This is a genomic window from Maribacter polysiphoniae (assembly GCF_003148665.1).
Taxonomy (GTDB): Bacteria; Bacteroidota; Bacteroidia; order Flavobacteriales; family Flavobacteriaceae; genus Maribacter_A; species Maribacter_A polysiphoniae.
On sequence record NZ_QGGQ01000004.1, the window covers coordinates 346,028 to 403,698 of the forward strand.

Consider the following 57,671-nt stretch of genomic DNA (forward strand, 5'->3'; position numbering starts at 1 on the left):
CTTGGATTATCCCATATGATTGGCACAAGACCGCTTTCACCTTTATTTCACAGCCACGTCAACCTCAGGGATTTTCAACAATTGTAAGGTGGTCGAAGCCAAGACAACCTTGCCCTTTGTCGCTAAAATCGATTGCCCGATACTTTCAAACAACTTGTGCTTGGTACTTCTCCTTAATTTATAATCGGTAATATACCTTAGATTGAGTTCAACCCAATTATCTGTTAAGCGCATGGCAATGGTTGGGTCTAATTTTGCGTTTTCTATATAATATCGTTCAACCATTTTTTCCCAATTGGCCTTTGACTTATCCACATAATCGGCCAATAGGTCATTGGAACAGTCCATGATGATATTTTTAGCCAATTCGACATCAGAATCAAAAGTGACAAGGATATTAAGTTCATCCCATACAAATGGAAAATCCATGGAGTAGTTTTTTATTGGCCCCTTAAAAACAAAAGCATTACTTATTTTCACAATCCTCCCGGAGTAGTTATCACTACTTACCCACTCCCCCATTTCCATTATTGTGGTGTAAATACTATCAATGTCGATTACATCGCCCATGATGTTATTGATCTCTATACGATCCCCAGGCTTATAGACCCTCACAAAAAAGATGTAGAAAGACCCTGCAATGCTTAAAATCAATTCCTGAAGGGTAAATGTGAGTCCGGCCGTAAAAAGGCCTATTATGATTGTATAATCCTTGACGCTTTCCATCGTAAACGTCACCAGTATGAGAATGGCGATAAGCAAATACCCTATGACTTCTATCCCTTTTTGGGCCTTATATCTAAAATTGACGTTTTCTATGCGCCTTTTGGCCCATTTCCTAAGGAACCCAATACATAAGACTATAAAAATAATCCATATTAAAAACCGAAGGCCCTTAAGAATTAAGGGGTCCCCCAAGAAGTCTTCCCAAATTTGCATGTCATTCGTGTTTTAAAAACCTAGGTTTTAAAAAAATCGCGAACCAATTTCTTAACCTGGTTATGTGTCATACTATCGGCTTTAGTCACCGTTTTTACCTTGGTGGCAGTAAGTGGATGCTTTTTATCCAGATACTTCTTAAACCGTGCCGCCGTTTCCGCAGGACCAAATAATGCCAAGCTCTCAGCTTTCCCTATGGCTTTAACCAAGTTTTCAAAATACAATTTGTACTGATGGTTTTCCCGTTCTAGATATTTACTATCCTGTACAACGTCTTGGGGCCCCCATTTCGCCGATTTTGTACCCGAACCTCCTGAAGGCCTATAGTTCTCTATTTCAGAAACAACCGTGTTAAACGTTTCGGAATCATTCTTAAGCGATACAATGTGCGCTTTCTCCTTATCAAGCCAAATACCAATATTTTCCATAATTCACGTTTTGATTATTATATTGAATATCTCGAAAAAAAACGCATGGTACAATGACCAAAATCAGGACTTACCGGGTATGACCAAGAAAGGGATATCTATATTGAAGGTCAATTTCTTAATAATGGGCTCTTTCAATAAATTCTCCAAAAATCCGTGTTCATAGTTCACCATCGTTAGCATTCCTATACCCAGTTCATCCAAAAAAACCTGTATGGCCTTGGTTTTACTCGTAAAACTCGGCATCCAATGAACCGTGTTTGGGGTGGTTTCCAAATAAGCCCTCAATGTTTTTAGATTGCTTTCCTGGACTTTTGACAAACGTTCCTCCTCATTAATATGCAAAATACGTACGGCAGATCCGCAATGTGTCGCCATTGATTTCAAGGGTTCGAGTACCTTGGCATTGTAATGCCTTTTATAATCGGTGGCAAAGGCGATTTCATAGGGCACCTGAAAATCGGCATTCATAGGTACAGCCAAAATGGGACAATTTTTAACCGAAGCCAAAACTTTGGTAGTACTACTTCCCAAAAATACCCCTAAACCATTGGACCCTCCTTTGTTTCCCATAATCACGAGATCTATATGGTATTCGTCTATGGTTTTGGAAACCGCTTCGGTCAAATCCCTTTTCATTGGAATCAACTTATAGGTATGGTTCGGGCACTTATGATCTAAATTGATTCTATGGAAGGTGCGTTTCAATTCTTCACAGGATTCGTCATTGAGTTGCTCCAGTAATCCTTTACGATGCCCTTTAACATCAAGTGCATTTGTATTTCTGCTTACTAATGGAGTATTCTCATTATAAGCATTCAAAAGATAAAAATTACAGGTTTTGGACTTAAAAAGTTTTGAAGCGTAAAAGAGGGCATTGTACGCATCATTCGAAAAATCTGTTGGAATTAAAATATTCTGCATGGTCAATTATTTTGATGTGGTGGAATTACCAAAAATGGAATGGTCTGATGGAATCCCAATTTCTTAATTACTGGCTCTATGAACAATCGTTCCAAAAATGTATGGCGGTTCTGGATCATGACCAGCATATTGATCTGTTTCTTTTCTTGAAAAGCGTTGATTGCCGTCATAATCCCTTGATTGGGTTCTTCATGGAATAGATGAGGGATTTCCCCTAAGAGTCCATCCAATTTGGCCTTATTCTGCAACTGGGAACTGGTTAGGTCGTACCCAGAGGATACGTGCATTACCTGAATATTGGAATGATGAAGTTCGGCCAATTGTATTACTTCCTGTAATTGCCCCTTTTGATAATCGATTTCAAAATCGGTGGGAAACAATATTTCCTTAGGCTGCTCAAATTTAAAATCAGGAGGTATGGCCAAAATAGGACAACAGCCCCTTTTTATGACATGGACGGTATTGGTTCCAATAAAAATCTCCTTGGCCCCCGTAGCCCCTTGGGTACCCATAATCACCAAATCAGCACCTTCTTTTTGGGATGTTTCCACTATTTCATCAACCAAGATATTAAAAGCCGAATGCACGATGAAGGTGTGTTTCTTGTTATTGAACTCCGAAATCAACTGCTTCTTCAATGCATTCAATTGGGTCAATGCATTTTCTTGATAAATATCACCCAGACCAATCTGTCCAGGGCTATGCAACACATATTCCGCCTGATAAATAGCCGGTGTATAGGTATGTAAAAGGTAAAATGTACACGTTACATCCTTAAAAAGGTCAATGGCATAATTTATGGCATTATGGGCGTTTTCAGAAAAATCGGTAGGAAGGATTATACGTTTCATGTTCCATTTTTTTAAAATTATCTAAACAAATTCTGCATCACCAAAAACGGGATCTTAATATGCAACCCTATTTTATCCAAAGTTGATTTTGTCAGCATATCCTCTACAAACGAATGCCGGGTGTTGACCAAGACCAGCATATCAATGTTTTTGTGCACAATGTACTTGGTAATGGCAATGGTCTTATCTTTCTCCTCGGTTGTCTCAAATACCAATCTGGCCTTGGGAAGGCACTCCTTAAGAAATTGCTGGTTGTCCTCTTGTCTAAGCGTTAATTTTTTAATGGGGTCTATGTACAGCATATGGATGGTCGACCTAAAGGAACCGGACATTTCGCACAGCAATTTTAATTCACGTCTTTTGTAGGGCACCAAATAATTGGTGGGGAAAAGCAACTCTTTTGGCGCATGATAGGTATAACCTTCAGGTATGGCCAAGACCGGACAACTTATATACTTCAACACTTGCAATGTATTACTGCCAAAGGTTAGACTTCGATCATTGGTCGCCCCTCTTGTTGCCATAACGACAATATCCAGGTTTTCCAAATTGACCAAGTCATTTACTTCGTCGATCAAGGAACCAAATGCGGATATTGTTTTGTACTTGTGATGGGGGTTTGGATATTCATGTCTAATCCTTTCCAATACCTCATTAAGCTTTTCTTCAGACTTTCGTTGTGTTTTTTCCTTAAGCTCGTCCAAAAGGCTTCTTTTTGTTAAGCGATCCTGTTGGTAGACCTCATCGGCATAAGCATGCATAATGAAAATCTCGCTTTTTTCGTACTTGAATACATGGCAGGCATATTTCAAGGCATTAAAGGCATTATCTGAAAAATCCGTAGGAACCAATATCTTTCTCATGGCACAAGATGTTTTCGTTTTATCAAATTTAACTTTTAACAAAGTTTAAAACCATGACATTAATCAGTTGAATAATTTTGTCTTTGTATTACTTTGCAGTGTTAAATAATTTCCTATGAAAAGTAGTTTTACAAATATCATCAATTCAGAAACCCCGGTTCTTGTAGATTTTTTCGCTGATTGGTGTGGCCCTTGTAAAATGTTGGCGCCAATCCTCAAGGAGGTAAAGAAAGAATTGGGCGATGCGATCAAGATCATTAAAATCGATGTGGACAAAAATCAATCAATAGCTTCCCAATACCAGGTACGGGGCGTACCTACCATGATCTTATTCCAAAACGGCAAACAATTATGGCGGCAATCGGGTGTGCTCCAAAAAAGGGATATCGTGCAAGTGATACAATCAAAAAGCCAATCATAAAGCACTTACTCATGCAGTATTAGGAAAGGAATATCCGTGTGGTAACTGATTTTTTCCACTTTTGGCCGAAATAGGATACGCTGGAAAAAATTAAGGTTTTTGGCCACCATAGTAATCATATCTATATCCCTGGATTCCGTAAAACACTGTACCGAAGTCTCTAGGTCCTCCCCTGTCAACGAATGGAAACTATGGTTCACATCTTGTAGGTAATCATTCAGGAATTCCTTGTTTTCCAATTGTTCGTCACTTAGTTTCTCACCTTTCTTTGAAATATGTAGGATACGCAAATCCGATTTATTCAAGTTGACCATTTCTATAAGCGTATCGAGTACATTCAAATCATAACCCAAATGGTAATCCGTAGGAAAGGCAATTTCCCTAGGTGTTTTATAAATGGTATTCTCTGGCACAGCCAAAAGCGGGCATTTGACTTTGGTAAGTACATCACCGGTATTACTGCCCAAGGTTACTTTCTTTAAGCCCGAAGCCCCTTTCGTTCCCATGATGATCAGATCTATTTTCTTATTCTCAACTTGGCGTTTGATCGCCTCAACAAAAAAATTATGTGAGGCAATGGTGGTATAGGAATGTTTGGTGCTAGAATCGAATTTTTCAATCTGGAACAATAGCTTTTCCAGACTTGCCTTACTTTCTATCAAAACATTTCCTTCTGCCATCTTAGAAGAAACCCGTACGGATGTTCCCGCTCCTGTATAGGCAGGAATCGGGTTAATATGCAGCAAATAGAATGTACATTGGACGTCTTTGTATAATTGAACCCCATACTTAAGGGCATTCCAGGCATTTTCAGAAAAATCGGTTGGGACTAAAATGTGCATCATTATGTAAACATTTTGGTTTAGGCCCTAAAATTAAATCGTTATCCCCAATTAGTAAATGACCAGCATCATGTATCGTTATTCCGATACGCTTCAATAAATTCGGCTTAAGGACTCTTGATCCAGAATTCGTATGTTATGGTCTTCCATAGCAATCAATCCTTCCTTTTTAAAGCTTGACAGGGTGCGGATCAGGGTTTCTGTGGCCATCCCTGCAACGCTGGCGAGATCGCTACGTAAGATCTGTATATTCCCTTGTTTATCGCGCTCAAGCTTATCGGCAAACTTCAAGAGGGTACTTGCCGTCTTCTTGCGTACGGACCCATAGGCCATTTCCAATAATTGTTTTTTGGCATCGGTAAGGTTTTCTGCCAGGACATGCATTAACTCAAGGGCAAGGCTGTGGTTCTCCTGTAAGACCACCCGTAACTTATCCTTGTTTACCCCAACCAATTTGGTATCTTCCATAGCGGTAGCATATTCCTCATAAACTTCGTGGGCCGACAGGGATGAAAAACCGAAGAAATCATCCTCTTTATAAATCGCAGTAATCAGTTCCTTTCCATTTTCATCCAGTTTATGGGTCTTTACAATCCCTTTTATGATTAAATAGATCATATGCACATTACCTCCCTCATGATAGATCTGCTCGCCTTGGGCGAATTCCAATTCATCCCCATTGTCATCCAAATAATTCTTGAATTCATGAATAGAGCAGATTCCCAAATCTATTTCCTCTTCCTTTTCAGGTTTTGAATTTTGGATTTCCTTTAAAATGGCAGCCCTGGCCAACCTACTCTCAATCGCACCAATGAGATCGGATTCTTCAAAAGGTTTTGTCAAGTAATCATCAGCCCCGAGGTTCATTCCTTTACGAATATCCTTTCGTTCCGTTTTGGCCGATAGGAAAATGAAAGGAATGTGCTTGGTCGATTGATCTTCTGCCAACTGTTCCAAAACACCATACCCATCCAGTTCGGGCATCATGATGTCGCAGATGATCACATCGGGTAAAACCTCTTTTGCAATCTTAACCCCTTTCTTCCCATTGGACGCCGTAAACATTTCATAATCTGAAAGTTCCAATAATTCAGCTGTATTATCCCTAAGCACGGGATCATCCTCTATCAATAATACTTTACTCATCATTACCTAGTTTAATCCTGTATCTATTCGATTGTTGATGGGAAGCTCAACCGTAAAGGTCGTTCCCTCATTTTGTTTGCTTATAAAATAAATCTTTCCTTCAAGGTTTTCTATATGATCCTTTATAATATTTAGACCAATGCCCGTTCCTTGGTTCAAAAGGGCATTCTCTGCCCTAAAATAACGTTCAAAAATATGTTTTTGATCCTTCGCTGGTATGCCGATACCTTGGTCCTGGATCTTTAGTACCATCTGACTTTCCACAATCTCAATCGAAATATCTATATCGCTATCCTCGGGGGAATATTTTATTGAATTATAGAGCAAGTTAGTCAATATTAAGGTTACGATCTTCTCGTCTTGATGAATGATAATATCATCTATATTCTGGGGGTAATTGATATGTTGGCCTATCTTCAACAACATGTTGGCGTTGTATACTACCTCATTGACAATTTTACTTAGGGAAAACGTAGTGAACCCATAAATTTCTTTTCCTTTTTCCAGCCTTTCCATGGATAGAAAATCGGTCAGAATACTATTTAAGTGCCTAACCTCCCCAATGATTGTATTGATGTGTTTTAGGCGCTTTTCCTGATGGTGGGCTTCCTTATACTTGCCCACAAGTGTGGCAGAGGAAAGTATCCCGCTCAGTGGCGTCTTGAATTCATGGGAAACCAGTGACAGGAATTTTGTCTTCAATGCCCCCAGTTCACGTTCGCGTTCCAATGCTGATTTCATCCTGATTTCGGCCTCTTCCCTCCTCTTGACTTCTTTTCTCAATTTGGCAACGGTCTCCCTCAATTCATAGGTTCTGGTCTTGATCTTTTTCTCGAGATGTTCATTCAATTCCTGGATTTGCAAATCCCTATTACTAAGCTCGGTCTTATCGAATACCAAGGCAAAAACATAATGGGAACCATCCGTTTCAAAAGGATTAAGGCTTATTTGTATCGGAAATTCCACCCGATCCTTTCGCAGGCCAAAGAGCAGGCGATCAACCATCATTTTACTGGACCTATGCGTGTTAAAAAACCTATTTACATTAAAATCGTGATTATTGCGATGGGAATCTGGTACCAAGATGTGTATAGGCTTCCCAATAAGTTCCTGTTCCCCATAACCGAACATTTGATCCGCTTTGGAATTCGTGGCCACAATAACATGCTCTCGATTAATAACCAATATCCCTTCTGAAACCGCTTCGGAAAGCAAGTTGAAAATAGTATTGTTTTGCGCGAAATTCTTCATTCCTCTTACTAGAATTGCCTCAATTTGCCATTAGTCCTGAAAGCAAATATAACCTTCTATAATTATAAAGTAAGTTACCCCATAAGCCATTTCGGGGTTATGATAAAAATCATATTATAAAATTATTTATAAGTTTAATTTTAGTCAAAATAATCTATTATGGGAAAACTGATTTCTTCTTTGGATATTTTGAACACAAGGGGTACATGGAACACCTACCTAAAGGAATGTGAACAATTAAAATCGAAATTGGAGGTACAAACCAAGGATATCCGGTTTTTACAACAACTATTGGATCGTTATTTCGATGAGATAGTACAAAATGAAAATTTGGATGAAGTACGCGAAAGCCTCATGCGCTTCCAAGATCTATGTTATACCTGCGGCCGTTTAAAAAAGCGCTTGAAAGACCATCAAAATCGATTGGGTGGTATTATCAAGGGAGCATCGGACTATGACCCTAGAGCTATTTACAAAGAGCAATCTTGGATCAAAAAAAATATCACATCACTCATAACGGATTTTGTTGCAGTGGAAAAGGAGATTTTGATCATTGCCGACGGTGTCATCCAAGTTGGGAAAGATAACAGAAATGTACTTTATCAAGCCTAATATCGAACCCTTCGGTTTAACGATATAGAAACCTTACAAAGTGAACGTGGAAAATGGAATACATTGACTATTATAGTGTACTGGGTGTTTCAAAAAATGCCTCTGCAAGCGATATCAAGAAGGCATACCGCAAACTTGCCCGCAAATACCACCCCGATGTAAACCCCAATGACTCTGAGGCTGAACGCAAGTTTAAACAGATCAATGAGGCGAACGAGGTTTTGGGCAATGCCGACAACAGAAAAAAATATGATGAATATGGAAAGGACTGGCAGCATGCCGATGAAATAGAAAAAGCAAGAAAAGCCCAACAACAAAGAGGCCCACAATCCCATAGTACCGGTGGCTTTGGGGAACATGATTTTTCAGACTTTTTCGAATCCATGTTCGGGGGAAGAACCTCCCAAGGTTTCTCCAGTGGTCGTAAAGTCAAGTATCGGGGACAAGACTATAATGCGGAACTTAAATTGTATTTAAAGGATGTATACACGCCCCATAAGAGGACTTTGACGGTCAACGGGAAGAATATTCGTATAACCATTCCTGCGGGTATAGAAAATGGCCAAACCATAAAAATCAAAGGACATGGTGGTCCTGGACGTAATGGCGGACCCAAAGGGGATCTGTTCATCACCTTCTCCATAGAAAACAATACACCCTTCAAACGCGATGGCAATAACCTGTACAAAACAGTAGATTTGGATTTCTATACCGCTGTTTTAGGAGGGGAAATTACCGTAACCACCTTTGATGGCAAAGCCAAACTAAAAGTGAAACCTGAGACGCAAAGCGGAACACAGGTGAAATTGAAAGGCAAAGGCTTCCCCGTATATAAAAAAGAAGGGCAGTTTGGTGACTTATACATTACCTATACCGTTAAAACACCCACAGGCTTATCTGTCAAGGAAAAGGAACTTTTTAAGGAGCTCGCCAATTTAAAAGCTACGAAATGATGGAACAATATAACTATATTGACGTAAAGGAATTTTGCTACAGTCATGGGGTCCCTACGCAATTCATCATACAATTGCAGGATTTCGGTTTGATTGAAGTCGTCAAAAAAGAGGATACCGAATATATTCCTTTTGAGGAACTCCCAAAAGTGGAAAAAATAGTTCGTCTGCATGATGACCTGAATATCAATCTTGAGGGAATCGAGGTCATTCACCAACTATTGGATCGTATCGCGCAAATGCAAAACGAAATCATTTCCCTAAAGAACAAACTCGACTTTTACCAATAGCAGGCGATACCGCACCTGCATGCACTCCACCTCCCCTAGCATTCATTTTATTTGGTAGGGTACTATTAAACGAAAGTCAGGAAAGCGCTTTCTTGGTTTGGCTTAAAACCAAACCCTTCCGCCATGGGTTCGATAATTTAACTAAATGTTATGTTATCGGCCATATTTAAACCCTTAATTTCATGGGACTTCATGATAAAAATCATAAAAAATACAAGTGATAGAAGGTAACTTTAAGTAATGGCACAATGCCGATTAAAACAATACGCTCATGGAAAATTATAGAACTAGACCAAAGGGTGATTATATTCAACAGACAGATTGGAATGAATTATATGTTTTGACCAAGCATTGGAAATCCGATTTGACCTTCTACCAACAAGACCTGAAATTTCTCCTTAAATTATTGGATAAATATTTTATCTGGATTACAAAAAAGGAGAATCTGGATGCTGTCAAAAAAATTGGGGAGGGCATATTAAAGGACAAAAAAACGGGGGACCAGCTCTTAAATAGGGTCGACGGACATCTTACCCATATTGCCCAAACCATAGAAGATCCATTTAAGCATGATACCCGATTATTCCGTGAGGAACATCAGGAACTTGAAGACGATATCGCAAAATTTTATAAAACAGTACGCAGTAACAGAAAACAAGTGTTCGCCATAACGGAACACATCGTTGACGTGGAGAACCTGGAACATTTACTTGAGGAATAAAACCTTATGAAACATAGGACCATGCCAATGCCGCTGGCCCCAATATGGCCGCATCCCTAGGCGCATCGGAAAGGTATACTTTTATCTTTCCCTTATAGGCGACAAAAAGGTTTTTCTCCATGCTTGCCTTAACAGGTTTTAAAAGAATATCGCCTGCTTTGCTTAGTCCCCCTGCAAGAATAAAAGCCTCAGGGTCTAAATGAGCCACTGTATCGGCCATTTTACGGCCTAAAATCTCTGCCGTGATATCAAAAGCCCTAATGGCCAAAGCATCGCCTTCCAGCGCAGCCTTAGCGATAGCTTCCCCTGTCAAGTCCTCAAAACTAATACTGCGTAGCGGGGATGCCTCACGCATTTCCGCAATGAGCTCAAAAACCGTACGCTTTATTCCGGTGACCGATGCATAGGTCTCCAAACACCCCTGTAAGCCACAATTGCAATACCTGCCATTGGGATCCACATTCACATGGCCTATCTCACCTGCCTGGGCGTGTTCCCCCAATAAAAGTTCGCCATTCACAATGATACCACTGCCTAGCCCCGTTCCCAAAGTCAAAACCACAAAATTGCGCATGCCTTGCCCCAAACCAAATCTCAACTCGCCCAAGGCAGAGGCATTGGCATCATTCGCAATGTAAACAGGTAGTCCTAATGCCTCATTGATTGCTTTTACGATAGGGGTTTCCTTTCCCCAATTCAGATTGGGCGGATTCTCAACCTTTCCCGTCAACGAATTGGCATTGGGAGCACCTATTCCAATGGCCATAGGCTTATCCTGGGTATTCAAGGAACCCAGTAATTGTTTTATATTGGATATTAATTCCTTTAGATAAATAGCAAAGGGTTCTTTTGATTTTGTACTAAAAACCGCGGAATCAAGAATACCCCCATTTTTATCCACAATACCGATTTTTGTATAAGTACCTCCGATATCAATAGCCAATACAGTATTCATAAGTCATAATTTTAACGATACAATTTACATTAAAAAGATTGATTTATGAACTGATACAAATCAGCCTGAACATTAAAAATTAAACGTATAATTACCTCTTGAAAGTACATCCCAAAATGAATTGGAACGACCATGGAAAATAGCAAGGACTCCCTGAATCATCACCTAGGTATCTTATTTTATGCCGTTGCCATGGCGGATAAAAAAGTGCATGAAAAAGAACATGAAATGCTTAAAAAAAAACTATCCGAAGCATTGACACAACAAGGGGAAAATCCAGAGGACCTTACCCGAAATGACGCTCTTACCATTGAAGGGGTTTTTACCCGTATGCAAAAAATCAACGCGGAAAGCAGTACCTGTTTTAAACAGTTTTGTGACTATTTCGATAAGAACCCATCGCGCTTTACCCCTAGATTGAGAAAATGGGTGTGGAACATCGCACAGGCCATTGCATCATCATCTGCCCAAAAGAACAAATCGGAATTAATTCTTCTGGGCAAACTTAGATTACTTTTTGAAACCCAATCACACCCGGAAAGTGATAACGGGTAAGTCAGCCCTATTCGCAATATCCTCCCCTACACTGCCTTTAAAAAAGTGTGCAAGCCCTTTTCTTCCACGGGTAGGAAGTGCGATAATATCGGCATTTATGGTTTGGGCGTAATTATAAATACCCTGTTCTATACTATAATCATTGAGAATGGTGACATTTTCCTTGGCGGGTATTTTACCGTGATGCGCCACACCCATAAAAACATCTATTTGTTCCTTGATTTCCTCGGTACTTTTAAAATATTGATTGGGCCTGTTTATATAGACTTTATGGACTTCAACATCCAACATGTCGAAAAACTTCAAGGCCTTATGGTACACTTCCTTATGTTCAAGCCCAAAATCACTGGCGAACACCGCTTTCTTAATGTCAAAATCGGTTCTTTTCTTTTTGATGACAAGCACAGGCACCTCACAATTTCTAACCACCTTTTCGGTATTTGACCCTACGAACAGTCCACTGAGACCTGTTGCCCCATGGGACCCCATGACCACAAGGTCTATTCCATGTTCCTTTACAACGTTGTTCAATTCGTTGAAATCCTTGTAGTTCTGTACGATCTCAAACATCCTCACCCCCTTGAGAAAGGGCTTATCCAAAAATTCATTGAATCTTTTCTTCGCCAATTTCATATAATATTGGGCCTCCATAAACTCCTGGGCTTCATCTTTTGTGAAAATAGCCTCAGAAAGGCCCAGCATGTGCAATAAGATTAAATCGGCATCAATTTTTTTAGCCAAATGGGCTGCAACCTCCAAGGCATTTTCAGAGAATTCAGAAAAGTCAACCGGTACGAGTATTTTCTTCATAAGAAATAATATTAAGGTTTATACAATTGGTATTAACGCTTATTCATAACGGCTTTTCTCTTGTTCAATTGTTTTTCAAGGTCTTTAATGGTATTTGCTGCCGCTTTCTCAAAATCATCCTCATTAGATCTTGCAAAAATCCGGGGTCCAGGGGCACTGAGTTCCATTTCACATATTTTACCCTTACCCGTGGGATCATTTTCTTGCTTAAAATAAACTTCCGCCCGTATTACCCATTCAAATTTTGCAGCAAGGCGATTCAATTTAACGGTTATTAATTCATTCATTGCTTCACTGGTAGGCATTTGAACATATTGAATGTTGATTGTCATAGTATATATGGTTTTAAGATTTACATAAAGCTATGATTTTTACAAAAATGAAACCATGACAAATATCATTATACCAAAATAAAACACAAGGTATACTTAATGATTTCCGTCCAATTGGTACCCTGCCTGGTTTACATTGTGCCTATGATCACACACAAATCATTTTCGCCCTGTAAAGAGGAGTTTCCAGCTTCGTTTGTCCGTATTCCCTAAAAAATCCTCCGGTGGGTCATGGACCAAAAATATACTTGAGCCCCAGCATTTTAAGGGTTATTTAAATGGAATCCGTAGACATCATCCCAGCCACAAAAAAGAATTGTCCCTACCAAAAGCAGGGACAATCGTAACATTTTACAGCATATAGGATGATGGTTACCCTACATTACAACAGTCTTGCCTGGCATAGGTATATTGTAACTGCCGTCTGCATTCGGCAGTACCGGTGCAGGTGAGGCCCAGGTCAATTCGTCGGGAACCAATTTCAATTCTGATTTCATAGCCTCTTCCCATGTGATAATCTGTCCGGAATAAGTGGCCATTCGTCCTATGATGGCACTCATGGTACTGTTCGCCCCATTTTCGGCATTACTGATTACCCCTCCACTCCTAATGGATGCAAACAACTTATCATGTTCCACTTGGTAAGGATTGGGATCGTCCTTGCCCCTATGGTTGAATATAGCGTTCCCGTCCCAATCTTTCATTTCCACATTATCACCTGCCGTTGAAACAGTTCCTTTCGTTCCTTGGAAGAACTCTGCGACCCTTCGCATCGTATCAGGTTGATGCCTGCACTGACTTGCGACCACAGCCCCACTTGGATAGGTATATTCAACAAAATGATGGTCAAAAATCTCCCCATGGTCTTTACCGGTCCTTACCTGTCTTCCTCCCATACCTTGGGCAGAAATAGGGGTTTCCCCAATGAACCAATTTGCCACATCAATATTATGTATATGTTGCTCCAGAATATGATCCCCACACAACCAATTAAAATAATACCAATTACGCATTTGATATTCCAATTCGGATTGCCCAGGTTGTCGCTCCCGTACCCAAACGCCAGAACTGTTCCAATATACTTGCCCGGAAACTATCTTACCTATCTTGTTTTGTTTCAATTGCTCTAAAGCGGCCAAATAACTCGATTGGTAATGTCTTTGAAGGCCAACGACCACGTTCAACTTATTCGCTTTAGCTTTTTTTGCCGCTGCCAAGACCTTGCGAACACCGGGTACATCGGTAGCCACAGGTTTTTCCATAAATACATGTTTACCTGCATCAATGGCATACTCAAAATGTTGGGGCCTAAATCCAGGAGGTGTGGCCAAGATAACCACATCGGCAAGATCAATTGCCTTTTTGGCTGCGTCAAAACCCACAAATTGATGTTCTTCCTTTACATTAACCTTTTTGGTCTCTCCCATTTCCTTGGAAATATTCATGAGACTACTTTTAAGCCTATCCTCAAAAGCGTCTGCCATGGCAACCAACTCAATATTTTCATCTGCTCTCAGTGCCTGTACAGCGGCCCCTGTTCCACGGCCACCACATCCTACCAAGGCAATTTTCAATTTCTTTTCATTGAATACATTCACCATGGCATCCATCTGAAACGTCGGCAATACCAATGCTCCGGAAATCAAAGCGGTGTTTTTGACAAAAGTTCTCCTAGAATTCGTACTACTTAGCATTGTTTTCTTTTGGCTACTTGTTTTTTTCATACTATCGGTTTAATTAATACGGTCGGTAATGCTTTTATAAAGCATTGTTCAATTTAATCATAAAAAGCTTTGAAATGAACATATTAGCCCTGTTTTTTAAAGGCTTTACCTCAAAAAACATCATATCTCCATATTATTCTTTTTGTAAATAAATGGCACTTTCAATTGATACAGGATATCATTTGATTTATCGTCATCCAAAATATCCAAGCCATATACGATGTCTTTGGGATTATGGTACACAAAGGTGCCAAATGCCCTATCCCAGAGTGAGAAGATGTTACCGTAATTGGTATCGGTCCAAGGCACTTTATGATGGTGGTGGAATTTATGCGTATTTGGTGAAATAAAAACCAGGCTAATAATCTTATCCAACCAAATCGGTAGGCTTATGTTGGCGTGGGAAAAGTACGTGAACAAAATAGTCAACACCCGGTATATCACATAATACGCCAAGGGTAACCCCGCGATCACAATAGCCAGCAAGGCAAAAGTCTCCCTCATGACAAAATCTATCGGGTGATGCCGTGTACCCGATGTCACATCGATGTTGGTATCACTATGGTGCACCATATGAAACCGCCACATAAACCGTACTTTATGCAGCATAAAATGCACGACATATTGCGCTAAAAAATCCAACAGCATAATGGCCAGGACCAATTCTACCCATACAGGGAATTCGACCAAGTTCAATAATCCGAATTCATTTTCCTCCAACCAGTTGAAAACACCCAGGGTGGCCAGACCGAAGAGAACATTGATCAAAATCGTTGAAGAGAGTAAAATTAAATTTGGCATAGCATGCGCCCATTTTTTATAATGGAATCTCCTGAGGGGATAAGCCCCTTCAAACAGCCAGAAAACCGTTAACAGACCTATAATCCAAATCAATTTCTGGAGGCTGGTCAAATGGGTGAAAAAATCTATGAATGCATCCATATTTGCGATGATATAGTATTGAATATTTAATTTTTAGCCTCAATATAATTCAAAAAACCAAAAAAATAATCAATTTACTGCATATTAATAGATACACATACCTTATCCGCATTAGAAATAGCCCATACCCCTAAAAAAATGAAATAGGAAACAAAAAAAGCGGCCTGGATTTATGATCCAAGCCGCTTTACAATTATATTTCCTGATTTTTAGGGCGATATACGCTTTAGGATTACTTCTTCAAGAAGTCCAAAACTTCGTTATATACCTTTTCCCCCGTGAATCCGAATTTATCATCCAACACTTTTGCAGGTGCCGAATATCCGAAATGGTCCAATCCGAAAACCTTACCATTGGGACCAACCAAAGCCTCTAGGTTTACGGGTAATCCGGCTGTAAGTCCAAAAACAGGAACCCCCTCAGGAATAACACTGCTTTGGTAAGCCTTAGGCTGTAGTCTAAAAATACCTTCAGACGGAATGGATGCTATGTTTATTTTTAAATTCTTTCTTTCTTCCAGCAATTGCGCAGCTTCGATCAATGTGGATACTTCCGAACCATTGGCTACCAAAACCACATCCGGGTTTGGTGTTTCCTTCACCAAATACCCTCCTTTTTCAGCTTCCAATGCCTCGGTATATCGAGATCCCGTTTGGGCAGGTACATCCTTGATCCCTTGTCTGGAAAGGATCAACCCTGTAGGTGTTTTTGAGTTTTCCATAGCCATTTTCCAAGCAACGCTGGTTTCTTGGGAATCGGCTGGACGCAAAGCAACAAAACTAGGGTCACCACTATGGTTTTTCAATTTTTCCAATAAACGAATCTGGGCCTCTTGTTCAACAGGTTGGTGTGTTGGACCGTCTTCCCCTACCCTGAAGGCATCATGGGTCCATACGAACTTCACAGGCAACTCCTGGATACAACTTAATCGTATTGCGGGTTTCATATAATCCGAGAATACAAAGAAGGTAGCCACGACAGGAATAACCCCACCATGTAAGGCTATACCGTTTGCCAAGGAGGTCATGGTCAACTCTGCCACCCCGGCTTGTAAGAACGCCCCTGAGAAATCCCCTTTTTTCAAGGCATAGGATTTCTTCAAGAACCCATCGGTCTTATCACTATTCGATAAATCCGCGGAAGAAACGATCATATTCTCAACATTTTCAGCCAAATAAGCCAAAACATTTGAAGATGCTGCCCGTGTAGCGAGTCCGTCTTTATGTGCAACCGATTCAAAATCCAACTTTGGCAATTCACCGGAAAGAAAACGATCCAATTTAGCGGCCAATTCCTTATTCTCCTTTCTCCATGCGTCGATTTCACTCTTTTTCTCCTGGGCATCGGCTTTCTTTCTGGCCACTATACCCTTATAAAACTCTTTTACCTCAGCTTTTATCTCAAAAGGATCGCTGGGATCGACACCGAGATTCAACAATGTCTTTTCATAATCCGCACCAGTGTGTCCGATGGGCTGTCCGTGTAATTCGCAATGGCCTTCGAACATACTACCGTCAGCCGTAACGCAACCTTTGCCCATTATTGTTTTACCAATGATCAAAGTAGGCCGCTCAGTTTCGGCATTTGCCTCAGTCAATGCTTTTCTGATCGCATCGTGGTCGTGACCGTCAATAGTGATTACTTTCCAACCCCACGCCTTATATTTCATTTCGGTATCCTCTGAGGTTACCTGATCGGTCATTGTGGATAATTGAACATCATTGGAGTCATAGAACATAATAAAGTTATTCAGGCCTAAATGCCCTGCAATCCTACCTGCTCCTTGGGAAATCTCTTCTTGTACCCCCCCATCGGAAATAAAACCATATATTTTATGGTTCATCCAATTGCCAAAACGGGCCTGAAGGAACTTCGCAGCCACAGCTGCCCCAACACCCATGGTATGCCCCTGTCCCAATGGACCGGATGTGTTTTCTATACCTCTTGCAACATCAACTTCAGGGTGTCCTGGAGTAATCGAACCCCACTGTCTGAAATTCGCGACATCATCCTTACCATAATTACCCAACAAATAGTATTGGGCATACATTAGGGTTGACAAATGACCTGCATCCATAAAGAAACGATCTCTAAAGGGCCAAGTCATATCACTTGGGTCATAGTTGAAAAACTCTGAATATAGGATATGCATGAAATCGGCGCCTCCCATTGGACCACCTGGGTGTCCCGAATTTGCCTTTTCAACCATAGCCACTGCCAGAGCCCTTATATTATCAGCCGATTGCAGATTAATTTCTTTGTCCATTTGATGTTTTTTCTAAGAATTATCAGTTTATCTTTTTATCTCAAATTTTTGCTAAAAAATTCGCACAAATCTAACTTTTTTTATTGTTTTACTGATTAATATACCCGTAAAAACTGTTTTTTTTAATATTCACAACAAGAGCCTCTTTTTTTGTGCAATCCGTAGGCCTATAGTTTATTATGCCTTTGGCCGTTCGCCCCAATCCATGGATTTCATATAACGATTTCGTATTTTTATGTATTACCTAAATAGGTAATAAGGTAAAAGCTTGGTATTCGGTATATTGTGGTACAGGAAAGCTATTCACTTTTGTGGTGAAGGTCTTTACCTCCCCTTGGGACCCATGGGGTATTCAACGTGAAACTGATGTAAAGACCGGCCATATGAAAATCCGATGTTCCTTGATAACCCCTTATTAGACCACCAGCAAAACCTAGAACTTATAATCCAAGCTCAAATAAGTACCCCTGGGCAATACCGGAACAACAATAAAACTTGCATCTGGATTCGCTTGAATATAGTCCGCAGTAGCGCTATTGGCACTAGCCCCAAAATTATTGGGACCATAGAAATTGGCAAGCCCCCCAGAATTGAAAAGATTGTTGACCTCTAGGTGTGCAGAAAGGTTGTTGTTGATTTGAAAGCCCACTCCTGTATTAAAAATACTATAAGCAGGTAATTGAAAGGCATTTGCAACGTTTCCTTCCCGTTCCCCCATAAAATGCCACCTATAATAGCCGTTCCATTTATCCTTGTTATACGCAACCCCTAAGTTGAACATTATTTTGGGATTGAATGCCAAGGTGTTCCCCGAATAATCCAAAACAACATCATCTGACCTATCCACGGAATCCGAAGCGTCATAAACCGTCCATTGCGTAGCTTTTGCATTTTGCAACGCCCCATTAAAAGTGAATGCAAGATATGAAAGTGGTGTATAGGCACTTTCCCATTCTATACCAACCGTACGTGAATCATTGAACTGTACCGGGGCGTAAAACACACTACCATCATCGGGGTCAAATTGAAAATCCGCAATACCTATGTTCCTCAATTGGCTCCAAAATGCTGTTGCCATAACGGAAAATTGGTTGGTTTGCCCCTTAAAGCCCATTTCCAACTGGTTGATTTCCTGCACCTGTCCTTTTTGATTGATGGGCACCCCGGAAAAATTATTGAAATAATAATTCAATTCCGGTGCCTTATTACCCGAAGAGAAACGGCCGAAAATACTGGTATGGTCATTGACCGCATAATTCAATGCCGTTGAATAGGACAAATAATCATACTTAAAATCGAAACTATCCCGTTCGCCCGAAGGCATTAAAATACCATTGTCATAATCCGTTATTGGATTACCGTCATATCCGCCTTCCCTTTCAAAAGGAACCGCCTGATCTTTGCTTCCTTTATGACCCATGGATTCATATCGCAATCCGATATCAATATGTAAACGATCGGACAATTTCCATCGGTCATTCGCAAAAAATGCGACCTGCGCCACGTCAGCCCTGGCATTATCGAAAAATAAGCCCCCGTAATTGCTTAACCCATTTGAATCGGAAAGGGCAATCACAGGTTGACCTGGATTTTCAAGGGTTACCTGTAACATCCGGGGATTGGGTTCATAGGTCACATAACCAAAACTGCCTTGGGTAAAAAGGGATGTATTGGAGAACCCCAATCCCAAACCAAAGGTAATATCATGATTATCAGTCAATTTACGAATGGTCATTTTATTCATCCATTCATCACTCTTGTTCTGTTTCAACCAAGAAGCCGTACCCATAATCGCATCATAAGGCAATGTGCCTGTTCCTATATATGCAAAGGATTCCCCCGATAAAATGCCACTATTGTCCAAACGCGCCAATTCCTCTTCAGAAACCGCATCATTAAAAACCACCTGACCTACCGGAAATTGGGCTCCTGAAATGAAATACGCCAAAGGATCGTCCAAAGAAACGAATGCATTGCTAATGGCCGTTTGCCAATTGGCACTCTTATGGGAATATTTTAGATTGAAACGTACGGACCAATCCATTCCTAAATCCTGTAAAAATTCAACACCGAAGGCCTTATCCTGGGCATGAACACCTTGGGAAGGGTCAAAACGATTCGTAGCGCCCTCACTCAATCTTCTTCCATCGGGAACATCGGCAGAAAAGGCAGGCATCAATAGAGCCGTAGTATTAAAATCCTGACCATAGGCTGCTACGGGGTCATCCCAATTCTTAGCGGCCACCCCAGTATATCTGTTTGTAAAATCATCCAACAACTTACCGTAGAATTTAATAAATCCTTTTTCATGTTTTTTCATAAGGTTGAATCGCAATTGTCCACCTTTACTGAAAGTGAAGTCGGTATTCCTGGCCCCTTCATCCTTACGGTAATGCCCACCAATATTGAAAAACCAATGGTTACCCATCGGCCCTCCAAACCTACCATCGATCCTGGACATGGGATTATTGTCCCCTTGTAGTCCCCCCTGAATTCGAATTTCACCTCCAAAAACATCACTAGGGCCTTTTGAAATAAAGTTATAAATACCTCCAGGGGCATTTAGGGCCGTTATTGCGGCACTCCCCCCCCGTATGGCCTCTACCCTATCGGTATAAATATCCGTTCGATGAAAGATATCAGGTCCGTAATAGGAATGTTGCACCAAACTTACCGGTAACCCGTCTTCTTGAAGCGAAACATAATACCATCCCATATCATCCTCCGCAGAAGCCGATATACCCCTTGTATAGACCTTGGTGAAAACTTCTCCTGCAGACGCATCTGTAAAAGTCCCTGGAATTGCCTGTAATAAATTTGCTGTCCCCCCTAAAACCCTATGTTTTAAACCATCGGCTTCCAAGGTGCTAATCGCTGTAGAAGAGGAAAGCTTGCTACGGGGTTCAAAAGTTCCGGTTACCACAACCGTTCGTAGGGCCAGAATATCGTCTTTCAATACGATGTCTACATGAACATCATCCGTATTTATCCCTATTTTTTCTACATAGCCCTTCGTTCCCAAATAAGATATAGACAACAGATATTCGCCGGATTTCAAGTTGGATAATTCAAATTCACCCTGGTCATTCGTAGTGGTGGAATAACTCCCTGGAACAAGTTTAACATGAGCCCCTACATAGGGCTGACCCGCTTTATCTTCCACTACCCCCCTAATACTGTATTGGGCGGATACCCTGTTGTGGGCCAATAATACCACGAATAAAAAAAAAGGAAATAAGACTTTAGGCATTTTTATGTTTTCTAAGAAGCCAAATATAGTATAAACCTTAACTATTTTCTAAAGAAACAACGCCTTAAAGAGGGAGTCAACCGATGACGTCCCAATCGCTAAAACCCCTTTAGTTTTTCCATCCCTTTTGCCCTTTTTCCAAAAAGCAATCGTTGGCAACCCTAAATCAGCATCGTTGCCAACCACCAATAGGAGGTTTTTCGGATTTTCTTTTCTTTGGATAACCTTTTTTATTTGATTCCGAACTTAAAGTAGGTAGCCGTGGAATATTTTTCTCCCGGATTCAAGGTTACGGAAGGAAAATCGGGCTGGTTTGGTGAATCGGGATAATGTTGGGTTTCCAAACAAAGTCCACTTCTTTTACCGAAAGTACCCCCATCCGGTCTTGGAAGTGTGCCATCCAAGAAATTTCCTGTGTACAATTGAACCCCTGGTTCGGTAGTGGCCACTTCCATAACCCTTCCCGTTTCCGGATCATATACTTTAGCCACTGTTCTTAAACCTGTATCTTGACCCTTTAACACCCAGCAATGGTCATATCCGCCACCTTTGTTAATTTGATCATTATCAGCATTGATATCCCTTCCTATTGGCTTGGGGGACCTGAAATCAAATGGTGTCCCAGCTACATCCATAAGTTCCCCTGTAGGAATCAGGTTTTCATCGACAGGAACCAGTTGATCCGCTTCCAATGAAACTTCATGATCCATTATGGTTTTTGAGAAATCCCCAGAGAGGTTAAAATAGGAATGTTGGGTCAGGTTCACCACAGTAGGTTGATCCGTAGTAGCCTCATAAGCTACTTGCAAGGTATTGTCTTTGGTAAGTGTATAGGTGACGGTAGTCTTGAGATTCCCCGGGAAGCCCTCTTCCATATCCGTACTCAGATAACCCAATTTTAATATCGCATTTTCATTTTCAGCCGTTGCTTCCTCTTTCCAAACCACTTTATCAAATCCTTTTAGCCCCCCGTGCAAATTGTTTGGGCCATTATTTGCTGCCAAGTTATATTCCTTTCCATTCAATGAAAATTTGGCGTTTGCGATTCTGTTACCATATCTACCGACCAATGCCCCAAAAAAAGGATTTTCCTTTTCGTACTGTTCCAAAGTATCAAACCCCAAGACCACATTACTAAACTTTCCATCTCGATCCGGAACGGACAATCCCGTAATCCGGCCACCATAGGTTATGATATCCACTTCCATTCCATTTGTATTCCTTAACGTATAAAGCTCTACGGTCTTACCCTCCGAGGTAGTGCCATAATCCTTTTTAGTGACGGTAGCTTTTGATTTCTGTTCCATAGGATCTTTTATGTTTTCTTTTTGGATTTTATTCTTACAACTTACACCAACAAAGGTCATTGCTATAGTCAACAAAAGGAAATAAATACATTTTGATTTTCTCATAACTTTTTGTCCATTATACACAGTTGACCTTGCGGAGACTGGGGGCCATAAACCCGGTCCCAATCCTTAAGCTATTCGTGAATAGCCCAAAAAAACACCCGTATCCCAAATAAGGATGTTTTCAAGGAATCCTCAGTTTCCTCCGGTTGCAATAAAGAAAAGATCGCAGCTTAAACTGCAATCTTTTCCAAACAAATTCCAAATTACAGTTATGTAATTTTAATTCAGCAACTCTTAAAAAGTGTATTTGTTACACATTTAAAAGTAATAAAGTTTTCTATATGAACAAGTATCGAATCGATAATATTTTTATTTCCGGTTATTTTATGATGAGCTTTAAATAAACTAAATACAATTCCATAATTTTGTCCTTTAATTAAAAAATAGGGATGATTATTCCTTAAGGGGACAAAAAACCAATAACCGTTACCAACCGGACCTTATACTTACCCTCATTATGAAGACCCCCGTATATTAGGGTATCAAGACATATTCTTATATGGAAGGATAATCAAAAAACTAGAATTTTTATGACTTATGTCATAAATAGTACTAGCATATCGAGGGAACTTTGTATCGAAAATTTTAGATATACATTTTTACTGTCAGATGAGTATTTGGATGAAAAAAATATCGAACATCCCATTCAAAATAATCATGATGTTAATCATCGTGATTCCCTTTACCTCTTATGTGAACGGACAAGAACGGGAAATCAGTCTTTCCGAGGCATTGGATTTAAGCTACAACAACAATGAGCAAATCAAGCGTTACTCGGAACGCGTAAAGCAAAAAACCTATGAGGACAATGCGGCTAAGGGCAATTTTATGCCGTCTGTAAATCTTATAGGTGGCTATACGTACCTTAGTGAGAATATAGAGGTGAACTCTTCCCAAATGTCGAGCTCTTTAGACCAATTGGGTGGTAAATACAATGCGGCTTTTGTGCAAGCCTATGGCGAACAGATCGGTCTGTCGGGTGTTAGTGCCGAAAGTGCATTCAGCACTATGGTCAGTGTTTTAGGACAATTCCCTGATTACACCAATATGATTATCGATAATCAGGAATATGTGACCGCAGCATTGACCGCTACCCAACCTTTATTTACGGGAGGAAAAATAATAGCTGCAAAAAAATATGCCAAAGCCGAATTACAATCTGCCGATATAGAGCTTAAACAGGTTAAGGATGAAATAGCCAATGAACTTATTGAGCGCTATCTGAATGTAGTATTGCTCAAACAGGTTATCAAAGTACGTGAGCAGGTTTATGACGGTATGCTAAAACACAAAGAACAAGCTGAACGCGCCATACAGCTAGAGATTCTTCCCAAACATGTTTTATTACGGGCACAGGTTGCCGTGGCCGATGCTGAGAAAGACCTAAATAATGAGCGTAATAAAATGCAATTGGCAGAAATGGCGTTGCGTTCCACAATGAACGTACCCGATTCGGTTCAATTCAAGGTTATGGACAGTATCGCATATCGGGATATTTACCTCGATTTTGATGCCCTCTTAAATACCGCATATGCCCAACAGCCCATATTGGAATTGATCAATCAGAAGGAAGTAATGGCCAAACAGGCCCATGCTATTGAAAAATCAAAGTTTATGCCCAATGTGGCGGCATTTGGTAGCTATAATATGTTTCGAGAGGATTTACCCATAATTCCACCTAAATTTATGGTCGGTGTACAGGCGCAGATCAATATTTTCAATGGGTTTAAGGACATCAACAAGCTTAAAGCCAGTAAACATCTGCAAATGGAAGTGGCAAACGCAAAAGAATACGCTACACAGCAAATCCACTTACTGGTAAAAAGCAACTATACCAACGCCCTGAATCAGCAAAAACTCTACAATAGCCATATCACCACGGTTGAGCTGGCCAAGGAGAACCTAAGGATAAACAAACGACGGTTTGAAGAAGGCATTGGCAAGTCCATTGATGTTATCGATGCCTCTTTATTATATGAAAAATCGAAAGTGGAACAATTGGTGGCCTTGGATGGTTATTTTAAAGCCATTGCCAATCTATATACAGCCATAGGGGAGCCAGAAAAAGTAATTCAAATCATTAGTAAATAAGCATCATCGTGAAAAAAGCACATATCACATTAGCCATTCCGGTACTTGTCATCCTGTTTTCAATTGTATACTTTATCATTCGCGCAAGTTCTTCCAATCCTGAAATATATACAGGTATCTTGGAAACCACAGAGGTAAATGTGTCTTCCGAAATTCCGGGAAGGGTAAATACCATTGTGGTCGAGAAAGGGCAAACAGTTGATAAAGGTCAGTTATTGGCCACCTTGGAGCCCGACGTCCTCGACGCGAAAAAAGGTCAGGCCGAGGGTATGGTAAAGGCTGCCCGCTCTTTGGTTGAAAAAGCGGAATTCGGTGCAAGGACAGAGGAAATAAATGCTCTAAAAAACCAGTATCAAATGGCTAAAAGCCAATTTGATTTTGCCGAAAAAACCTATAAAAGATATAAAGCCCTATACGCGGACAGTATTATTTCCAAACAGGAAATGGACGAGCTTCAATTTAAATATGACGCCGCCAAGGAACAAATGAACGCCGCCAAATCCATATGGGAAATGGCCAAAAGCGGTGCCCGTAAGGAGGACATTAAAGCGGCCTACGGAAGTTATGAAAGTGCCAAGGGTGCTTATCAGGAAGTTGAGGCTTTCTACGATGAACTAAAAATCATCGCCCCCACTGCAGGAATCATCAGTAACCAGATAGCTGAGGAAGGAGAGGTTATGGCGGCCGGTTACCCCATACTGACCATACAAAGACCGGAAAAAATCTATGCGATTTTCAATGTAAGGGAAGATGATCTGGCCGATTTTAAGAAAGACAATATATATACGGCAAAAGTACCTGGTTTGGGTAACGAGGAAGTCAAATTCAAAGTGACCTATATCTCGCCTATGGCAGATTTTGCCACTTGGGTTCCTGTAAAGGCCAAGGGGGAATATGAGCTGAAGACCTTTGAAGTACACCTGAAACCCCAAGACCGTATAGAAGAGCTTCGCCCAGGTATGTCCATTCAGATTTACAAATAATCAATATGCTCAAGAATTGGCCTGTATATCGTGTTTTTAAACGTGAAATGCTGCGGTTGGCACGGCTGAAATCAGCACGGAATCTATTTATCATTATTCCGTTGGTCGTGTTTCTTCTACTCGGTTCAATTTACTATAAAGGAGCACTTAGGGAGGTTCCCGTTGCGGTATACGATAACGACAATAGCACTTTGAGTCGTACGTATATCCGTTTTTTGGAGTCTTCCCCCAATCTAAAGGTCACCCATTACCTATCATCATCTGACGCCATTGAGAATGCCTTTGTTGAAAAAGGGGTTCAGGGTGTGTTTTATATCCCTAAGGATTTCCATAAAAACATCCTAAAAAACGTACCTACACAGATACGGATATATACGAATTCCACAAACATTGTTTTCGGGAACCTGTTGTACAAAACCGCATTACAGGTTACCCAAACCCTAAGTGGGGCCATCGTGGCTAAACGAATTGCCCCTTTGGGCATAAATCCGAACAAAATTCTAGGTACCGTATTGCCCATTAACATAAATACAAGGGTTTTGGGAAACCCGCAATATAATTATGTGTATTATCTGTTACCCGGCTTAACCACCGTTTTATTACAAATGATCATTTTCCTAGCCGCCGCCAGGGCTTTCAACCTCGAATGGAAAAACAACACTTATCAGGAATTGTTTACCCTCGCCAGAGGAAGCATCCCTAGCATGATATTGGGCAAATATTTTGCTTTTATGGTATATTCCCTCGGTTTGTCCGGATTGACATTCGCCATCATATTCCCTATTTTTGGGATTCCCATCTACGGGAACATAGGCTCACTACTTCTATTATTATTGCTTTTTATCACCGTTAGTATTATAATGGGATTCGGATTGTCCCTAATGGTCAAGGATGAAATCATCGCCCTTGATGCGGCCATATTCTACAATTCGCCCGCCTTTGTGTTCAGCGGATTCACCTTTCCGATCTGGGCAATGCCTTGGCCCAATACCGTGTATGCCGAAATAATACCCTATACCCATTTCCTTACGGCTTTTCTAAAGTTATATCAACTGGATACGTCACTGAACTTTATTTTACCAGAGGTTTTGAAACTCCTATTATTCCTATTCTGTGGGATACTCATGATCGCGATAGGACTCTTGATCAATAGAAAATCTATTTTTCTTTCCCCAAAGACTGCTGCGTTATGAACCTAAGACTTATTTTGACATTAATTATAAAGGAAGCTGAACAGGTTATCAAAGACCATAGTATCCTTTTGGTTTTATTCATTGCACCCATACTCTATTTTGTGATGATGGGGTCAACCTACATCAAGAAGGATGAGGAAAAAGTCAGTGTGGGGGTTGTGGACATGGACCTGACAAAGAGTAGTAAGTCATTCCTGAATAAGGTCAATGCGACACAAAAGGTCGATATCACCCATGTGTACAACAGTCTTCCCGAAGCCAAGATCGGAATGTCAAAATTTGAGATTCAGGGAATCATTAGTATACCCCGTGATTTTGAAAAAAAACTCAAAAAGAACGAAAGCTCCCCTATTGGACTAATTCTGAACAATACGAAATTCCTGTCCTCAAACGACATTAACAAGGCGGTGAATCTTGTGACAATGGATTACGCCCTAGAATCGCGACAAAAGTATTTTGAGTCCAAAGGCATAAATCCGACGTTTGCTGAAATAAAGGCCAATCCGATAACCACACAGGTAAATGGGGTGTACAATCCGACCAATAATTATGGGAACTTTCTATTGCCTGCCCTTTTGGTGCTTATTCTACACCAAACATTACTCATTGGGCTATCGGAAAGTATCGCTTCAGACCGTAAGAAAGGCTTGATGAAGGTTGGCTTTGAAACGAGTAAGAATAACTTTCTAACTTATATCACAGGTAAATTAGGCTTTCATCTATTCTTATATTCGGCATATTTGCTGTTTACTTTTTTAGTTGCCTTTCCATATTTCGACCTACCCATCAAAGGTGATTTCCTCACGCTGATTTTTGTTTCGCTGGTCTTCTTCATGGCAACACTTCTGTACGGCTGGTTTATCTCGACTTTCTTCAGTTCACAAGCCGTTGCGATGGAAATTATGGCCTTTACATCTTATCCTGTATTCTTGGTTACGGGTATTACGTGGTCTATAAGTGATATGCCCCTGTTTCTACAGTTCATCTCGAACCTTCTCCCTCTAAAACCTTTTTTTGTTTTTATAAAAAGACATGCCATTATGGGAGTGGATGCCTACCTGTATAGCCATGAGGTCATTCAACTATTGCTCCTCTTACTACTTGGATACGTAGCAGCATTTTTAAGGTTCCGATATCTTCAGAAAAAATCAATGCAGATAAAACCTATGGTTTCTGGCACCCTTGATCAAAACGGGATATAAATATTCAAGTACAACCGGGTATTTTACAATCTATGGATACCATGGCATTCTATTTTTTTAATTTCGGCAGGCTTACTTTTTATCGTAAAACCCTTAAAGCCCCAAAAGTGCATTCCTTGCCAACGTGCGTGGGTAAATTGCACAGCCAAAGAATCCATAAAGGAAGGCAGCTACCAAAATTGAGGGAAAGGTGGCCTCTTTTTAATGATTTCGATGCCTTGGCATTATGCAGACATGAACTTATTATTCCAACACCTAGAAACCCTCTTAATTTGACGGTATTTGAATTTTCCTTATGGTTAATGGCAGTGTCGTTAAAAGAAAAATAATAAATGTTTTTGCGTGTGCGCCTTCAAAATTGTTGGTATATTATCTCTTCAAAAGTTACTTTGAAAATACCGAAAAAAAATGACCAAATTACTTTAAAATTCAAAACTATGACCCACAAAAATTATGGATTCCCAATATTTACCCTTCTTGCCTTTTTGGCAATAAGTTGTAAAAATAAAAGCACGGAAATCCATAAATCCATGGAATTACCAAAAAAACCCAATATCGTACTTATTTATGCCGATGATCTAGGCTATGGCGATATAAGTCCATATGGCTCCATTGGTCTTCAAACCCCTTATTTGGATTCCTTGGCCACGGAGAGTATTGTATTCCGAAACGCCTATGCAACCGCAGCGACCTGTACACCTTCCCGTTATTCCCTATTAACGGGTAATTACGCTTGGCGAAAGAAAGGGACCGGTGTTGCAAAGGGAGATGAGTCCCTCTTGATCGATACGGCTAGTACAACCTTACCTTCCGTTTTAAAATCTGCTGGATATGAAACCGGTATCGTGGGCAAATGGCATTTGGGTCTTGGAGGCATAGGAGGTCCCGATTGGAATGGAAAAATAGCCCCTGGACCTTTGGAAATTGGGTTCGATTACTCATATATCATCCCAGCGACCGGAGATCGTGTTCCCTGTGTTTTTGTTGAAAATCACAATATTGTGAATCTAGACCCTAACGATCTTATTCAAGTCGATTACAAAGAAAAGGTTGGGGATTGGCCAACGGGCAAGGAAAACCCCGAACTGTTAAAAATGAAACCTTCACAAGGCCATGACAACACCATTGTAAACGGCATAAGTCGTATTGGCTGGATGACGGGAGGACGTGCCGCACTTTGGGACGATGAGACCATCGCCCAGCAATTGGTTAAAAAGTCGACCGACTTTATCGCATCGAATAAAGACGAACCTTTTTTCCTTTATCTCTCTACCCACGATATCCATGTACCAAGGGCTCCCAATAAAATGTTCCAAGGTAAAAGCGGTCTGGGACCCAGGGGCGACGTAATCCTGCAATTGGATTGGACTGTGGGTCAAATAATGTCCTTCCTTAGACAACAAGATCTTATGGACAACACCATAGTAATCTTTTCTAGCGACAACGGCCCGGTAGTGGACGATGGATACTATGACCAAGCAAGGGAACTCATTGGAGACCATAAACCAACAGGTGATTTAAGGGGCGGTAAATACAGTTCCCTTGAAGGAGGGGCCAAAATCCCATTGATTGTAAGGTGGCCAGATGGGAAGGGCAAAGGAACCGTTTCCAACGCCATGATCAGCCAAGTGGATTTCTTGAAATCCTTTGGCCGCTTGGCAGGGGTAGATAAAATCCAAAATGATGTAATCGATAGCCAGGACCGATTAGACGTTTTATTGGGCGACAACAAGGTTGGCAGAAATTCATTGGTCCAAGAAAGTTTTGAAGGGCCCTTATCCTATATTGATGGTAATTGGAAGTATATTGCACCGCACGACGGCCCTAAATTGGTTCCGTGGGGACCAAAGATCGAGACAGGATTCGAGCCCAACCAACAACTATACAATTTGAAAGAAGATTCTGGGGAGTCCAATAATCTTGCTGATAAATTCCCGGAGAAGACAGCGGAAATGGAAAAGAAACTAGCGGCCATCCTAAAAAATTCCTTTACGAACAAACTGGAGGTACATGTTGAGCAATATTAAAATCGATTTTTAGTGTAGCAAAGGACACGTTCCCGCAACCGCATAAGGTATAAAATAACGAGGGTTTGACTTTTTAAATAAAGCCAAACCCTTTTATAGAACGAAAGGAATTGATATAGAATGATGCACCATTTCCTCATGGGCATGGATAACTTATTTGGCAACTTCCCTAGGAATCAAATAGACGTCCAATTCCCCAATATTATTAAAACCCATTATTGCTTATGGATTTTTCAATTACTCATGCAACCCTTTATGCCTCAACAATTGCAACAACATTTCGGGCTCATCTGTCTGTATGATATTCACACCATGTTTCAGTACCTCCCGCAAAGCCTCTTCCCCATGTCCATAGCGAATTTGGGCATCAAACTCCCCCAAGGTATTCATCCAAATTCTTGAATTGTTCCTTTTTATCAAATCGCCAACCTCTTTACTATTAAATTTTTTATCAATATGTATAACGGGCGGCGCAAACTTTACAATGGCCGAATCTGCCATTTTTAATGAATAAGCCCGAGGCATCAATTGGGCCGATCTTCGCAATGTTTTGATCCTGTCCAATTGATCATAGTCATTATCAAAATAAAAGACTTCATTGTGGGTGCCTGTTTTTTCCACTGCCGCCAGAATACCTTCCACATTATCGGTTTTCATATCCACGTCGACCATAATCTTTCCCTTGGTTACTTTTAAAAACTCTTCAAAGGTTGGTACAGTTTCTTTACTTATCCTACCATAAGGTGCTTTAAGTTTATACTTTCTGATTTCAGCCAAAGTCAAATCCTCAACCTTGCCTTTTCCTGTAGTGGTTCGATCAATACTTGAGTCATGCATTAAAACCAAATAGCCATCTTTTGTGGTTTTTACATCAGCTTCGATAATATCAACACCTAATCTAATGGCTTGCTTTGCCGACGCGATAGAGTTTTCAAAATTATCCATATGTGCGCCCCTATGGGAAGCCACCATCACGATATTTGAATTAGGGTTATTAAAAGCCTTTAAAGTTTCCGGTAAATCCGTAGTTGTTCGGGTGCTCGCGCAAGCCATGAAAAAGAAGGCAAAACCCACTACTAACAATTTAAAAAACCTCATAAATTCACTATTTATTTATTATTATTATTGGTGTTATATTTCCATTAAAGCATACTATTCCTTGACCGGAGCACTGATTGCTTCGGCATAGCGACCTGCCCAATAGGGCAACAGGTAAATGTAAGGTGCATATTCCTGCCTGGCATTCCCCCCATTATTCTTATATGCCCCATTATGCTTGTGTAGTACACGCTCATCACCAGGTAACACTTCAGAATACGTTTGGCTTCTAAAGTTAGGCTCGATCATAATCAAGTCCTTACGATGGCTATTGTCAATTTTCCAGTCGATCAAATCCATTGGGAACTCCCGTAAATTCCATGCAGACTCCTCGCTATCAATAGTTGTACTACCAGTTAACGCAAAAAGATAATTCCACAATGGATTTTTCTCTGAACGCTCAACTTCCCAATGACTCTTAACCGTTTCAAAATGCTTTTTCCGTTGTTCTTCTGTAAATGAATAATTCACAAAGCCCGGTATGGTTAAAAAATACATCTCATCATCAGAATGATTCCAACGATCACTTAAATCCTCACCTTCAACATAACCAATTGTGGTAGCAGGGCGATTTGCATTTTCATCATAACCATATCTCTTGATTAATTTTAGGGCCGCCTTCTTGTATTTTTCGTCTTTCGTAAAATGATATGTCGTTTGCAAGAAGGACAGTATAAGGGTAGAATTCAATCTTCTATCGCCCACATTTATCGGAAAACTATTTACGTATTTGGGGTTCCATTTGCCCCAGGCCGTAGGTTCACCATTCCAATCGACCAAATACCAATTATTATCCATAATATGGTCCATTTGAATCTTAAGTTGGTGTATTGCGCGATCTCTCCATTCTTGATCGGGAGCCAACTCCGCAAAAAGTGCATGGACATAGAAATGCCCACAGGTTTCATCACTACTTGTCGTAGATTTCCATCGCCATTTTCCATCAGGGGTCAATCGCCAAATCCTACCGTTTTCGGCTACATGTTTTTTATACCATTCCTCTGAGAATCCGTTAGCATGCAATCCTACTTCGTAACCATCCCGTTCAAATGATCTTGCCGGAAAACCATGCATGGGGGTAATTGCCGTCAGCCTTTCCATAGCTTCAAAGGCCTCATATGCATTTTGCTTTGCATCCTCATCCTTTGTAACCGCATAGCGATATAACTCCCCCGCCAAATACATCGAGGTCCATAAGCCATCATTATCGGTATCATGGTAATACCCTGACGTAAGATCGCCTGGAGTCTTCAACTCAAGATTAACGGTTAAACCATATCGAATATGACGCAAACGTTGGATTTTTTGGAAATAATCCGCTTTTTCAGCGAGGGTCATCGACACAAAATTTATTTGTGATAAGCCCGTTTTTGTAGCGATCAACACGCTATTCTCCGGCCCTTTTGCTATATCAATCACCACATCATCAACTAGCCAACGTTTTGATGCATAATAGTCATACTTGCCATCTTCACGTAATTTGAATGCTCCTTTTGTAGACCCAAACCACAGTTGTTCATTAATGTTGGTGATGCTTGTGATTTCCGTCCATGGTAATTTTTGATTGATTTCACCCGCCTTCAAAGGATTGCCAGACAAGGTAATGACACCATTACCCGTACCTAACACAATACCATTTTCAGAAAGTGCAAACGCAGTAAGATTTGAACCTGAATAAATCTTCTTTAGTTCCGGTTTTTCGGGTACAATTTCATATAGGGCATTTGCTGTCAACATTAAAAAACGATTCCCCCGTTTATCATATTTTAACGAGATAGGATGCAATTCGTTTTCTTTGGTTTCCCAAATTACCTTCCCTTCCTTACCTATCAATTTTAGTGCATTTATTGAAGCGACCAAAGCCTTGAAATCCGAACCAATGGCAAAATGGGAAGCTGTTGTCAAACCATGTTCTACTTCATACGTACCGCCCCAAGCATTACTCAAAACAGAGGTATCCGTTAAATACACAAATTGATCTTGATAATTATCAAAGGCAATAATATTCATATCCGTCAAGGGTCTGTATTGCAGATCCAAAGACAATTCATTCCCAAATGCATTTAAGAGTCCATCAGCAGAAAGCACTTTAATCGCCAAATTTCGATCGCTTTCCACTTGCCATAAGGCAGTACCCCCAATAGTTTCCTGTAGTTCATATTTCACAGCATAATCTTGAAGATAGGGTGTATCTGTATACTGCTGCGCATTTACAACAATTGAAAAAATAAGACCCACAACAACTATTAGTTTTCTCATAATTTATAGAATTAAATCAGTCAATAAATTTACCTATATAGCGCAGGGCTTGTTTCATCATTATTGATTAAAATACATGGAATTTTGACCTATGTGTTAAAAATAACATTTCAATAAATCATTATAAATATTTTCTTGTTTCAAACAAAAAATCAATAATATAAGACAAATATGACCTATTTATAAGGATGATTGAAGATACCCTCTGATTATTCCAAATTAAGAAAACAACAAAAAAGGTTAAATTTCCATATAAAAATATCAAGAATCCTGTTGTAGTATCGTGTAGGCATCACTATTTTTATTCAAACTTGAATCCACAGACCATGCATTGGAACAAATCACTTTTATTAATTCCCTTTTTCCTGATTCTAGCTTATGTCGTAAGTGATGAACCCCAGATAAAGACATCAAATAGTTCGCCTAAATTTGAAAGGTTGGCATACAATAATCCGGACTTGACCGTAGATCTTGGTGTGGGGCTTTGGGCCTCACCATTACCTATGGATTATGACAATGATGGGGATTACGACCTATTGGTTTCCTGTAGTGATGTGCCTTTCAACGGAATTTTCTTTTTCGAAAACACAAGCGGTGATTCATTTCCCGTTTTCGCCCCGGCCGTCAAGGTTAGCGACAACCCTATCAAACATATCCAAGTATCCTATGTAAATGGTGAACCTCGTTTCTTACGTCCAGGGGAGGAATTGACAGATTTTAAAAACACTTTTGCCGATACATCCAAAGCACTCTACCCAGGGGATGTTTTTGATAAACTCCATAATAACATCCGATTCAATCAATGGAAATATGTCGATTATGAGAATGATGGTGATCTGGATATCATTGTCGGAATTCAGGATGGTGAGGATTATGGTTGGGATAATGCCTTTGACGACCATGGTGTTTGGACCAACGGACCGCTCCATGGTTATGTTTATTTAATCGAAAACGTAAACGGTACCTACGCATTGAAGGATAAGATTGTTGCAGGTGGAGCCCCGATTGATGTTTACGGTGCCCCTACCCCAAACTTTGACGATTATGACAATGATGGTGATTTGGATATTATTTGTGGGGAATTCATGGATAAATTCACATGGTTCGAAAATATCGGTACAAGGGAAAATCCAAAATATGCCAAGGGTATGTATTTGGAAAATGAGAGTGGGATTATAGCCATGGACCTTGAAATGATCCTGCCCGTTTCTTTGGACTGGGACAAGGATGGTGACATCGACTTGGTTGTCGGGGACGAAGATGGCCGGGTGGCCTATGTAGAAAACACAGGAAAAACCAAGAATGGCATGCCTGTTTTTAACGACCCCAAGTACTTTCAGCAAAAAGCGGAACATGTAAAATTCGGTGCACTGGTCACTCCGTTTAGCACCGATTGGGATGATGATGGTGATGAAGACCTTATCTGTGGCAATTCCGCAGGATATATTGCATTTATTGAAAACCTAGATGGAAAGGATACCCCAAAATGGGATGCCCCAAAATTATTGTCCGCCGATGATGAAACGATCAGGATCCAAGCTGGTGAAAGTGGTTCCATTCAAGGTCCCTGTGAAGCTAAATGGGGCTATACGACCTTGTCCGTAGAGGATTGGAACAATGATGGCTTAAAGGATATCATCGTAAACTCGATATGGGGAAAAGTTGTTTGGTATGAAAATATAGGCACAAAGGGGAACCCCAAACTTGGTGCTGAAAAACCCATATATGTGCAATGGGAAGGTAAAACACCCAAACCTGAATGGTATTGGTGGGATCCCGAACCCAATACTTTGGCCTCCCAATGGCGCACCACGCCCACTGTTATCGACTGGAACAAAGACGGACTCCAAGATTTGGTTATGTTAGACCCTGAGGGATATTTAAGCTATTATGAAAGATTCAATAACGGAAATAACCTATTATTGAAACCTGGCGAACGAATCTTTCACTTTGCCAATGGCACGTATGACCGAAAGAACAACCGAATTGGAAATGCCAATGGTCCGCTACGTCTCAGTGAAAAAAAATACGGTAGTAGTGGCAGGCGAAAGCTTGCTTTTGGTGATTGGGATGCCGATGGGGATATCGATATTTTAGCCAATGGCATCAATGCGGTGCTATGGGAAAACGTTGGACAGACCCATGGGAAGGTCGAATTCAAATTCAAGGGAAACTTATCAGACCTGAAATTAGCGGGCCATTCCACTAGCCCAACCTTGGTGGATTGGGATAAGAATGATATACCCGATTTGCTTTTGGGTGCCGAAGACGGTTATTTATACTATTGGAAAAACGACTGATCTTTTTATCTTACCTACTTGAGGATATGACCTTCAAAAGTCGATAGTGGAATTTGCACCAACCACTATTCCGATTATTGTATCACCTCAAGATAACGCCCCATCCAATACGGTAAAAGCCAATATACAGGTTCTAGTTCCTGAGAGGGGTCCCCACTTGTCGCTAAATAAGGATTGCGATCCCAACGAACAGTCCGGTATTCACTCGGTGGACGTAAGGCCACTTGTAATTCTTCCAAAATCGGTGCTCGTACCGTTTTGAGGTCTTCGCGTTTAGAGTTGTCTATATGCCAATCGACAAGATCTAAAGGTGCATCTTTCAAAAAACCGATGGAATTTTCCAGTTCCTCTGTATTGTCGGCCAATAGGTTGTAGGTAAAATTCAGAAATGGACTTTTGGCTTTCCTATGCTTTTGGAACCATTGTTCCATATGGTCTCGATATTCCTTGCCAAGCTTTGGATCCTCTTCATAATCGATCAAGATCGGATACATATACAAGGCCAAATAAATATCAAAATAAGTCTCCCAAGCTGGATTGGTGTTGTGCAACATTTTGGCATTTTTTAGATAGCCTTGATCTTCAATCAGCTTCAAATATTCGCTTTGGTACTTTTCATTTTGGGTTATATGGTAGGTGAATTTAAGGAATGCGAGTAATTCCAACGAATTCAATGCCCTTTCCGGCGCCCATTCGGGATCATGGTTCAACAACTTGGGAGACCAAACACCCCATTTTGTGCGCTGTCCATCAACATCTACCAGGTTAAAATCGTTTCGTATCAGGTGATCCATGATCTTACTGAAATGTTCGGCCACCCGTTTCTTTTCCTTCTCATCGGCCACCAGATTATAGTACCAATAGTATCCGAACAAATGACCACAAAGTTCATCACTGCTGGTGTCTCCCTTCCATTTCCATTTTCCATCCTTGGACACATGCCATCGCTCTTCCACCGGTTTATGCCTTGGGTTATCAATAAGGGCTTCGGCCATTTCCCGATCGGTGTAGGTGCGGTTCATGTCATGTGATCGCTCCCATGAAACGGGGATTATGGTTCTGGCAAAAAAACCATCAACTTCGGTAACCGTTCTCAAATAATGCAAAAAATCAAATGCCTTTTTGGCCCGGGTCTTGGCCTCAGGGTCTTTAGTGACAGCATATCGAAAAGCTTCCATCGCCAGATAATTAGAGGTAAACTCACCATCATTATCATCATCATCAGGTTCGATCGACGCCGTATCACCAGGAATCGTCAATTTGGACCTCGCAATGATCCAGGGTTCCCGAACATGACGCTGAATTAATTTATCATAGAAAAAATCTGATTTTTCCTTTAAGGTCATTTTCTTGTTCTTTATGGCACTCACCCCATTGGAAGTTGCGATCCAAGCGTTTCCATCTTTATCAAAAGTGATATCCCTCACTTCATTCGAACGTAGCCAACGCTTGCTCAAACGTACCGAATACGTATCTTTCGCCGGTTCAAACCTGGTAATCCCATAATCGGTACCCACCCACATTGTACCGTTTGGCGCTTTTTTAACCACATTGACGTGGGCATTGGCAATGCCATTTTCCGGCCTTTTATCGCTTATTCTTCGTTCCCCGTTCCTAATCGTGACACCCCCCATACAAGCAACCCATAGATTACCTTTCGCATCAAAATCCATTCCCGTGACATAGGCACTGATCAGATCGTCATTACCCTGAAACACCTCGGTTTTTTCATCCGTACAATGATAGAGTCCCACATCGGTCCCTATCCAAAGTCCCCCATTGTTATCTGATAAGGCAGCCCGAATACTTCTGGCTATCCCAAAGTCCTTTTTAACCCAATCAGTAGTATCAAAATACCATGAGCCATAAGGCCCCAAGGCATAAATCCCCTCATTTGCCACAACTAATTTAGCTATCGGTGGTTGAGGCCCCTCTATCTTTTGAAGTCCGGTGGTATCACCCATATAGACCCCATCCCAGGTAGCCAGCCATACTTTATGATCTAGTCCGATGGCAACATCATAAGCCGGACCTTTTGTCTCCCCTTGGATACCAAGCACCCAATCTTTGGAGCTTTCCTGTTTAAAATAGACCCCATCTTTTGTGGCAATCCAAATAGTGCCATCACCATCGGTTTCAATCGCCCTTACATCCTGTGCCTCTGCATTTCCGCCGGCAACCTCATATCCCTCATGATATTCTTGAACAAACGGAGTATCCTCATAAAACAATTTATCCCCGGTCTGGGTTACTTGTGTTTTATAATCATCATTCTTACACGATATAAAAACGAGGATTAAAAATAAAATCGATTTTCCCATAATTCAAACGGTATTTAGGCCTTTTAGAAATATTACGGATTCAACATGTATCCGAAGGTACCAAACCGGAAAAACCGATTTGTTTTTAGGTGTAAGGAAAGTTATCACTACTTTATAAATGGATATAAGAAGACTTTATAACGGGGTTTCAGGGCCATCTTCCTTTTTCCTAAACCTTAAATTATTTAGGCGCCACAAAGTCACTTTTCAATCGTATAGGACTGTCAGGCACTTTATTTATCAATTTCTTTTTACCTTTCTTTTTTATAATCTCAAAGGCATCATAAAGCGTGCCTATGGGCGTATAGGCCCCATAGGTTATAGAATTCTTGGACACTGTGATAATTTGAAAAAGTTGGGTATACTCCCCTCTTCTCACCATCCATTCCTGGTCTGCCGATTCATACATTTTTGGGCCACTTACAGATACGGCATAAACAGTACCGGCATCTTTCACTACCGTTAAACCTTTACCTTCATTCTCAGGAAAACCCCTTGCATAGGTATGATCATGCCCCTGTAACACTAAATCTACCCCATATTTATCGATCAACGGTTTTATAGCCTCCCTCAACTCCCAATTATCCCTGCCCTCTTTCGTAGAATACACTGGGTAATGTGTTGTTATGGTTATCCATTTTTTGGTGTTTGACTGTAAGACGGAATCAAGCCATTTTACTTGGGCTGTTCGTGCCTCCATACTTTCGTCAAAACCCTCGCTATCGATGGAAATCAATTTCATGTCTTGATAATCAATGGCAAAACACGTTTCTTTCAATGCTTCAATCGGCCCGTTTTCAGGAAGGGTGAACTGTGGTCTCCATAAAGAAGTTAGTACCCCATCCCTATATTCATGGTTGCCTGGCGTCATAACACTTGGCACTGTGGCGTGAATAAAACTACCTGCGTGAAACCATTCGCCCCATTCCAAATTCGCGTCCCTATCATTTATCAAGTCTCCGGCATGCAACATAAAATCCACCTGCGGAAACTGACGGTATGAATTACGGATAACCCTAGACCATAATGATTTTACATGGTTCTGGGCGTCACCAAAATAGATAAAACTAAAAGGTTTTTCCATGTCGGTCCGAGCGGTTGTGATTTGAAACCATTCGCTCCAATAACCATTATCCTTCTGTCCATTGCCCACTCTATACACATAAGTGGTATTAGGCTGTAGACCATCGATTTTTGCCGAATGATAGGTTGCCTTAACAAGGGGTTCATTTCTATTTTGGTTTTCAAATAGTTGTGAAACCGCTTTGATTTGTCGAACCTTACCCAACAAAAATTCAGGGCCATCAGTGGCCAAAGCCACCTCTACCACTCCATTCGGTACTTGTTGATCGGTACGCCAGTTTACGGCAAAGCTATGTGCGGCATCCTCAGTAAGGTTCGAAATAATACGATCCGGTGTACTTGATGGAAAAATCAATTTATGCGCTGGGGTAGCATAGTGTTCCATATAGTGTGAATGACCACTGTGTTCTTCTCCATTGGCATGCCGATGTTGCGCCTGTAGCGTAAAGTTCAACATAAACGTTATCACAAAAACCGTAAGACTCTTTAATGTTCCCATCATTGATTTTATTCTATTTTCAAAACTATTTTAAACTTGGTTTAAAACCAATATCCATATTGCAACTTATTGTTAACGCTACTCACCTTAAATAGTAACACGACTACCCAATCTATGGCTTTCGTGTAATTTCCCTATTACGGTCAAGTTATCAATGGCATCATCCAAAGGTACCGGTGTTGCCTTATCTTCTAATATAGCCAATGAGAAAGCATCGGCCTGCAATGTATATTGATCACAAATTTCAAATTCAATTTCCGTTATTACCTCATCCTTTGTCAACCACATTTTAGACGGTCTATCGTTAGGCGGATTAAAAGGAATCTCAAATCGGATACTGCCTTTTGTACCGAAAATTTGGGCCTGTTGTGTATAATCCAATTGGGTTGCACAAAAGAAAGTGGCATTCCCTTGTTCAAATTCAAGGATTCCCGAGGCTAAAATATCCACTTCATATTCCGGATGGTATTCAATGGAGGCCATTACACTTTTCGGCTCTTCCCCAAACAACAATCGGGAAATGGAAATGGAATAACATCCAATATCCATCAAACTCCCCCCACCAAACGATTTCCTATTGGTAATGCTTGTGGCATCGTCATCAAAAAACGAAAACGAAGATTGTATCGTCTTCAAGGTGCCTATTTCCCCGGAATCAATCAGTTCCTTGGCTTTAACCCATTGTGGATGAAATTTATACATAAAAGCCTCCATCACTTTAAGCCCTGGATTCTTTTGGGCTTCATCCTGTAATCCCAAAACCTCTTTGGCATTCATTCCCGCCGGTTTTTCAACAAGCACATGTTTTCCGGCCTTCAAGGCTTTGATGGCCCACTCCACATGTAAATGGTTTGGCAGGGGAATATAAACAGCTTCAATATCAGCGTCATTCAGGAGTTCTTGATATCCTTCATAACATTTTGAAATACCGAATTTTTCTGCAGTTTTTTGGGCCTTGACCTTATTTCTTGAGGCTATGGCCAACACATTGCAATACTTGCTTTTAAGCATTGCCGGAATAACCTGCTCCACTGCTATGGTCGCTGCTCCCAACACCCCCCATTGTACTTTCTCCATTCTAAAGTATATTATTATTTGCTGTTATACGATATACCCTATGATCTTATTTACCCCTTTTATTGGTTACCGCAAATAAAAGCGACAATACAATAAGTCCGGCTGTAGCAACGGCCCCGATTATTATAGGATCAAGTGTACATTCGAGCCAATCCAATTGGGGTGATAGGTTTCTTAAGAAAGTACCCCAAATGATAATCAAGATACTAAAAACAACAGCGGTAATTCCCTGCCAAGGTTTGATTTTAACATTAAAGATGGCCAAAAGGAACAGTCCAAGGATTCCCCCTCCGAAGATTCCTGAAATCTGCCACCAAATATCAAGTGCACTCTTGGCGTTGATTAACAACAAACTGAAGATTATTCCGAGTATGCCCCAAATTACGGTTGTCCATCTTAAAAACCCGATACTACTTTTTTCAGAGGCATTGGGTCTAAAATACTTCTTATAATAGTCCAAATAAAGTACCGTTGCCGAAGAATTCAAGGCCGAATCGACCGTACTCATCGATGCGGCAAGTATGGCCGCGATGATAAGTCCCTTTAACCCTACAGGTAATTCGGTCGCAATGAAGTATGGAAAAACCTCATCGCCCTTTATGATTGATGGGTCAAGAACATGTCCCCCCCCTGCATAAAAAGCGAACATTGCGGTTCCTATATAAAGGAATATGGCGGTTAGGGGTAAGTAGATGAGCATAGCGATCCATACCGATCTTTTAGCTTTTTTCTCGGTGGCCACCGAACTATATTTTTGTGTATAGTTTTGGTCGGCCATTAAATTTCTGATGTTCTCGGTAACCCCGTATATCACCATTACCAAAATAGTACGGCTACTCAATGACATGGAAGTGTCACCTAAACTGAATTTATTCGCATCAAAGGCATTTTGAATCAGGAAATCGGGTTTTGAAAATACTTCGGTCGTTAATATGTAGGCGCTAAAAAGCAACCCTCCGATCATAATAATCGACTGTAGTACATCGGTCCAGATTACAGCTTCCATGCCCCCCATTAAGGTATAGGCAATGGTGAGGACCCCAATAATCAAAATCAAGGTACGTATATCAATATCAATAAAGGAAGTCAGTAACAGGGAGGACAAGTATAGGATTACCGCCGTTCTACCCACCATAAAAAGCACAAAGGAAAAAGAGGCATATATACGCCCCCAATCCCCTATTTTCTCCTCAAGGTATTTATAAACTGAAATAATCTTATGCTTTCGATAATGAGGAATAACATATTTGGTCACAAACCAAGCTACAGGTAAGGCCGTTAGGGCAAAAATCAAAGGATGCCAATTATCGTCAAAGGCCTTACCAGGCACCGCAATATATGAGATACTACTGGTGTAAGCACTCATTACGGCTATACCGGCTGCCCATGCAGGAATACCCCTACCAGCCACCATAAACTCCTCAGAGGTTTTGGTCTTCCTTAAAAAATAAATTCCCATTGCCACCATTATCAATCCATATAAGATCAATATAACCGTGTCAATCGTTCCAAGTTGATAATTCATAAGCTTCACTAATTAATCAACGATCTTTTATATTTCGTTCATATATGATTTGATTTTCTCTCGATCCCCATTTTCAAACCTTCGTAAGGGTAATGCCATATGATCTTCACAGATGTCCATTACCGATAATGCACTCTTAATTCCTTTGGTTACCCGTGATTCGTATTTACCCACACTATAAATCGTGTCGTAAATATACTTTACCTTTTTATTAAGTTCATCAATAACCAAATGGTTATTTTGAACCGAAGCGTTATAAAGATCCACAAATAGTCCAGGTACAAAATTGGCCCCACCGGCTACGGCACCATGTCCTCCTTTTCTAATGGTTTCCGATAGAAAAGATTCGGTACCCACAATAATGGGGAAGTCGGGCGAGTCTTTGAATTCCTCGATCAACGAATTTAAATAACCCATATCGCCAGAGCTATCCTTTATACCTATGGCTCCAAGTTCCTTCGCTCTCTTAACCGTTTTTATCGTTAAATGTATTTTGGTACAGCTCGGCATATTATACATCATAAAGGGCAATGGAAGTTTAGGGGCCAAACACTCTAAATATTCGATCATTTCATTCTCCGATATCGGAAAATAATAGGGTGGCGCCACCACTACGGCATCCGCCCCGGCTTTTTTGGCATGTTCGGCAATGTCAAGTGATCCTAAAAACGACGTATCGGTAATACCTACCAGGACAGGAATCCTACCGGCCACGAATTTACAGGAATATGAAATCAATTCCTTACGCAATTCATAGGTCAAGCTGGGTCCTTCCCCATTGGTGCCAAGCAAGAAAATACCATGCACCCCTCCAGAAATCAAATGCTCTATAAGTCGTTGCACGCCATCTATATCCAAATTACCATCTGCCGTCAATGGTGTAATCATCGGTGGAATAATACCCTTTAATACTAATTTCATAGTCCTGTTTTTATCTTTTACAAAGAAAATCGAAACAGAGTTACTTAAACGCAATTATTTTACGCAAATCATATAGTATCTTAACTTAGATATCATTTTTTTTATGTAATATTGAAAATAAGAGTTAAAATAGTAAGATATGGAATTTGTTTTTGAGAAAATTTATGTCCCTAACAACCACTCTTTTATTTCTAGGAAATTGCCGCTATCCTCTGATGCCCGGATACATTCCCACAAGAATTTCGAACTTAATTATATTACTTCGGGTACAGGCAGAAGAATTGTTGGCGATAATATTTCGGGATTTGAAAAAGGTGACCTTGTATTATTGGGTCCTGAGCTACCACATTGTTGGGAATTATTGGATGCTGAAAAAGATGAGGATCCCGCCTGTATTGTAACGCATTTTTCGGAAAATATCATAGATAATGAGTTCTTTAAAATGCCAGAACTCCAAAATGTAGTGGTATTATTGAAACAAGCCAACCGTGGTATTCGATTCAGAACCGAAAACGACAGTGAAATCAGTGAAATTTTAACTGAGCTGTCCCAAAGCGTAGGTCTCGAATATTATATAGGTTTACTTAAGATTTTCAACCTATTGATAAAAATCGAGGATAGGGAAAGACTCTCCAACCCAATGAATCGATCTTCCGTTTTCACCAAAAACATTGAAAAGATCAATAAGGTCTATGAGTATGTATTCTTAAATATCCAAGAAGGCATTAATCTTGAAGAAGCTTCATCGGTATTGAATATGGCCCCGAGTTCATTTTGCAGGTTTTTCAAAAAGAAGACCGGTCTTACGTTTATGGAGTATGTGAAAAATGTAAGGGTCGGAATGGCCGCCAAACTGTTAGCCGAAACAGATAAGCAAATCACCCAAATTTGCTATGAAAGTGGTTATAATAATTTAGCTAATTTCAACCACTACTTTAAAGCGAGTATGGGCAAAACCCCATCTGAATATCGCAAAAACTTCAGGTAAGGCCATTAGCAATAAACAAAGTCACAAAAACTACCTGCGCCCCAAAAGGTTGACCATAAAGCCCATAAAAAACAAAGTAAACGAAAGTAGGCTTATTGGAGGTAATCCTCCATGCCATTGATCGATCCCCAACCATCCTTTGAAGCCCATAAAAAAAACATGGGTACCAAAAAAGAACATGGTACACACCACTATTTTTTTGGACTTCGCAGCCACAATAATGGGATATGCCCGTTTAACCCCTTCCTTAAAACCAAAATGATGGATACCTGCAAGCGTAAAACCCAAAATACCAGCCATAACAATAATACTCCCCTGTAAGGACAGGGTATGATCCGAAGCAAAGAATTTAGGAAAATACCCAGGATTTAAAATTGACATGCTCATTAATAAATGTATTAAAACATAGACAAACCCTATAATACCCATCGATTTTCTTACATGTAAGATCGATTCTGAAATACGCACCCCCAAATTACACATCGGCCCTAACGAAAGGCTACCTATCAACAATACCAATGAGGCCAAAGAAATCCCTTTGTTTAAAACAAATACAGGCACATCCTTCCAAGGTACATTCCCCGCCACATTATAACGTACGATCGCATAGGCTATGCATAGGATCGTTGTTATGCTAATTATTCTATTTTCAATGCTTCTAGTGCTGTAAACAACTTTCATTTCAACTCCCAAATTATTCAATCCCAAGGCAACATAGCTTCAGAACGGTTTTTCAATTAAATCGATTGTGACTATGTGGCAATTCACCATGGATACTAATCAAGATCACTGTACACAGGGCTATAAACGCCAGAAAACCCAATAAATAGACGAACCATTTTTTGCTATTGACCGTATCTGAAACCACATCGAAGGTTCCATAGTTTCCCTTCTTGTACAAAAAATAGATTGCGATTATATTCAACACATATAGATGGTGGTTTAAAATCATATGACCTGCAAACAAACCTTTGATCACATAACTCATTAAGGCGTACAAGCCCAAGTAGGTAAAAAGAAAAAGAGCGGTTTTCTTTTGGTCATAATTTACGTTCTTCAACCGCGTATAAACCAGAACTACGGTCACTACCATTATCGTCGCGGCAAAAATAGTACTCGACAATGCTACCTTCTCCAGATTATCAACCTCTCCCAGTCGTTTTATAAGGTGACCATACGCCAATGATTCGCGATAAACGATCAAGGGCACGAATACAAGGACAATAAATAAGGAGACCCTATTTACCCATGCTCTAGGTTTGGATTCATCCACAGGCCATTTAGAACTGAACACCCCATAGGCCATACCCGATCCCCCAAAGAAACCGATGCTATACTCCATCACGTTCCACATATTGAAATCTATCTCCATCACATTGCCCACCACATGCAGAAAATTCCCGAATGCAAAACCGAATCCCCCGCCAAGTGCGGAAAAAACAGCTACCCTTATGGCTGAATTTCTTTGGTTACGTGCCATATACCAAAGCATGGCAAGACCGGCTCCCAATATGATAGCCCAGGCCTCAGATCGTGGTGGAGTCATTTTAAACCCAATTTGTTCTACCAGAAAATAGTAGGAAATAAGTCCACCAGCAGTCATCTCCGAAACCAGGGAACCCCATCGAACCTTATTCTGTTTGGTATGACCAAGAACCAAACCAACCAATCCACCTCCTAGCAATCCGAAAAGTGCCCCTATGACGAACAGCATCGAAAGACCATAAAAGGCATTTGGGAAATTATCGGCCCGGCCGTAACCCACGACCTGACCATAACTGATCATACCTCCGGCACCCCACCCTACAGCGGATGCCAGGGCCACTAAAACCATTTTGGGATACCAATCTTTCCTTTTTGCTGCCAAAACCAGGGCTAGCCCTCCGATGGCACCCGCCCATGCAGCACCTTGTTCATGACCGAACTGACCCCTGATGGCCCATGCCGTTGCGAGCGACATGGCCACTATCAATATACCAAGACCTTCTTTTTTTATATTCATCCTTACCTGTTTTAATAATTGATTCTATACGCACCATTGCTAAAATGACCTGCTGATCTTATTATCAATTTTTTTTGTTTTGGGTCATATTTCCACATTTGTTGTGGCAAATCCCTGTTATCCAAGGTTATTGTTTGGGGAGCCTTTTCTGAATGTATTCTTAAAATATGGGATAATTCACCTCCCTTGAAACTTATGTTTAGCCCCCTGTTTTTAGTCTCATAGGAAATAATCGTTTCCCTTGACGTTTCCACATCATAATATGTGAACGTATTATCTCCTTCGGGATATATCAAAACCGTTATAAAGCCTTCCGAACCACTGTCGCCCAAACCGGTGTATTCCCTTTTGACATCCATGGGAACAATAGCACCTTCTTTGATATAAACCGGAAATCCGTGAAGTGGAAATTCCCTTTCAAATTCAAGGGGTCCTTCCAATAACGTAGTATCATCAAAAAAATAACGCCATTTACCTTCAGGCAACACCACCTCCCTAAGACCGGTATCCTTATAAATTGGGGCAATCAAAAAATCATCCCCGAACATATATTGGTATTTACCCTGTTTTAAAGGTGTCTGTAATTTTCGTCCCCCATTATGGGCACTAATCACATAGTGATACATATAGGGGACCAATTCTGTGTGCAACCATGCATAATTTCTAATAATCCGCAATTCTTGATCGGTTCTTTTCCATAGGCGCCGTTCCCCATGTCCCCCGTTAAGGAATAATCCGCAAAAAGAGGAAAACTGTGCCCATCGTATATAAAGTCTTGGTGGAATGGTTGACCCAGAAAACCCTCCCACATCGGAACCGACAATATTATAGCCAAGTTTGGCACTTTTAAGGATGTTATCAATAGCCGATTCAAAACCCTGTACCCCTTTTAAAGCAATATCTTTCCGTGGGTTGTCATTTTCCTTAATCATTTTATCGGTCACCCATTCGTGTTTTTGATCCCCGACCCAGTTGACGGGTGAGGCATCGATAGGCGCAAACCCTTCCGGATGGTACCCACGGTCGATAGCTCTTGAGAGCGTCAAAAATTCAGGATTCTGTGTTAATCCGTAGGTATACTCATCACGATAATAATGGTCCATATAAGTTCTAGTGGACATCCATCCTGAACTCGTTTTTTTATAGAAAAAAGGTAACGCACCGATTTCCGAGTAAAAAAGAGTCGCTGCGCCGTCCAATTTCCATCCATCAATACCCAAATCAAAGACATTTTGCTGTAATCCCCGCCACCAATCCATGGCCTTGGGGTTGGAATAATCGATAAAGCCCCCTTCGCCTTTCCACCATTCATTAGGTGATTTCGACTTGGCCAAAAACCCTTTCTCCATGCTGTCATCATACCATGTTCTATCTTCCATGACCCTAGTGTCATTGCTGTAACTATTGACCATTGGGGTCATCCAAAGCACAATGCGATACCCTTCATCCTGCAATTTGGGAAACCAAACCTCCGGATCTTTATATCTTATGGTGTCAATCTCAAAATCATTATAACGCACCGACCATGGGCTATCCAACAAAACAGTGCGAACGGGGATATCGTACTCCTTGTATCCCCTTAATAATTCATCGACATAATCCGAAGTATTGACATCGTCTTCCCAAAGCCAGCATTCCAATGCCCAAGCCGGAGTAAGCGGTGGGTTCCCTTGTCGCTGCCCATTAAAAGGAATTCCCCAAACGGGAAGAAACCAATAGAAATAAGCTATGCCCAACAAAAAGACCAATGCCCAAAACGCTATTTTAAGACCTTTCATTCCCACAACTATGCTGTTTTATGAATTGATTTAAAAAAACGTCTATATCCCACCAATAAGGTGATTAGCAAAAAAACTAGACCCACAGGCCCCAAGATTACCATGTATTCGGAATACATGTCACTATAGCCTCTTATATTTTTGTCCTTAAAATAATATACCAAGGCCAAGGTCATCAGAAAAAGGGCACTTATACCCGCCAGTATTATGATCCTTTGATTAAAATCGACTTTTAGGGTATTTATTCGTTTACCCAAAAAACTAAATAATAGTACCCAGAAACACCAAGAAACGACTTGAAAAAGATTGAGTGTCCTGAAATAATCAATTACGGTCAAAAAAGGTCTGAACCATAGATTTGAATCGGTATAAAAGGGTCGGTCCTTATATACCAGTATTCTTATTTTTTCTTGGGGACCTGCTTTTAGAAGGGTTAAAATCGCCTGTTCCTTGGAATCCGGATCCATAGTATTCCAATTGGGTATTTCTAAGGCATTGTAAACCGAACATGCCCTACCATAACCGTGGAAATCGAGTCCACCAACCATTATTAAGTCATTTTCACTACAAAACTTCCTTAATTTTTCAAAAAGGTCACGGTCATAATAGAGGTCACTCCCTACATTCTCGATTTCAAAACCATCAGCCCCTAGATTGCGATAAAACTCTTTTTCTTTTCCCTTACCATCGAACCAGTGGTTTATAATTACCACTCCCCCATGCCGATGAACCGAATCCATTACGGCCCCGTCTGACATTCCTTTTGTTTCGAATGCTCCGTCAAGTCCCAATAAACTCATATGATTGCTCCCGGAATGCTCCTGACCGACCAGGACCAAAGGTGACATGGGGAATGCACCTTTCCGTTGTGCCTGGGCAAATTCCAGGCTTTTTTTATGGTTGGCATGATCTGTAATAAAAAAAGCGTCAAAACCATTTCTTTGATGCCACCGCCACATACCTTTCTGGGAAATCAGTCCATCATGACTATATTCGGTATGGGCATGGGTTGTTACCAAAACAGCGTTTTCGGACTTGTTTACAATGGTATTATTGGGCAATGGAACGAATAAAATGAGTGCGAACATCGAAAAACAAATTCCTGCCAACAGAAGTACATTGACCAATGCGTTCCCTATTTTTTTCTTTTTAAATCCCTCGCGCCCAAATATTCCACTGAAAACAAGATAAATAATCAACACCCACAAGAATAACATCGGCAATTCCCGAAGCGCATAAATTGAACGGTTAAAAAAGAGTAATGGCCCCAATATAGGTTCTAAAATTATTCTCCATATTGAGACACCCACCTCAAAATCAGATTCCGGCAGTCCGGTAAGTGCATTCTCGAAATAAATTTCAAAACGAAATACGACGGACAGGGTGATTATCAAAACGAGAAGAACGGCAACGCCATATTTATTTATCATACCCCTTTTCATACAATCCTGTTTTTTTGACCGGCCCATATCCATGATGTAACCTTGTAACACCCATAATTTCTTGAATGCAGCCGATTATCCCCAATCATATTCCTATTTTGGTAATTCAATCCGATTGATGGTCTTACTACCTAAAACCTTTGTTTTCAATTTAGGAAATCACCTAAAGCGATATCATTTCCCCCTGTAGTTGTTCCAAAGACTATTCATTTGTAATCAAACAAATTAACACTAAAACCCAACCTTATACCACCATAATATTATAGTAAACTTATAATATTTTAACCCTTTGGGGCCTGCAACCTAACATATACCATTTATGGGGTAAAAAAACACCAACGTCCTTTTCGGTACTTATTCATTAAAACACACCGAAACCCTTTTTTCCCTTTATGGGTTAACCCCATCTAACTGCAGAAAAGATAGGAAGCACCCCATCCGTCAAAATACGTTTCAACCTGCACCCTGCTATCAAAAAAAAGGTGCTTCCTATGAAGCACCTTTTATAACGTAATCCGGGAATCAAACCATCATCAGTACGGTTTGTTCGTTCCTTGTAAAAGCCACATTTTGGACCATGCGCTATTATTACTGGAATCATCCCCCAGGAATTCCGTGGGCTCCAATCTATTGACGGCCTGTTCGGCATTTTCCGTATTATTGTCCAATTCATCGATATGGTAATAAAATCGAAGTGGCAATGCTCTTCTTTTGGCCGACTTGCCGGGCTGTAGATCAGGAAGTCCCGTTCTTCTATAATCGAACCAAGCCTCTGATGCAGCAGACCAACTTGCTATCCATTTTTGCTCAAGAATATCATCATAACCGGAATAAGCCGCGGCTCCGGAAATGTAATCGCCATAATCATCTACAACCCCCCAAGCTTTAAAAGATTGTAATATCCCTTCATTATAGTACTGCTCGGCAGACCCCGAAGCCCAGCCTTTCTCAGCTGCTTCCGCTAGTACAAAATTCACTTCGGCAGCGGATATTAAGCGCGCTTGTAGCAAAGGTCCACTAGCCTCTTTATAGATATCGTTTAATTGTGAGGCATGCTTGTTAAAGGTTCCTTGGTTAACATCCTCACTTAGATTATAGGCAGCCCCAAGGGTGAGTCCCGTTGGCAAACCAATATATTCCTTATCATAATCAACTGGGAAACCATATGATGATTCATAGGCATCAACAATGGCCTGTGACACGTGACGCTCACCATCAATTACCTCATCATAATCATCGGGAACATCAGATTCGAGTACTATGGGCTCTGCTACTTTATTGGCCCAAACCCCCAGTCGGGGATCGTCCAATTCCTGCAAGGCATCGACCAAGGTTTTTGCCATTTTAATCCTGAAATAGGCCCCTTGTGAGCTCTCATCAAACTTTGTGTTGGTAGGCCAAGAATCATCACTCGTATTACCTATATAAGCCATATTGGCATCATCCTCAGCATCCAATATCAAAGGATACTTGCTTGGGTTTGACACTATATTGGCGATTCCCTGTTGTGCCAAGGTAGGTTCTTTCTCCGACAATCTCATGTAATAGCGCAAGGCCAATGAATTGGCGAATTTTCGCCATTTTGACACCTCTCCATTATATAAAATATCCTGTTTATCCTCAATTCCGAAATAGGCACCTTCATCTTTGGACAAGAGGGTATTGGCCCTATTCAAATCGGAGAATATATTTTGGTAAATTGATGATTGCTCATCAAAAGGCGAATCGAAATACTCAAACCCCAAATCACCCTTTAATGCCTCAGAATAAGGAGCATCTCCCCACAAATCGGTGATTAGGCCAAACAGATAGGATTTCAAAACCAACCCTACGCCTAGTTGAAAGTCAAGGGCATCGGTCTCGGACTTTTCAATCATTGTCTGATTATTCTTCAATAGGGCATAATAATCTTTCCAACTATGGGAATCATTACTCCAGTCATAGGAATTATGGCCACTTGACCAGCCATCTTTTTGGGTATGTTGTACAACCCCTGCCAAATCCCCAAAACCAAGACCAACGAAAGTCTTACCCGTTCCTTTGATAACTGTGGGCATTAAAAGATTAGGGTCGATTTTCTCTTGCCCCGCAGCATTTGGATTCTCGTTCAAATCTTCCAGACCATGGCAGGCGACAAGGAGAATACCCCCTAAGAACAAAACGACTATTTTATTTTTAATTTGATACATCATGATTCTGTTTAATTTTTAATTAAAAAGTTACGCCGATTTTAATACCTATAGGAACCAACCAAGGTTCTACATTATAACGTTCTATACCTTGTTTAAACTGTGTACCTCTATTTCCACTGCTCGTTTCGGCCTGAAAGGCCCTTTCTGGATCTACACCAAAAGCCGAGTCTTTGGTCCAAAGCATAATATTTCGACTATAGATTGAAAAATTAAGGTTATCAATCCCCATTCGTTCAACGAATTTACTGGGCAAAGTGTACCCCAATGAAATTTCCCTTAATTTGATAAAGTCGGCATCAAACATATGATTGGTTCCAAAATCCCAAGGGTTACTTACCGAAAACGGTATAAAATCGGTTCCGGCGTCACCAAGGTTCTCATGCTCCAATATAAAGTTTCCGGCATCGTCATATGAACCCCTTACCCCAGGAACGAAAACCCCATCATAAACGGCCTGTCCCGATAGATTTTCAACAAAACCACCATTACCTGGCGTACCACCCACTGAATGGAAATTTTCGGCGTAAAGAACCTCATCGGCATGATCTAATACCCATTGCTTCAATTCCGGTCCTGCTTCCGATATGCCTGGATTAACCAAATTATCCAATAGTTGTTGACCGTAACCATCCTCTACCATATATCTTGAGGTTTGGGACATATACTGTCCGCCAGAACGCCAATCGAAAGTCATATTCAAGGAAAAGTTCTTATAGGTGAGTCCGGTTTGTAAGCCCATAATGAAATCGGGATTATAATTCCCTACCTTAAACCATTCATCTTCATTGGCAAGCCATTCGGCATCTTCCCCTTCCCCTATAAAAGGGTAATTGTAATAGGGTGAATTAACATCGGTAACCCTCTTTATTTTCCGGGAATATATATTCCCTACCAAACCATCTTCCCCAGTTTCCGGATTAGCAACGAAGCCTCTGGAAACACTCTTATTATCACTCCAAAACTCAATATAATCAACCCCATCGGACAAGGCCAATATCTTGGATTCGTTGGTTGTATAGTTCACATTGATATCCCAATTCCAATTTTTGGTTTTAATCGGTGTAAAACCCATGGAGATTTCAAAGCCCTTACTCTCCAATACCCCTGCATTCAAGCTCACACTATTAAAGCCCGAAGAACCTGCTATAGGAATGTTCGGTACTATTTGATTTTTATTTTCAACGGTATAATAGGTTCCTTCAAAGCGAAGTCTGTTATTGAACATGGTCAGATCTACACCGTATTCCTGGGATGTAGCTTCCTCTGGTTCCAAGTCGGGGGTATTCAACCCGGTCTGCCCACCGTAAAGCGTGGCATTTTCCCATTCTCCAGCATTATTGTAATAAACCCCCAATTGGTACGGATTGGTATCATTACCTACCTTTGCCCATCCACCGCGAAGTTTAAAAAGGTCCACTTTAGGAATATCGATCAATTCACTTACCAATAAACTTAACGAGGCTGAAGGATAGAAATAAGAACGGTTATCAACCGGTAGTGTACTTGACCAGTCATTTCTGGCCGTTACACTAAGGTATAACAAGTCCATATATCCGATATCGGCAATACCATAAACACTATTGATGGCCCTTTCGGTCAAAAAGCTCGAATAATTCAATGTCCCTGAGGCAATGTTATCCACCGTAAAAAGATTAGGGACCGTAAGTCCTGCCCCATTAGCGGATGAATTGACAAGTCCTGTGTTCTTTTGATACATCAGGTTGCCCCCTGCTGAAATTGAAAAATCAAAATTATCGTAATCCTTGGCATAAGTGGCCAAAAAATCAATATTGGTCTCTAACCCCTCGGTCTTGGCAATACCATAAGTACCATTGTTACTCTCCCTGGTATAGCCCGGTGCCATTTTGGTCTCCTGCGTTTGGTTATAACTGTTCAGGTTATAACTGGTTCTAATATTAAAATCAGGGGACACTTTCCAATCCAACGCAATATTTCCGTAAATCCTATTTCTCGAAAAGCTATTCTTTATTTCATTGGCCAAAAACCATGGGTTCTCATAGTCTTCAGAAAAATTATACACCTCAACACCTGGTAAATCATAATCCTTTATATCCAGGATATTAACGTTCGCCGGTACGGCATATGCCCATTGTAAAGGGTTGGTACCCCTATTCGAAGACGGCCTATTATTGGCATAACTGTTGACATAATTAATATTGGTACTAACCATCAACTTATCGTTCAAATCGGAAGTAGCGGATAATGATATACTGTTACGCTTTAAATCCGAATTTGGAATGATTCCGATATTATCCATGGCCGTTACCCCCAATCTATAATTTATTATGTCCGAACTATTGCTTATGGTCAAGCTATTGGTCGTTGTAATCCCCGTACGCACAAAATTCTGTATATTGTTGGGATAGGACTTCAATTCCGTGGGTACGGGATTGCCGTTGGCATCCTTAGGGGAATTCCATTGCACCGCAAAATACCCCCTATCCAATTCTGGCCCCCCATTACCTCCTGTAGGCAACACATCGGGCATAATATAGCTTCCTCCTTGGGATTCCGGGGAATAAGACAAGTAACCCGAAGCAAAACTATGTTGGGCATCCAAGAACTTATACGGAACGTCAAAAACGGTATTGGACGTTATATTAACTTTCATCTTTTGGTTTTTCTCAGCCTTCTTCGTGGTTATCAATACCACCCCATTACCAGCCCTTGAACCATATAAGGCAGCCGCACTGGCCCCTTTCAATATAGTTACATTGGCAATACTATTGGGATCTAAATCAGAAATGGCATTACCATAATCCACCGGATTTCGATCACCAAACCCTCCAATATTATTCAGGCCGTTGACCACGGGTACCCCGTCGACCACAAAAAGCGGCTGGTTGTCAGAGCTCAGTGAAATCGCCCCCCTAATGACCATACTTACCGAAGACCCGGTTCCTCCAGTTGCATTTAACGAAACCCCGGCTACTTTACCTGAAAGCGAATTCAGGACGTTCTCTTGGGCGACCCTTGTCAATTCCTCGCCAGCCACGTTCTCTACCGAATACCCTAATGATTTGTCCTCCCTTTTTATACCAAGGGCGGTAACCACAACCTCATCCAAGGCTTGGGCACTAATGGCCATAGTAACATTAATTGTTGTTCTACCATTTACCGCTTCTTCACGGGACATGAATCCAATATAGGAGAAGACCAAGGTTCCGGTTGCAGGTACTTCAATGGAATAATTACCGTCAAAATCGGTAGTCTTTCCTATAGCAGTACCCTTTAATACAATACTGACCCCCGGCAAAGGCATACCATCCTCTTCAGACACGACTGTTCCGGTCACCGTAATGGTACTTTGGGCCCATACGGAATGAATGCCGAAAAGCAGGAACATCAGAAAAAACAAAGCAGAAAACCGCTTGATGTTTTTCTTAGTGTAATAATAAAAGTGCTTATCCATAATCGATTTAGTATAAATTGGTTATTGTTAGTTTTGGTTTAAAAAACGCTTTCTGTCTACTCAACCGTTTCAAAGGTCAATATAACCGCGTTGGTATTTATCCCTATATAGTCCTGGGATGCAGCTAAGAACATGACCAATCGCATGGAATTCGATGAGATATCCTGAAGGATTACCTTATTCTCAAAATCCTTAAGGCCAATAAACTCATTCCCTGAAAAATCAAGCGTGGTGACCCCTTCATAGGAAATTGCACCGCCTTCGCCATACACCGACGATGTAGTCATGGTATCATTTTCGGCATATGTAAAGGTTGCATCCGTTTCAGGTTCAAACAATCCAGTACAAAGACCAAAATCACTACCTCCATCATTTACGATACCTGCGCCTCCGGTTGTCACAAATTGATATAACAATCCACTAAAAGCCGCACCATCATCCTTTACATCATGGCCATAACTTCCATCAAAGTAAAAAGTAAACTCGTCCTCATATACTTCAGCCATTCCTAGTCCAGATCCGAAGATTCCCCCTGGCAATGGATTTGGTGCCCCTTCAAAAGGTGATAAATCGGCATCTGAATTCGCAAAATAATCATTCCCCGAATGACCGTTTGATATCCGCCATGTTTTACCATCAGTATCATTGGCACCACCTGTCAAAAGCACATATGGCGTAATATCCAATGCCAGTTCAACCTCCTTGGCTATAGTTGCACCCGAATTATCGGTCACCGTAAGAACCGCAGTATAATAACCTGCTTCCCCATAGACGTGAACCGGGTTTTGTTCGCTACTTTCCGTACCATCCCCAAAATCCCATTTCCATGATGCCGCATTATTTGTCAAGCCATGGAAAGCAACTTTCTTCCCTTTTACAGAATGATAAATATCAGCGGTAAACGGAATAACGCTTTTTGCCTCATCGTCGTCAGTATTACAGGACACTATGGTCAATAATACCGAAAAACAGAGTCCTGATAATAGGTATACATACTTTTTTCTCATAACTGAATTTGATTTTAATGCCTCCGCAAAACTGGATATAATTTGATACACCAGTCTTAATTTTGAGTTATATAACTGTTAAATAAAAATCACAATATCCTCAAATTTATATCCAATTACTTCAATATAATTCAATTATTTTATTAATTAATGAACATATCTTAACCCAGCAGTTGTTTTTTAAAGATTAATTTTACAAAACATATCAATATTTTGACACTTTTATGAAAATCAATAAGGACTTGTCATATTTAACAAATCCAATTTGTTATCGGCACAGCAGGTATATTTTCAACAGAAGGTTCTTACTTATAGTCCACTTAATGTTTTTTGTGTTTATATGCGGTGCGCAAGACTTAAAAGTCGGATGTGCCAAACGTGTATTGACACCAAATCCCTTACTTCCTGTTTCTGGTGGTGTGGGACTCCCCAAACCTGCAGAAATCAAGAAAGGCGATCTTTATGTTCGCGCTATGGTTTTGACGAAGGGCACCGAAAAAATAGCGATCGTATCCATTGACAACCTGGGTTGGCCGGCCGCTCTCGGAAACAAATCAAGGAGTCTGATCAAGGAGATACCAAGCGAGAACATTCTTATAGGTGCGACGCATACACACAGCGCTCCCGATGCCTATGCCTTTCCTAATTCTGAAGGCATCCATGGTGCGGACCTTGAATACCTGGATTGGTGTACCGTCCAAGTGGCTGAAACCATTAAGGAAGCACTCAAGAATACAGAACCTGCCCAATTAAAGATAGCTGTTGGGAAAGCGGAAGGAAAAATCGCTTACAACTATTATGCCCCTGACCTCTACGACCCCCGTTGTGGTGTAATCCAGGCTATTGGCACTCAAGGAAAGAACAAGGGCAAACCCATTGTCACCCTTGTAAACTATGCCATTCACCCTGAAGTTATTGGCAGCAACCGAGGCATATTGAGTCCGGATCTGGTGGGTCCCTTAAACGAAAAGATAGAAGCGGAAACCGGTGGAATGGGCATTTTCATGAACGGTGCCCAAGGAGGTATGGTCACCGCCGACAATCGTTTGGCCGATGGTAAGGAAGCCGGTAATTGGGAAGAATGTATACGCATAGGAAATCTTTTGGCCTCTGAAGCATTACGAATTGTAAAGGACGCACCAGTACAAAAGAACGCGGATATCCTCTGTACATACAAAAAGGTAGCATTCCCCATTGAATCAGCCATGTTGCGCTTTATCCTAAAAAATTCCCCTCTGAGTATGGGGTCTTCCGATGGACAATCAATTCAAACAACGATCAACCTATTAAATATAGGTAGCGCACAAATATTGACCATACCCGGTGAGGCCTTGCCCAATATCGGTTTTTATCTAAAACGCAAAATGAATACCGGCCACCCCTTTCTTTTTGGTCTGACCAATGATGCTTTTGGCTACATTTTGACCAAGGAAGACTTCAACAGTTTTGAAAGATACAAATACATCAGTCGAACCAGCTTAGGTGAGATGACCGGTGAAATACTCATATCGGCATCCCTCGATTTAATTAATAATAGTCCAAAACCCAAAAAAACAGATACCCAATGACAACAAACTCATTTGTACACAGGTATGGGATCCTTGCCCTTACCCTTTCCTTTACGCTAATATGGTCATGTAAGAATACGAGTAAGTCCAATAAAGATACGATGGCTTCACTTTCCTTAACGGAATCCAAGCCTACCCCAAAAACCGCATTGCAAAGCTATTTGAAAAATGGCGATACCACCTACAATTGGGTAG

Annotated in this window: 45 protein-coding genes (1 of these 45 cut by a window edge); 15 read left to right on the top strand and 30 right to left on the bottom strand. The window is 40.8% G+C overall.

The window, feature by feature from the left end; translation table 11 throughout:
• Positions 1-42: 42 nt before the first annotated feature.
• From LX92_RS11320 to LX92_RS11340, 5 genes are all read right to left on the bottom strand, one after another.
• On the bottom strand, positions 43-939 hold the full coding sequence (locus tag LX92_RS11320; RefSeq protein WP_109650578.1) for a mechanosensitive ion channel family protein: 897 nt from the start codon (positions 937-939) through the stop codon (positions 43-45).
• A 20-nt stretch (positions 940-959) separates the two neighbouring features.
• A complete protein-coding gene (locus LX92_RS11325) occupies positions 960-1,367 on the bottom strand; it encodes a hypothetical protein (RefSeq protein WP_109650580.1) in 408 nt (135 codons plus the stop codon).
• Between the two features lie 63 nt (positions 1,368-1,430).
• The gene (locus tag LX92_RS11330; protein WP_109650582.1) at positions 1,431-2,291 is read right to left on the bottom strand and encodes a universal stress protein; all 861 of its coding nucleotides are present in this window, start codon (positions 2,289-2,291) and stop codon (positions 1,431-1,433) included.
• A gap of 2 nt (positions 2,292-2,293) precedes the next feature.
• On the bottom strand, positions 2,294-3,142 hold the full coding sequence (locus tag LX92_RS11335; RefSeq protein ID WP_109650584.1) for a universal stress protein: 849 nt from the start codon (positions 3,140-3,142) through the stop codon (positions 2,294-2,296).
• 17 nt (positions 3,143-3,159) lie between these two features.
• A complete protein-coding gene (locus LX92_RS11340; protein ID WP_109650586.1) occupies positions 3,160-4,005 on the bottom strand; it encodes a universal stress protein in 846 nt (281 codons plus the stop codon).
• A gap of 115 nt (positions 4,006-4,120) precedes the next feature.
• Between LX92_RS11340 and trxA the strand changes: the two genes are divergently transcribed.
• Positions 4,121-4,426, top strand: coding sequence for a thioredoxin (gene trxA / locus LX92_RS11345; protein WP_109650588.1), 306 nt, complete (start codon positions 4,121-4,123; stop codon positions 4,424-4,426).
• 5 nt (positions 4,427-4,431) lie between these two features.
• Here the strand turns inward: trxA and LX92_RS11350 are convergent, their stop codons facing one another.
• From LX92_RS11350 to LX92_RS11360, 3 genes are all read right to left on the bottom strand, one after another.
• Positions 4,432-5,271, bottom strand: coding sequence for a universal stress protein (locus LX92_RS11350; RefSeq protein ID WP_170117834.1), 840 nt, complete (start codon positions 5,269-5,271; stop codon positions 4,432-4,434).
• Positions 5,272-5,361: 90 nt separating this feature from the next.
• Positions 5,362-6,414 carry a response regulator gene (locus tag LX92_RS11355; protein WP_109650592.1) on the bottom strand — a complete coding sequence of 351 codons (1,053 nt, stop codon included), beginning with the start codon at positions 6,412-6,414 and terminating at the stop codon, positions 5,362-5,364.
• Between the two features lie 6 nt (positions 6,415-6,420).
• The gene (locus tag LX92_RS11360) at positions 6,421-7,665 is read right to left on the bottom strand and encodes a PAS domain-containing sensor histidine kinase (RefSeq protein ID WP_109650594.1); all 1,245 of its coding nucleotides are present in this window, start codon (positions 7,663-7,665) and stop codon (positions 6,421-6,423) included.
• Positions 7,666-7,824: 159 nt separating this feature from the next.
• Between LX92_RS11360 and LX92_RS11365 the strand changes: the two genes are divergently transcribed.
• The 4 genes from LX92_RS11365 to LX92_RS11380 all read left to right on the top strand — a co-directional run bounded on the left by LX92_RS11365 (position 7,825) and on the right by LX92_RS11380 (position 10,241).
• A complete protein-coding gene (locus tag LX92_RS11365; protein ID WP_109650596.1) occupies positions 7,825-8,277 on the top strand; it encodes a hypothetical protein in 453 nt (150 codons plus the stop codon).
• Between the two features lie 53 nt (positions 8,278-8,330).
• Positions 8,331-9,230, top strand: coding sequence for a DnaJ C-terminal domain-containing protein (locus tag LX92_RS11370; protein WP_109650598.1), 900 nt, complete (start codon positions 8,331-8,333; stop codon positions 9,228-9,230).
• On the top strand, positions 9,227-9,520 hold the full coding sequence (locus LX92_RS11375) for a chaperone modulator CbpM (protein ID WP_211315855.1): 294 nt from the start codon (positions 9,227-9,229) through the stop codon (positions 9,518-9,520). The genes LX92_RS11370 and LX92_RS11375 overlap by 4 nt, the downstream gene beginning before the upstream one ends.
• A 271-nt stretch (positions 9,521-9,791) precedes the next feature.
• Positions 9,792-10,241, top strand: coding sequence for a hypothetical protein (locus LX92_RS11380; RefSeq protein WP_109650600.1), 450 nt, complete (start codon positions 9,792-9,794; stop codon positions 10,239-10,241).
• Positions 10,242-10,245: 4 nt separating this feature from the next.
• Here LX92_RS11380 and LX92_RS11385 read toward each other — a convergent pair whose 3' ends face one another.
• Positions 10,246-11,196: an ROK family protein gene (locus LX92_RS11385; protein ID WP_109650602.1), complete on the bottom strand. Its 951-nt coding sequence runs from the start codon at positions 11,194-11,196 to the stop codon at positions 10,246-10,248.
• 132 nt (positions 11,197-11,328) lie between these two features.
• Between LX92_RS11385 and LX92_RS11390 the strand changes: the two genes are divergently transcribed.
• A complete protein-coding gene (locus tag LX92_RS11390) occupies positions 11,329-11,751 on the top strand; it encodes a hypothetical protein (RefSeq protein ID WP_109650604.1) in 423 nt (140 codons plus the stop codon).
• On the opposite strand, the gene LX92_RS11395 is transcribed toward LX92_RS11390, so the two are convergent.
• The 7 genes from LX92_RS11395 to LX92_RS11425 all read right to left on the bottom strand — a co-directional run bounded on the left by LX92_RS11395 (position 11,725) and on the right by LX92_RS11425 (position 22,487).
• Entirely contained in the window at positions 11,725-12,561 is an 837-nt protein-coding gene (locus LX92_RS11395) for a universal stress protein (protein WP_109650606.1), read from the bottom strand. The genes LX92_RS11390 and LX92_RS11395 overlap by 27 nt on opposite strands.
• A 32-nt stretch (positions 12,562-12,593) precedes the next feature.
• Positions 12,594-12,893, bottom strand: a complete 300-nt coding sequence (gene hpf, locus LX92_RS11400; RefSeq protein WP_109650608.1) for a ribosome hibernation-promoting factor, HPF/YfiA family — start codon at positions 12,891-12,893, stop codon at positions 12,594-12,596.
• Between the two features lie 377 nt (positions 12,894-13,270).
• The gene (locus LX92_RS11405; protein ID WP_109650610.1) at positions 13,271-14,617 is read right to left on the bottom strand and encodes a Gfo/Idh/MocA family protein; all 1,347 of its coding nucleotides are present in this window, start codon (positions 14,615-14,617) and stop codon (positions 13,271-13,273) included.
• A gap of 120 nt (positions 14,618-14,737) precedes the next feature.
• The gene (locus LX92_RS11410) at positions 14,738-15,418 is read right to left on the bottom strand and encodes a sterol desaturase family protein (protein WP_223308359.1); all 681 of its coding nucleotides are present in this window, start codon (positions 15,416-15,418) and stop codon (positions 14,738-14,740) included.
• 373 nt (positions 15,419-15,791) lie between these two features.
• Positions 15,792-17,825 (bottom strand): transketolase family protein, encoded by a 2,034-nt coding sequence (locus tag LX92_RS11415; protein WP_109650615.1) that lies wholly within the window; start codon positions 17,823-17,825, stop codon positions 15,792-15,794.
• 433 nt (positions 17,826-18,258) lie between these two features.
• Positions 18,259-21,075: a TonB-dependent receptor gene (locus tag LX92_RS11420; RefSeq protein WP_109650617.1), complete on the bottom strand. Its 2,817-nt coding sequence runs from the start codon at positions 21,073-21,075 to the stop codon at positions 18,259-18,261.
• A 230-nt stretch (positions 21,076-21,305) separates the two neighbouring features.
• On the bottom strand, positions 21,306-22,487 hold the full coding sequence (locus LX92_RS11425; RefSeq protein ID WP_109650805.1) for an aldose epimerase family protein: 1,182 nt from the start codon (positions 22,485-22,487) through the stop codon (positions 21,306-21,308).
• A gap of 657 nt (positions 22,488-23,144) precedes the next feature.
• Here LX92_RS11425 and LX92_RS11430 point away from each other — a divergent pair.
• The 5 genes from LX92_RS11430 to LX92_RS11455 all read left to right on the top strand — a co-directional run bounded on the left by LX92_RS11430 (position 23,145) and on the right by LX92_RS11455 (position 29,983).
• Positions 23,145-24,578, top strand: coding sequence for a TolC family protein (locus LX92_RS11430; protein ID WP_170117835.1), 1,434 nt, complete (start codon positions 23,145-23,147; stop codon positions 24,576-24,578).
• A gap of 8 nt (positions 24,579-24,586) precedes the next feature.
• Positions 24,587-25,561, top strand: coding sequence for an HlyD family secretion protein (locus LX92_RS11435; RefSeq protein WP_109650621.1), 975 nt, complete (start codon positions 24,587-24,589; stop codon positions 25,559-25,561).
• Between the two features lie 5 nt (positions 25,562-25,566).
• Positions 25,567-26,754, top strand: a complete 1,188-nt coding sequence (locus LX92_RS11440) for an ABC transporter permease (protein WP_109650623.1) — start codon at positions 25,567-25,569, stop codon at positions 26,752-26,754.
• Positions 26,751-27,956: an ABC transporter permease gene (locus LX92_RS11445; RefSeq protein WP_109650625.1), complete on the top strand. Its 1,206-nt coding sequence runs from the start codon at positions 26,751-26,753 to the stop codon at positions 27,954-27,956. Before LX92_RS11440 ends, LX92_RS11445 begins: the two co-directional genes overlap by 4 nt.
• A gap of 437 nt (positions 27,957-28,393) precedes the next feature.
• Positions 28,394-29,983 carry a sulfatase family protein gene (locus LX92_RS11455; protein ID WP_109650807.1) on the top strand — a complete coding sequence of 530 codons (1,590 nt, stop codon included), beginning with the start codon at positions 28,394-28,396 and terminating at the stop codon, positions 29,981-29,983.
• A 237-nt stretch (positions 29,984-30,220) separates the two neighbouring features.
• Here LX92_RS11455 and LX92_RS11460 read toward each other — a convergent pair whose 3' ends face one another.
• Both LX92_RS11460 and LX92_RS11465 read right to left on the bottom strand, forming a co-directional pair.
• A complete protein-coding gene (locus tag LX92_RS11460) occupies positions 30,221-31,081 on the bottom strand; it encodes a glycerophosphodiester phosphodiesterase family protein (protein WP_109650629.1) in 861 nt (286 codons plus the stop codon).
• Between the two features lie 54 nt (positions 31,082-31,135).
• The gene (locus LX92_RS11465; RefSeq protein WP_109650631.1) at positions 31,136-33,340 is read right to left on the bottom strand and encodes a hypothetical protein; all 2,205 of its coding nucleotides are present in this window, start codon (positions 33,338-33,340) and stop codon (positions 31,136-31,138) included.
• 326 nt (positions 33,341-33,666) lie between these two features.
• On the opposite strand from LX92_RS11465, the gene LX92_RS11470 reads away from it, so the two are divergent.
• Positions 33,667-35,640, top strand: a complete 1,974-nt coding sequence (locus tag LX92_RS11470; protein WP_109650633.1) for an FG-GAP-like repeat-containing protein — start codon at positions 33,667-33,669, stop codon at positions 35,638-35,640.
• Positions 35,641-35,714: 74 nt separating this feature from the next.
• On the opposite strand, the gene LX92_RS11475 is transcribed toward LX92_RS11470, so the two are convergent.
• The 5 genes from LX92_RS11475 to LX92_RS11495 form a co-directional block, all read right to left on the bottom strand.
• The gene (locus LX92_RS11475; protein WP_109650635.1) at positions 35,715-37,961 is read right to left on the bottom strand and encodes a ligand-binding sensor domain-containing protein; all 2,247 of its coding nucleotides are present in this window, start codon (positions 37,959-37,961) and stop codon (positions 35,715-35,717) included.
• Positions 37,962-38,142: 181 nt separating this feature from the next.
• Positions 38,143-39,546 carry a purple acid phosphatase family protein gene (locus tag LX92_RS11480; protein WP_109650637.1) on the bottom strand — a complete coding sequence of 468 codons (1,404 nt, stop codon included), beginning with the start codon at positions 39,544-39,546 and terminating at the stop codon, positions 38,143-38,145.
• Between the two features lie 84 nt (positions 39,547-39,630).
• Positions 39,631-40,620, bottom strand: coding sequence for a Gfo/Idh/MocA family protein (locus tag LX92_RS11485; RefSeq protein WP_109650639.1), 990 nt, complete (start codon positions 40,618-40,620; stop codon positions 39,631-39,633).
• Between the two features lie 46 nt (positions 40,621-40,666).
• Positions 40,667-42,145, bottom strand: a complete 1,479-nt coding sequence (locus LX92_RS11490) for a sodium:solute symporter family transporter (RefSeq protein ID WP_109650641.1) — start codon at positions 42,143-42,145, stop codon at positions 40,667-40,669.
• A gap of 27 nt (positions 42,146-42,172) precedes the next feature.
• Entirely contained in the window at positions 42,173-43,066 is an 894-nt protein-coding gene (locus tag LX92_RS11495; RefSeq protein ID WP_109650643.1) for a dihydrodipicolinate synthase family protein, read from the bottom strand.
• Between the two features lie 139 nt (positions 43,067-43,205).
• Between LX92_RS11495 and LX92_RS11500 the strand changes: the two genes are divergently transcribed.
• Positions 43,206-44,054 carry an AraC family transcriptional regulator gene (locus tag LX92_RS11500; RefSeq protein WP_109650645.1) on the top strand — a complete coding sequence of 283 codons (849 nt, stop codon included), beginning with the start codon at positions 43,206-43,208 and terminating at the stop codon, positions 44,052-44,054.
• 30 nt (positions 44,055-44,084) lie between these two features.
• Here the strand turns inward: LX92_RS11500 and LX92_RS11505 are convergent, their stop codons facing one another.
• The 7 genes from LX92_RS11505 to LX92_RS11535 all read right to left on the bottom strand — a co-directional run bounded on the left by LX92_RS11505 (position 44,085) and on the right by LX92_RS11535 (position 55,908).
• Positions 44,085-44,735 (bottom strand): hypothetical protein, encoded by a 651-nt coding sequence (locus LX92_RS11505; RefSeq protein ID WP_109650646.1) that lies wholly within the window; start codon positions 44,733-44,735, stop codon positions 44,085-44,087.
• A 52-nt stretch (positions 44,736-44,787) separates the two neighbouring features.
• The gene (locus LX92_RS11510; protein ID WP_109650648.1) at positions 44,788-46,056 is read right to left on the bottom strand and encodes a hypothetical protein; all 1,269 of its coding nucleotides are present in this window, start codon (positions 46,054-46,056) and stop codon (positions 44,788-44,790) included.
• Between the two features lie 11 nt (positions 46,057-46,067).
• Complete coding sequence (locus tag LX92_RS11515) at positions 46,068-47,834, bottom strand: TIM-barrel domain-containing protein (RefSeq protein WP_109650650.1); 1,767 nt, start codon at positions 47,832-47,834, stop codon at positions 46,068-46,070.
• Between the two features lie 8 nt (positions 47,835-47,842).
• Positions 47,843-49,276, bottom strand: a complete 1,434-nt coding sequence (locus tag LX92_RS11520) for a PHP domain-containing protein (protein ID WP_170117836.1) — start codon at positions 49,274-49,276, stop codon at positions 47,843-47,845.
• Between the two features lie 533 nt (positions 49,277-49,809).
• Positions 49,810-51,468 carry a SusD/RagB family nutrient-binding outer membrane lipoprotein gene (locus LX92_RS11525; protein ID WP_211315857.1) on the bottom strand — a complete coding sequence of 553 codons (1,659 nt, stop codon included), beginning with the start codon at positions 51,466-51,468 and terminating at the stop codon, positions 49,810-49,812.
• A 19-nt stretch (positions 51,469-51,487) separates the two neighbouring features.
• Positions 51,488-54,901, bottom strand: coding sequence for a SusC/RagA family TonB-linked outer membrane protein (locus LX92_RS11530; RefSeq protein WP_211315858.1), 3,414 nt, complete (start codon positions 54,899-54,901; stop codon positions 51,488-51,490).
• A 56-nt stretch (positions 54,902-54,957) separates the two neighbouring features.
• Positions 54,958-55,908 carry a PKD domain-containing protein gene (locus tag LX92_RS11535; RefSeq protein ID WP_109650655.1) on the bottom strand — a complete coding sequence of 317 codons (951 nt, stop codon included), beginning with the start codon at positions 55,906-55,908 and terminating at the stop codon, positions 54,958-54,960.
• A gap of 323 nt (positions 55,909-56,231) precedes the next feature.
• Here LX92_RS11535 and LX92_RS11540 point away from each other — a divergent pair, with 323 nt between their 5' ends.
• Both LX92_RS11540 and LX92_RS11545 read left to right on the top strand, forming a co-directional pair.
• A complete protein-coding gene (locus LX92_RS11540; RefSeq protein WP_109650657.1) occupies positions 56,232-57,476 on the top strand; it encodes a hypothetical protein in 1,245 nt (414 codons plus the stop codon).
• A protein-coding gene (locus LX92_RS11545; RefSeq protein ID WP_211315859.1) for a PhoPQ-activated pathogenicity-related family protein crosses the window boundary here: on the top strand, positions 57,473-57,671 show its start. Its footprint extends 1,220 nt past the window's final position; 199 of the gene's 1,419 nt are visible here — the first part of the coding sequence; the start codon lies at positions 57,473-57,475; its stop codon lies beyond the right edge, outside the window. Before LX92_RS11540 ends, LX92_RS11545 begins: the two co-directional genes overlap by 4 nt.

Coding starts and splice junctions, on each gene's coding strand:
- LX92_RS11420 (WP_109650617.1), bottom strand. CDS start 21,075: ATGCCTAAAGTCTTATTTCCTTTTTTTTTATTCGTGGTATTATTGGCC.
- LX92_RS11535 (WP_109650655.1), bottom strand. CDS start 55,908: ATGAGAAAAAAGTATGTATACCTATTATCAGGACTCTGTTTTTCGGTA.
- LX92_RS11335 (WP_109650584.1), bottom strand. CDS start 3,142: ATGAAACGTATAATCCTTCCTACCGATTTTTCTGAAAACGCCCATAAT.
- LX92_RS11530 (WP_211315858.1), bottom strand. CDS start 54,901: ATGGATAAGCACTTTTATTATTACACTAAGAAAAACATCAAGCGGTTT.
- LX92_RS11375 (WP_211315855.1), top strand. CDS start 9,227: ATGATGGAACAATATAACTATATTGACGTAAAGGAATTTTGCTACAGT.
- LX92_RS11515 (WP_109650650.1), bottom strand. CDS start 47,834: ATGAAAGGTCTTAAAATAGCGTTTTGGGCATTGGTCTTTTTGTTGGGC.
- LX92_RS11490 (WP_109650641.1), bottom strand. CDS start 42,145: ATGAATTATCAACTTGGAACGATTGACACGGTTATATTGATCTTATAT.
- LX92_RS11505 (WP_109650646.1), bottom strand. CDS start 44,735: ATGAAAGTTGTTTACAGCACTAGAAGCATTGAAAATAGAATAATTAGC.
- LX92_RS11465 (WP_109650631.1), bottom strand. CDS start 33,340: ATGAGAAAACTAATAGTTGTTGTGGGTCTTATTTTTTCAATTGTTGTA.
- LX92_RS11365 (WP_109650596.1), top strand. CDS start 7,825: ATGGGAAAACTGATTTCTTCTTTGGATATTTTGAACACAAGGGGTACA.
- LX92_RS11415 (WP_109650615.1), bottom strand. CDS start 17,825: ATGGACAAAGAAATTAATCTGCAATCGGCTGATAATATAAGGGCTCTG.
- LX92_RS11385 (WP_109650602.1), bottom strand. CDS start 11,196: ATGAATACTGTATTGGCTATTGATATCGGAGGTACTTATACAAAAATC.
- LX92_RS11480 (WP_109650637.1), bottom strand. CDS start 39,546: ATGATGGGAACATTAAAGAGTCTTACGGTTTTTGTGATAACGTTTATG.
- LX92_RS11340 (WP_109650586.1), bottom strand. CDS start 4,005: ATGAGAAAGATATTGGTTCCTACGGATTTTTCAGATAATGCCTTTAAT.
- LX92_RS11525 (WP_211315857.1), bottom strand. CDS start 51,468: ATGATGTATCAAATTAAAAATAAAATAGTCGTTTTGTTCTTAGGGGGT.
- LX92_RS11360 (WP_109650594.1), bottom strand. CDS start 7,665: ATGAAGAATTTCGCGCAAAACAATACTATTTTCAACTTGCTTTCCGAA.
- LX92_RS11540 (WP_109650657.1), top strand. CDS start 56,232: ATGTTTTTTGTGTTTATATGCGGTGCGCAAGACTTAAAAGTCGGATGT.
- LX92_RS11510 (WP_109650648.1), bottom strand. CDS start 46,056: ATGAATATAAAAAAAGAAGGTCTTGGTATATTGATAGTGGCCATGTCG.
- LX92_RS11440 (WP_109650623.1), top strand. CDS start 25,567: ATGCTCAAGAATTGGCCTGTATATCGTGTTTTTAAACGTGAAATGCTG.
- trxA (WP_109650588.1), top strand. CDS start 4,121: ATGAAAAGTAGTTTTACAAATATCATCAATTCAGAAACCCCGGTTCTT.
- hpf (WP_109650608.1), bottom strand. CDS start 12,893: ATGACAATCAACATTCAATATGTTCAAATGCCTACCAGTGAAGCAATG.
- LX92_RS11445 (WP_109650625.1), top strand. CDS start 26,751: ATGAACCTAAGACTTATTTTGACATTAATTATAAAGGAAGCTGAACAG.
- LX92_RS11355 (WP_109650592.1), bottom strand. CDS start 6,414: ATGAGTAAAGTATTATTGATAGAGGATGATCCCGTGCTTAGGGATAAT.
- LX92_RS11520 (WP_170117836.1), bottom strand. CDS start 49,276: ATGAAAAGGGGTATGATAAATAAATATGGCGTTGCCGTTCTTCTCGTT.
- LX92_RS11395 (WP_109650606.1), bottom strand. CDS start 12,561: ATGAAGAAAATACTCGTACCGGTTGACTTTTCTGAATTCTCTGAAAAT.
- LX92_RS11475 (WP_109650635.1), bottom strand. CDS start 37,961: ATGGGAAAATCGATTTTATTTTTAATCCTCGTTTTTATATCGTGTAAG.
- LX92_RS11430 (WP_170117835.1), top strand. CDS start 23,145: ATGATGTTAATCATCGTGATTCCCTTTACCTCTTATGTGAACGGACAA.
- LX92_RS11460 (WP_109650629.1), bottom strand. CDS start 31,081: ATGAGGTTTTTTAAATTGTTAGTAGTGGGTTTTGCCTTCTTTTTCATG.
- LX92_RS11390 (WP_109650604.1), top strand. CDS start 11,329: ATGGAAAATAGCAAGGACTCCCTGAATCATCACCTAGGTATCTTATTT.
- LX92_RS11500 (WP_109650645.1), top strand. CDS start 43,206: ATGGAATTTGTTTTTGAGAAAATTTATGTCCCTAACAACCACTCTTTT.
- LX92_RS11495 (WP_109650643.1), bottom strand. CDS start 43,066: ATGAAATTAGTATTAAAGGGTATTATTCCACCGATGATTACACCATTG.
- LX92_RS11370 (WP_109650598.1), top strand. CDS start 8,331: ATGGAATACATTGACTATTATAGTGTACTGGGTGTTTCAAAAAATGCC.
- LX92_RS11325 (WP_109650580.1), bottom strand. CDS start 1,367: ATGGAAAATATTGGTATTTGGCTTGATAAGGAGAAAGCGCACATTGTA.
- LX92_RS11405 (WP_109650610.1), bottom strand. CDS start 14,617: ATGAAAAAAACAAGTAGCCAAAAGAAAACAATGCTAAGTAGTACGAAT.
- LX92_RS11380 (WP_109650600.1), top strand. CDS start 9,792: ATGGAAAATTATAGAACTAGACCAAAGGGTGATTATATTCAACAGACA.
- LX92_RS11320 (WP_109650578.1), bottom strand. CDS start 939: ATGCAAATTTGGGAAGACTTCTTGGGGGACCCCTTAATTCTTAAGGGC.
- LX92_RS11485 (WP_109650639.1), bottom strand. CDS start 40,620: ATGGAGAAAGTACAATGGGGGGTGTTGGGAGCAGCGACCATAGCAGTG.
- LX92_RS11410 (WP_223308359.1), bottom strand. CDS start 15,418: ATGCCAAATTTAATTTTACTCTCTTCAACGATTTTGATCAATGTTCTC.
- LX92_RS11425 (WP_109650805.1), bottom strand. CDS start 22,487: ATGAGAAAATCAAAATGTATTTATTTCCTTTTGTTGACTATAGCAATG.
- LX92_RS11455 (WP_109650807.1), top strand. CDS start 28,394: ATGACCCACAAAAATTATGGATTCCCAATATTTACCCTTCTTGCCTTT.
- LX92_RS11470 (WP_109650633.1), top strand. CDS start 33,667: ATGCATTGGAACAAATCACTTTTATTAATTCCCTTTTTCCTGATTCTA.
- LX92_RS11330 (WP_109650582.1), bottom strand. CDS start 2,291: ATGCAGAATATTTTAATTCCAACAGATTTTTCGAATGATGCGTACAAT.
- LX92_RS11350 (WP_170117834.1), bottom strand. CDS start 5,271: ATGATGCACATTTTAGTCCCAACCGATTTTTCTGAAAATGCCTGGAAT.